This window comes from Serratia sp. HNCC26DJ206 (genome assembly GCF_057180605.1).
The window spans coordinates 1-57,671 of the sequence record NZ_JBXUGP010000012.1; the positions used below are offsets into that span (position 1 = coordinate 1).

Sequence of the window (57,671 nt, forward strand, 5' to 3'; positions counted from 1 at the left end):
GAAACCGCAGAAGCGGTTTTGCCGGTATCAAAAGATACCGCATGAAAGAATCGGTGGAGCGGTAGTTCAGTTGGTTAGAATACCTGCCTGTCACGCAGGGGGTCGCGGGTTCGAGCCCCGTCCGTTCCGCCACTTATTTGATTATGCCTGCTAAAACTAGCAGGCATAATGTTAAGCACGATTTAGGGGCGTAGCTCAGTTGGTAGAGCACCGGTCTCCAAAACCGGGTGTCGCGAGTTCGAGTCTCTCCGCCCCTGCCATATTAGAAACCCTTTGCGAAAGCGAAGGGTTTTTTTTGCTTCAAATTTTCCTCAAACAACCTCGTTTATCACAACATCTTGCCTAATACTCCTGCCGAAACCGTTCCCATTTTAGACATTTTTAGCTGAATCCATGCACAAATTGGTTGTAATACCAGGGTGTGATAGCGCTCATCATTCCAATCTGCAGTTCAGCTACATCTTATTAGCCCTAAAGTTTTTTGGGCACATCTCACTAAAGCGAATATACCAACAGCTATCTCTGCCTGAGTTTGTTGCATTCTGAGCAGAGCGAGGAGAAAAACATGTATAAGCGTTTACTGTTAGCGGCCGCCGTAAGCGGTGTGTTGATGGGGGCGGCTCAGGCTGCACCATTGGTTGTCGGCTTTTCTCAGATCGGTTCTGAATCAGGGTGGCGTTCGGCAGAAACCAAAGTGTCGAAACAGGAAGCGGAGAAACGTGGTATTACGCTGAAGATCGCTGATGCGCAACAGAAACAGGAAAACCAGATTAAAGCGGTAAGATCTTTTATTGCACAAGGTGTTGATGCCATTTTCATCGCACCCGTGGTTGCCACCGGCTGGGCTCCGGTACTGCAAGAAGCGAAAGAAGCCAAAATCCCGGTCTTCTTGCTGGACCGTATGATCGAAGTGAACGACCCGTCGCTGTATACCGCCGCTGTGGCTTCAGATAGCGTGCATGAGGGCAAGGTCGCAGGGGAATGGCTGGTAAAAGAAGTGGCTGGCAAACCTTGTAACATTGTTGAACTGCAGGGGACGGTAGGATCCAGCGTGGCGATCAACCGCAAGAAAGGCTTTGCTGACGGCATTGTTTCTGCCGATAACCTCAAAATCATTCGTTCACAGTCCGGTGACTTTACCCGCAGTAAAGGTAAAGAAGTGATGGAAAGCTTTATCAAGGCTGAACAGAACGGTAAAAACATCTGCGCCGTTTATGCCCATAATGACGATATGGCGATTGGCGCTATTCAGGCTATTAAAGAAGCTGGTCTTAAACCAGGTTCACAAATCAAGGTTGTTTCCATCGACGGTGTACCGGATATCTTCAAAGCCATGATGAGCGGCGAGGCCAACGCTACGGTTGAACTGACGCCAAACATGGCAGGCCCTGCGTTTGATGCTCTCCTGGCGATGAAAAAAGACGGCACCCAACCAACAAAATTCATCCAAACCGAATCAAAGTTGCTGCAACCTGACACCGCCAAGCAGGAATTCGAAATGAAGAAAAGCATGGGTTATTGATGGCAACAGGCGGGATAAATGATGGCCACACCTCAGACAACGTTACTGGTAATAAGCGGTTTATCCGTTGAGTTTCCGGGCGTAAAAGCGCTGGATCAGGTCGATTTTACGTTACAGCGCGGCGAGGTTGTGGCGCTTCTGGGGGAAAATGGTGCGGGGAAATCGACGTTAATCAAAGCATTAACCGGGGTTTACCCGCGTTCCGCTGGTGAGATTCGCTTGGAGGGTAAAGCCATTGCGCCGCAAAGTACCGCTCAGGCGCAGGCGCTGGGTATTGGCACGGTTTATCAGGAAGTTAACCTGCTGCCGAATATTTCGGTAGCGGCTAACCTGTTTATTGGCCGTGAACCCACCCGTTTTGGTCTGATCGATCAAAAAACCATGCTGCGTAATTCACAACAACTGCTCAAGGGTTATGGCCTGGAGTTGGATGTCAGCCAGCCGCTAGGCAATTATTCGATTGCCATTCAGCAAATTGTTGCCATTGCCCGGGCCGTCGATCTTTCCGCCAAAGTGTTGATTCTGGATGAACCTACCGCCAGCCTGGATGCAAAAGAAGTCACCATGCTGTTGGATATTCTGAGCCAGTTGCGATCGCAGGGCATGGGGATGATTTTTGTCACCCATTTCCTTGAGCAAGTATATCGCATCAGCGATCGTATTACCGTATTGCGTAACGGCAAACTGGTAGGAACCCGCATTACCGCCGAGTTGCCCCGGCTTGAACTGGTGCAGATGATGCTGGGACACAGTTTTGATGAAACCTTGCTGAAGCGCGCTGCGCATGAGGCGGTACAGGCTGCGCCGTTGGTGGCGTTTAGCGGCTATGGTCGGCGTGGTATGGTTGAACCGTTCGATCTGGCGCTGCGCCCAGGTGAAATTGTCGGCTTGGCAGGCTTACTGGGCTCAGGCCGCACCGAAACGGCACAGTTGATATTTGGTATCAAGAAACCGGACAAAGGTCAGGCAACCGTCGAGGGCAAGCCGGTGGAGATCCGTACGCCGCGTAAAGCTGCCAGCCTGGGATTTGGCTATTGTCCGGAGGATCGTAAAACCGACGGGATTGTCGGTGCCGCAACGGTAAGGGAAAACATCATTCTGGCTCTGCAAGCGCAGCGTGGTTGGCTGAAGCCTTTACCTCTGCGTGAACAAACCAAAATTGCCGAAAGCTTTATCCAACTGCTGGGCATCCGTACGCCGGGGCCGGAACAGCAGATTCAGTATCTTTCTGGCGGTAACCAACAGAAGGTGCTGCTTTCACGCTGGCTGGCTACCAAACCCCGTTTTCTTATTTTAGACGAACCGACGCGCGGTATTGATGTCGGGGCGCATGCGGAAATTATCCGCCTGATAGAACGGTTGTGCGATGAAGGGCTGGCACTGCTGGTGATCTCCTCAGAACTGGAGGAACTTGCAGGCTACGCCGATCGTATCGTGGTGCTGCGTGACAGAAAGCATGTGGCGCAGCTCGATCATGATGCTATTACGGTTCCCGCCATTATGCAGGCTATTGCAGTGCAACAGGGGGCAGGATGAACCACAGGAGTTTTTCCATGACCGGTGGACCGCGCAAGATCAGATGGACTATGCCTACAGGGGCGACGCAACTGGGGGCGCTAGCGGTCATTTTGATCATAGATAGCCTGGTCGCTCCGAACTTTTTCTCGATTCATATTCAGGATGGGCGCTTGTTTGGCAGCGTTATTGATATTCTCAATCGCGGAGCCCCAGTTGCATTATTGGCGCTAGGAATGACGTTGGTGATTGCCACCGGCGGCATTGATTTGTCCGTTGGTGCTGTCATGGCGATCGCGGGCGTGACCGCTGCCACGATGACCAGCGCAGGATACCCATTGGCCTATGTTTTAGGGGCGGCATTGATTGTGGGGGCACTGTGCGGCTTGTGGAACGGTTTTCTGGTAGCAGTGCTACAAATACAACCGATTGTGGCCACATTGATGCTGATGGTGGCCGGGCGTGGTATTGCCCAACTGATTACTGAGGGGCAGATTGTCACCTTCGAGCGTGAAGGGTTGGCACAATTGGGCAGTGGTACGCTGATGTATTTGCCGATGCCGGTGATTATTGCTGTGGTAATGCTACTGCTGATTTGGTTGTTAACGCGCAAAACGGCGTTGGGGCTGTTTATTGAAGCGGTAGGTATCAATTTACGCTCGGCGCGCAATGCGGGTGTCAACACGCAGTGGGTCGTTATCGCGGTGTATGTCATCTGTGGCCTGTGCGCAGCGGTGGCCGGGATTATTGTTACGGCGGATATCCGTGGGGCTGATGCCAATAATGCCGGCTTATGGTTGGAGCTGGATGCGATTCTGGCAGTGGTGATTGGCGGAGGATCGTTATTAGGCGGACGTTTCAACCTGTTGTTGTCGGTGGTAGGAGCCTTGATTATCCAAGGAATGAATACCGGCATTCTGCTTTCCGGCTATAAACCTGAATTCAATCTGGTGTTGAAGGCGATGGTGGTATTGGCGGTGCTGATGGTGCAATCCCCGAGTGTTTCATTACACCGGCTGTGGCGGAGACGGAAACCATGATGAAACGTAATTTGCCGTTGTTAATCACGATCGCGGTTTTCCTGCTTGGTTACGCTTTTTGCCTCAGCCAGTTTCCTGGTTTTGCCTCAACGCGCGTGTGGTGCGATCTGCTGACCGATAACGCGTTTCTCGGTATTGTCGCGGTGGGGATGACCTTTGTGATCCTGTCCGGCGGGATCGATCTGTCGGTCGGGTCAGTGATTGCTTTTACCGGTGTACTGCTGGCGAAGCTGATTGGCAGCTACGGTATTGCCCCTGGCTATGCTTTTATGATTGCGCTGCTGATGGGAGCCTCTTTTGGTGCCTTGATGGGGTGGATCATTGATGCTCTCAAGCTCCCGGCATTTATCATCACTCTGGCAGGTATGTTCTTCGTTCGCGGTATGAGTTTTATTGTCTCGGAAGAGTCGATACCGATCAATCACCCGCTGTATGCCACGCTGGCAAACTATGCCTGGAAACTACCGGGTGGCGGGCGGCTTACCTTGCTGGCGTTGGTGATGTTGTTGGTAGTGGCAATAGGTATGGTGTTGGCGCACCGCACACGCTTTGGCCATAACGTCTATGCCATCGGTGGCAACCCGGTTTCTGCGGCGTTAATGGGCGTGCCGGTGCAGCGCACGACGGTATTGATTTACCTGCTTTCCAGCACATTGGCGGCGCTGTCCGGGATTGTCTTTTCGCTATATACCTCGGCGGGCTACGCGCTGGCGGCCAGCGGCGTTGAACTGGATGCCATTGCAGCGGTAGTCATCGGCGGCACGCTGCTGACCGGTGGTGTCGGCACCATACTGGGAACTCTGTTTGGCGTGTTGATTCAAGGGTTAATCCAGAGCTATATCACTTTCGACGGTACGCTAAGCTCTTGGTGGACCAAAATTGTCATCGGCATCCTGCTGTTCTGTTTTATCGGCCTCCAGAAGGCAATGAGCGCGTTTTGGCTGACAAGAAGGGCGAAACCCGGTCAACCACGGCTGAAGCCGCTATAGCGCTTTAGGCTGCGGTATTTAAAGGTATTTTCAGCAGTTGGCGGATAAGCGGCTGCTGATCGCTGTTTTGCAGCCACACGGCGTATAGCGGGCGAACGATGGCAGGTGTATCGGCCGCTACAACCAACTGTGGGTACTCTTTTTCCCACCGGCTGGGCAGAAAGGCACAACCTCCGGTGGTTTCCAGCAGTTGACGCGTCAGATGTGCCGAGGTAGTGGTCAGCACCGGCATGGTTTCGCTGTCCAGCATCCGGCTTTCCTGTTGGTGAAAGTCTGCTCCCCATTCCAGCTTGATATAAGGCATCGGTGCCTGCTTGTCGCGCAAGGCGGAAGAAAATAGCCGTAGCGAGAAGTTACCCAGCAGTTGGCTCGCCAACTCCTCCATTTTTGGCGGCTCGGTGGTAATCAGTAAATCGAGCTGTCTTTCATGCAGCTGTTTCACCAGAGAATGGCGTAACGCGATTCTGGCCTCCAGTTGCAACGCTTCCCGCTGTTGGTAGAGCGATTGCAGCCAGGGTGTCAGATAAGCCTCCCACAACGACGCGGTTGCGCCGATCGAAAGCTCGGTGTGCTGCAACGATCGCACCACTTCCTTTTTTGCCAACTGCCAAGTGTTCATCAGGCTTTCAGCGTAGGGCAGCAGCCGTTCACCGGCTGGCGTCAGGCGGATATTATTACGGTGACGGGTGAATAAATTTGCACCTAATTGATTTTCAAGCTGGCGGATGCGGAAACTCACCGCAGACTGCGTTAAGTACAGGGATTCCGCTGCCCGGCCAAAGTGACGCGTTCTACTGACCTCCAAAAAGGTTTTCAGTAATTCGGTATCCACACCTGTCTCCAAAATTTTTTGTCGTTAGGATTTAAATGTTTTGTTTTACACAATGTCAAGCCTATCTAATACTCCGCGCCATAAACAGCACGGCCATGAGAGAATTAGGAGCGTGTCAGATGGCGGATAGCTTCATCACGACCAATCGTTTTTTTGATAATAAACACTATCCTCGCGGGTTCTCCCGTCACGGCGATTTCACCATTAAAGAAGCGCAATTGCTAGAGCGTTTCGGGTATGCGTTCAACGAGTTGGATGCAGGCAAACGTCAACCAGCCACTGAAGAAGAACAACAGTTCGTCGCAGTGTGCCGCGGTGAGCGTGAGGCCGCCACCGAGCAAGAGAAAGTATGGGCCAAGTATCTGGCGCGCACTCGCCGCCCGAAAAAGTTCCATACGCTGTCAGGCGGCAAGCCGCAGGCGGATGCGGTGGAAGATTACACCGACAGCGACGATTGATCACCATGGGGCCTTTGGGCCCCATTTTTTTACTCCAGGCTGCGGTGCAACTGCAGTAACAGCCGATCCATGCTGCGATAGCTGAGGGCTTCGCTCAGGTGGCGTTTATCGATATCCTTCTCCCCGGCTAAATCTGCCAGCGTGCGCGCCACTTTTAGGATGCGATGCCAGGCACGAACCGACAGCCCCAGCTTACTCAGTGTCGCTTCCAGAAAATCGGCTTCTGCCGCCGGCAAGTGGCAATCCCGATCCACTTCTCGGTTATTCAATAGCGCATTCACCTTGCCTGCCCTGGTCAGTTGCCGTTCGCGTGCCTGCAACACCCGCTGGCGCACCTGCTGGCTGCTTTCACCGACGCTGCGTTGCTTACCCAGCATCCCCGGCGGTAACAACGGCACTTCAATCGACAAATCAAAACGATCGAGAAACGGGCCGGAGAGCCGCCCAAGATAGCGCAGGATCTGTTGTGGCGGCGTACGATTATGCACGCCCTGGTAGTGGCCGGTTGGGCTGGGGTTCATAGCTGCAATGAGTTGCACCCGTGCCGGGAAGCGTACTTTGGCTGCGGCGCGTGAAATCACGATCTCGCCCGATTCCAACGGTTCACGCAGGGCATCCAGCACCCGTCGTTCAAATTCCGGCAACTCATCAAGAAACAGAACGCCATTATGCGCCATAGAAATTTCCCCCGGCCGGGGCAGTGAACCTCCACCGACCAGTGCCGCCATAGAAGCGCTGTGGTGGGGCGCGCGGAATGGCCGCTGTCGCCATGGCAGCGTTTCATCCGGGTGATGCAACAAACTGGCGACCGCAACGCTCTCTAGGGCTTCCTGATCGCTCAACGGGGGGAGTAATCCATTGAGTCGACTGGCCAACATGGTTTTGCCCGTGCCCGGCGGGCCGAGTAACAACAGGTTATGGCCACCGGCGGCGGCGATTTCCAATGCACGCTTGGCCTGCTCTTGGCCGATGATCTCCTGCAGATCGGCGGTTTCTGCCGGCGCTTCAGCCGCAGGCGGAGCGACAGCGTTCGGCAGCTCTCCTTTTCCTTGCAGGAAGGCGCAAACTTCCAACAAGTGTTCCGCTACCCGCGTGTTGTTATCTGGCAGCAGGCCCGTTTCTTTGCCGTTGGCTGTCGCCAGAATCAACCCCCGGCCTGCTTCTGCTGCCGCTATTGCTGCTGGGATCGCCCCGTTGACGGCTCGCAGCGCGCCCGAAAGCGCCAACTCGCCGAGAAATTCATAGCGCATCAGTTGGTCGACAGGAAGCTGCTCTGAAGCGGCGAGGATCGCCAGTGCAATCGGTAAATCGTAGCGCCCACCTTCTTTAGGTAAATCGGCGGGTGCCAGGTTGACGGTGATCCGCTTGGCCGGAAAGGTGAAGCCATTGTTGATCAGCGCGCTGCGTACCCGATCGCGCGCCTCTTTTACCGTGGCTTCTGGCAGGCCGACTAATGCCAGGCCGGGTAAGCCATTGCTGATATGAACCTCCACGGTGACCGACGGTGCCTGAACACCGATAGTGGCGCGGGTATAAACGACCGCCAGTGACATATTGCTCTCCTTGCTGAAGGTCACATGATGCGGGAGCTGCGGAAGAGATGCGCGCGTGTAATGACTCACTTGCGCGGTGCTTGGTAATTAAAAATCATTAGTTTCATTTAATTAACAGTATGTTGCGATATGGTGCGCATTTTGCCGCAATACCCATTAACAATTACGCTAAGGCTGCAACAAATTAGCAGGCTAAGTAAGTTGCAGGCGAGTGCTAATTAGGTGTAATTAACAATTGGTTAAAATAAAAATCACTTCATTAACAAAGTGTCGGTCGCTACGGCCTGCGCTCAACATGACTTCGTACTCTACGGTAGGGATAGCACTATGTTTGGTTGGACCGCGCTGCAACGCAATGCAGCAATTGCCAGCTTTTCAAGCTGGACGCTCGATGCTTTCGATTTCTTTGTATTGGTATTCCTGCTCAGCGACATCGCCAAAACCTTCCAGGTGGGTATCGAGGAAGTGACGTTGGCGATCCTGCTCACCTTGGCCGTACGCCCGATCGGCGCGCTGATCTTTGGCCGTGCGGCAGAAAAATATGGCCGTAAACCGATTCTGATGGTCAACATCGTGTTTTTCTCGGTGTTCGAACTGTTGTCTGCGGCAGCACCATCATTGATGGTGTTCCTGCTGCTACGTGTGCTGTACGGCGTGGCGATGGGTGGCATCTGGGGCGTGGCATCATCATTGGCAATGGAAACCATTCCAGACCGTTCACGTGGCCTGATGTCGGGGATCTTTCAGGCGGGCTATCCATTCGGTTATCTGTTGGCGGCGGTGGTATATGGCCTGCTGTTCGAAGTGGTCGGCTGGCGCGGGATGTTTGTGATTGGTGCCGCTCCGATCCTGCTGCTGCCGTTTATTTACTATTGTGTGCAGGAATCACCGGTGTGGCTGGCGGCACGTGCACGTAAAGAGAGTACGGCATTACTGCCGGTGCTGAAGAGCCACTGGAAGCTGTGTATTTATCTGGTATTGCTGATGGCGGCCTTCAATTTCTTCTCTCACGGTACGCAGGATATGTACCCGGCATTTCTGAAAGTTCAGCACGGTTTCGATCCTAAAACCGTCAGTATCATCGCTATTAGCTACAATATTGCGTCGATCATCGGCGGTATTTTCTTTGGTACTTTGTCAGAAAAAATCGGCCGCAAGAGAGCCATTATGATTGCCGCACTGCTGGCTTTGCCGGTGATCCCGCTGTGGGCATTCTCCAGTGGCTCGCTGATGCTGGGGATTGGCGCGTTCCTGATGCAGTTTATGGTTCAAGGTGCCTGGGGCGTGATCCCAACCTATCTCAATGAACTGGTGCCAGCGAATACCCGTGCGGTTCTGCCGGGCTTTGTCTATCAGTTGGGTAATCTGATTGCTTCGGTTAACGCCACCTTACAGGCTTCTATTGCTGAACATCATGGGCACAATTACGGCCTGGCGATGTCGATGACCGCCGGTACGGTGGCGATCATGATCGCAGTGCTGGTGTTCTTTGGCAAGGATACGCGCGGTAAGGCGATTGCGCTGGATGCCAAAGCACCAAGTGAAGGTGTTACCATTTGAATTATGGGTAGTTTGTTCGAGGTATGACCAGATGGCGATGAATAATAAAGCAAAAAAATGTTGTCATACCACCTGCTGCTATGGTAACTCTGTAGGTATTAGTTCGACGCGAGCACAGTGAACAAACCCATTATGAAAGCCTTTATCCAAGTGATTAGCCTAGTCGTGATTAGCGTGGTGGTGATTATTATCCCACCGTGCGGGGCTGCACTTGGACGAATAAAGGCTTAGAAAACAAGCCGGAATCGCAAGAGAACCCCCCGCACCGTCAGGTCCGGGGGTTTTTTTATGCCAAGAGAAAAGCAAAACGAGGAGCAGAGAATGAACAACGGAATAAAATCCTGCCTTTCCCGCAGTAAGGCGGGGAAATAACCATGAATGGTGCTCAGTGGGTAGTTCAAGCGTTGCGTGCGCAGGGAGTGGATACGGTATTCGGCTATCCGGGCGGCGCAATTATGCCGGTCTACGATGCATTGTATGACGGCGGGGTAGAACACCTACTGTGTCGCCATGAACAGGGTGCTGCGATAGCCGCCATCGGTTACGCCCGTTCCAGTGGTAAAGTCGGCGTATGTATCGCCACCTCCGGCCCTGGTGCCACTAACCTGATCACCGGTCTGGCGGATGCGTTGCTGGACTCGGTGCCGGTAGTGGCTATTACCGGTCAGGTCGGTTCTGCGTTGATTGGTACCGATGCTTTTCAGGAGATCGATGTTCTGGGCTTGTCTCTGGCCTGTACCAAGCACAGTTTCCTGGTGGAATCACTGGAAGCGCTGCCTGGCATCATGGCAGAAGCCTTTGCTATTGCCACCAGCGGCCGCCCTGGCCCGGTCTTGATCGATATCCCGAAAGACATCCAGTTGGCACAGGGCGATTTACCGCCTCACCTGATGCCGGTAGAAGCCGAACTGGAACACCCGGTTGCCGAACTGGCTCAGGCCACGCGGCTGCTGGCGCAGGCGCAGCGGCCAATGCTGTACATCGGTGGCGGTGTGGGGATGGCGCAGGCGGTGCCCGCACTGCGTGAATTTATTGCGGTGACCCAGATCCCTGCCGTTGCCACCCTTAAAGGGCTGGGCGCGCCCGATGCCGACCATCCGTACTATCTCGGCATGCTGGGTATGCACGGTACCAAAGCGGCCAACTTTGCGGTGCAGGAGTGTGACCTGCTGATCGCCGTTGGTGCCCGCTTTGACGACCGTGTGACCGGCAAGCTGAACGCGTTTGCGCCGCATGCCAAAGTGATCCACATGGATATCGATCCGGCAGAAATGAGCAAACTGCGTCAGGTGCACGTTGCTCTGCACGGTGATTTGAAAACCTTGCTGCCAGCTCTGCAACAGCCGGTGAATATCAGCGCATGGCAGCAGCGGGTGGCCGAGCTGAAAGAGATCCATGCCTGGCGCTACGATCATCCCGGTCAGCCAATCTATGCACCTCTGTTACTGAAGCAACTCTCTGAACGCAAACCGGCCAATACCATCGTGACCACTGACGTGGGCCAGCACCAGATGTGGGCTGCGCAACATATGACTTTTGATCGCCCGGAGAACTTCATCACCTCCAGCGGCCTGGGGACGATGGGCTTTGGTGTGCCTGCGGCGGTGGGTGCCCAGATGGCGCATCCTGAAAACATGGTGATCTGCGTGTCCGGTGACGGTTCTTTCATGATGAACGTGCAGGAACTGGGTACCATCAAACGCAAGCAGTTGCCGCTGAAAATCGTTTTAGTGGATAACCAGCGTTTAGGGATGGTTCGTCAGTGGCAGCAACTGTTTTTTGATGGGCGTTACAGCGAAACCAACCTCTCCGATAACCCTGACTTCCTGATATTGGCCAGCGCCTTCGGCATCCCCGGCCAGCGTATTACCCGTAAAGACCAGGTCGCAGACGCGCTCGATGCTTTGCTCAACAGCGAAGGGCCTTATCTGCTACAGGTTTCCATTGATGAGCTCGAGAACGTCTGGCCGCTGGTGCCGCCGGGCGCAGGTAACGAAACTATGTTGGAGAAAGTATCATGATGCAGCATCAACTCTCGATCCAGGCCCGCTTCCGCCCCGAAATGTTGGAGCGCGTATTGCGCGTGGTACGCCACCGTGGCTTTCAGGTTTGCGCCATGAATATGGCGGCGGGGATCAATCCTGACAATATTAATATTGAATTGACCGTTGCCAGCCAGCGCTCTGTGGATTTACTGTCATCACAGTTAAGCAAGCTGATGGATGTTTCCAGCGTTGAGGTTCAGCAACAACTATCACAACAAATACGCGCCTGATTGCGCCACAAGGAATGGAACAATGACAAAGAAAGCCGATTACATTTGGTTCAATGGTGAGATGGTTCCCTGGGCTGATGCTAAAGTACACGTGATGTCACATGCGCTGCATTACGGCACCTCGGTATTCGAAGGCGTACGTTGCTATGATTCCCACCTGGGCCCGGTAGTTTTCCGCCACCGTGAACACATGCAGCGCTTGCATGATTCGGCCAAAATCTACCGCATGCCGGTGGAGCAGAGCATCGACGAACTGATGGAAGCCTGCCGTGCCACGCTGCGCAAAAACAATCTGGTGAGCGCGTATATTCGTCCACTGGTGTTTATCGGCGATGTTGGGATGGGCGTTAACCCACCGCCTGGCTATAAAACTGACGTGATTATCGCTGCGTTTCCTTGGGGCGCGTATCTGGGCGAAGATGCGCTGGACCAAGGTATCGATGCGATGGTTTCTTCCTGGCACCGTGTGGCACCTAATACCATTCCAACCGCCGCCAAAGCGGGCGGTAACTACCTTTCTTCCTTGCTGGTGGGCAGCGAAGCACGCCGCCACGGTTATCAGGAAGGTATCGCGCTGGACGTTCACGGCTACATCTCTGAAGGGGCCGGTGAAAACCTGTTTGAAGTGAAAGATGGCGTGCTGTTTACTCCGCCATTCACTTCTTCTGCACTACCGGGTATCACCCGTGACGCTATCATCAGGCTGGCGAAAGACATGGGCTTCGAAGTGCGCGAGCAGGTGCTTTCCCGTGAGTCACTGTATCTGGCGGACGAAGTGTTTATGTCCGGCACGGCGGCGGAAATCACCCCGGTGCGCAGCGTTGACGGCATCCAGGTCGGCATTGGCAAATGTGGCCCAATCACCAAGCAGATCCAGCAGGCGTTCTTTGGCCTGTTCACCGGCAAAACCGCAGATAAGTACGGTTGGCTGGATCCTGTGAATCAATAACGACAGACATCAGTAAACGGGCGGCCCGTTCGCCGCCGGTAAAATGAATATATTTGGAGTGAATAAGCATGCCTAAGTACCGTTCCGCTACCACCACCCACGGCCGCAACATGGCGGGTGCCCGCGCATTATGGCGCGCGACCGGGATGACCGACGCCGATTTCGGCAAACCGATTATTGCGGTGGTCAACTCCTTTACCCAGTTCGTCCCGGGCCATGTGCATCTGCGCGACTTGGGCAAACTGGTTGCCGAACAAATCGAAGCCTCCGGCGGTGTGGCGAAAGAGTTCAACACCATTGCCGTGGATGATGGGATCGCCATGGGTCACGGTGGCATGCTCTATTCCCTGCCGTCGCGCGAACTGATTGCCGACTCGGTGGAATACATGGTGAATGCCCACTGCGCCGATGCGATGGTGTGTATCTCCAACTGCGACAAAATCACCCCGGGGATGATGATGGCAGCGATGCGCCTCAACATTCCGGTGATCTTCGTTTCCGGCGGCCCGATGGAAGCCGGTAAAACCAAGCTGTCTGACAAAATCATCAAGCTGGATCTGATCGATGCGATGATCCAGGGCGCGAACCCGAACGTCAGCGATGCCGATAGCGAGCAGATTGAACGCTCCGCCTGCCCGACCTGTGGTTCCTGCTCCGGTATGTTTACCGCCAATTCGATGAACTGCCTGACCGAAGCGCTTGGCCTGTCGCAGCCGGGTAACGGTTCGCTGCTGGCGACCCACGCCGATCGTAAAGAGCTGTTCCTCAATGCTGGTAAGCGCATTGTTGAACTGACCAAGCGTTACTACGAGCAAGACGACGAAAGCGCACTGCCGCGTAATATCGCCAACAAGGCGGCGTTCGAAAACGCCATGACGCTGGATATCGCCATGGGCGGCTCCACCAACACCGTGTTGCACCTGCTGGCATCGGCGCAGGAAGGCGAAGTCGACTTCACCATGGAGGATATCGATCGCCTGTCGCGCAAAGTACCGCATCTGTGCAAAGTGGCACCGAGCACGCAGAAATACCATATGGAAGACGTACACCGTGCGGGTGGTGTGATCGGCATCCTCGGTGAGCTGGATCGCGCTGGGCTGTTGAACCGCGACGTAGGTAACGTGCTGGGGCTGAGCCTGCCGCAGATGCTGGAAGCCTACGACGTGATGCTGACCAAAGACGAAGCGGTGAAAAAAATGTATTCCGCAGGCCCGGCAGGTATCCGCACCACGCAGGCATTCTCACAGGATTGCCGCTGGGATTCGCTGGATACCGACCGTCAGGAAGGCTGTATCCGCACGCGTGAGCATGCTTACAGCCAGGACGGCGGCTTGGCAGTGTTGTACGGCAACCTGGCAGAAGACGGCTGTATCGTTAAAACCGCCGGTGTGGATAAAGACAGCCTGATCTTCCGTGGCCCGGCCAAAGTGTTTGAGAGCCAGGAAGATGCGGTAGACGCCATCCTCGGCGGTAAAGTGGTGGCCGGTGACGTGGTGGTGATCCGCTACGAAGGGCCGAAAGGCGGGCCAGGCATGCAGGAAATGCTCTACCCGACCACGTATCTGAAGTCCATGGGCCTGGGCAAAGCCTGTGCGCTGATCACCGATGGCCGTTTCTCCGGTGGGACGTCGGGTCTGTCGATTGGTCACGCTTCACCGGAAGCGGCCAGCGGCGGCCTGATCGGCTTGGTGCAGGACGGCGATATGATCGCTATCGATATCCCGCAGCGTGGTATTGCTTTGGATGTGTCGGACAGCGAACTGGCTGCCCGCCGTGAAGCGGAACTGGCACGCGGTGACGCAGCCTGGACACCGAAAGCCCGTGAACGCCAGGTCTCTTATGCGCTGCGCGCTTATGCGACGCTGGCCACCAGCGCCGATAAAGGCGCAGTACGCGATAAAAGCAAGCTGGGAGGCTGATACAAATGGCGGAATCCCTTCCCTTATCCGGTGCCCCCTGTGGCGCGGAGTATCTGCGAGCGGTGCTCCGCTCGCCGGTTTACGAGGTGGCTCAGGTCACTCCGTTGCAGGCGATGGATAAAATCTCTGCGCGCCTCGGTAATACCATTCTAGTGAAGCGCGAAGATCGTCAGCCGGTGCACAGCTTCAAGCTGCGCGGGGCTTACGCGATGATTGCCAGCCTGAATGAAGAGCAGAGAGCCCACGGCGTGATCACTGCTTCGGCGGGTAATCACGCACAAGGCGTGGCGTTTTCCGGTAACCGGTTGGGGATCAAAACCCTGATCGTGATGCCGGTGTCCACCGCGGACATCAAAGTGGATGCGGTGCGCAGCTTTGGTGGCGAAGTGCTGCTGCACGGCGCCAACTTCGATGAAGCCAAAGCCAAAGCAATCGCACTTTCACAGCAGCAGGGGATGACCTTTGTGCCGCCGTTCGATCACCCGATGGTGATCGCTGGGCAGGGCACGTTGGCCATGGAACTGTTGCAGCAGGACGCGCATCTTGATCGGGTTTTCGTCCCTGTCGGCGGCGGTGGGCTGGCTGCGGGTGTGGCGGTGCTGATCAAGCAACTGATGCCACAGATCAAAGTGATCGGTGTCGAAGCGGAAGATTCAGCCTGCCTGCGCGCGGCGCTGGATGCGGGTCATCCGGTGGATCTGGCGCGTGTCGGGCTGTTTGCCGAAGGCGTGGCGGTGAAACGCATTGGTGACGAAACCTTCCGCCTGTGCAGCGAGTATCTTGACGATGTGATCACCGTTGACAGCGATGCGATCTGCGCGGCGGTGAAAGATCTGTTCGAGGACGTGCGGGCGATCGCCGAACCTTCGGGCGCGTTGGCGCTGGCCGGGTTGAAGAAATACGTGCAGCAGCACAATATTCAGGGCGAGCGCTTGGCGCACATCCTTTCCGGTGCCAACGTGAACTTCCACGGTTTGCGTTATGTTTCTGAACGCTGCGAACTGGGTGAACAACGCGAAGCTCTGCTGGCGGTGACCATTCCAGAACAGAAGGGCAGCTTCCTGAAGTTCTGCCAACTGCTGGGCGGCCGTGCGGTGACCGAGTTTAACTATCGTTACGCCGATGCCGATCATGCATGCATCTTCGTCGGTGTCCGTTTGACGCGTGGCCGCGCCGAGCGGCTGGAGATCATCAACGAGCTGAACAGCGGTGGTTATCAGGTAGTGGATCTGTCTGATGACGAAATGGCGAAACTGCACGTGCGCTACATGGTCGGCGGGCGACCGTCGAAACCGCTGCGCGAGCGTCTGTACAGCTTCGAATTCCCTGAATCGCCCGGTGCATTGCTCAAATTCCTACAGACGCTGGGGACTCATTGGAATATTTCCCTGTTCCATTACCGCAGCCACGGTACCGATTTTGGCCGCGTGCTGGCGGGCTTTGAGCTGTCGCAGAGCGAGCCGGAGTTTGATCAGCACCTGACGGCGTTGGGTTACGATTGCCACGATGAAACCGACAATCCATCATTCCGTTTCTTTTTGCAGGGCTGAAATCAGCGACAAGGACAGCGCATGGCTAATGAGTTCACCGGTTTCAGTCAGCAAGGGCTGAATTTTCTTCAGCAGGTGCGGATTGAGAACGACAAAGAATGGTTTGAAGCAAACCGCGATGTGTACGATCGTGAGCTGTTAACGCCGTTCCGCGCGCTGGTGGAAGCACTCAGCCCGGCGATGCTGGCTATCGATCCGTACTTCGAAACCCGGCCAGCGATCGGTAAAACGCTGTCGCGTATTCATCGCGACACGCGTTTCTCCCATGACAAATCGCGTTATCGCAGCCGCATGTGGCTGACCTTCAAACGGCCAAGCAAAGACTGGAAAGATGCGCCGGTGTATTTCTTTGAACTGGGGCCGGACATGCTGCGTTACGGGCTGGGTTATTACAGCGCCAACAAACCGACGATGGATCTGTTCCGCCACACCCTGCGGCACCGGCCACAACCGTTTCTAGAGGTGGCCGCGTGCTGTCGTGCGCCGTTTGAACTGGTGGGCGAAAGCTACAAACGACCGCTGGTGAAAGAGCAGACACCCGAGATTGCCACCTGGTACAACCGCAAATCTTTTGCGGTGATGGTCACCGACAGTCAGGTGGAAAAGTTATTCAGCGCCGATCTGATTTCCCTGCTGACGCAGGCTTTTCACCAGCTTGAACCGCTATATCACTGGCTGATGCAGGTGGAAGCGATGAAGCAGATCTATGAATGCCCGTCGTCTTTCAAACCGTAGCGTTGTTGGCTGCGTTTGCACACCCCAGTCACTTACTTGGGTAAGCTCCTGGGGATGTGCTCACTTGCCGCCTAGCTACAATTTGAAATCCATAGGGCATTGTTATCTTTGTCTTTCAAACCGTAGCGCGATTAGCTTCGCTTAAATTATTTTGGGTAGAGCAATTGCCAGAACGCCTCGATCAGCGGTTCGCTGAGGCGTTTTTTCTGCACGCAAACGCCCAGTTCGAACGGTTCAACCATGGAGATATGGTCCAGCGTTGAAATGCGGTTGCGTACCGGTTCCGGGCTGTTGTCCACCACCACGCTCGGGATCAGCGCGATGCCGCAGCCGAGGGCGACCATCGAGACAATCGCTTCGTGGCCGCCGACGGTGGCGTAAATCAGCGGGTTGGTAATGCGTTGGCGGCGGAACCACAGCTCGATACGTTTGCGCGAAGGGCCGTGCTCCGGCAGGATAAACGGCATATTGGCCCAATCCGGTTGCTCGGCAAAGGCCTGAGCGCGCACCGCGCACGGCAGGGCCGGGGCAATCAGCACCAGCGGGATCTCGCCGATCTGGGTAAATGCCACGCTAGTGGGCAGGGTTTCCGGCCGCCCGGCAATACCGAGATCGGCCTCGTTGGACTGCACTTTGTCCACCGCATCGGCGGCATCGCCGGTGGTCAGCTTGATTTCCACCAGCGGGTGCTGGGCGCGGAAGCGATCCAGGATCGGCGGTAAATGGCTGTAGGCGGCGGTGACAGAACAGAACAGCCGCAGTTCGCCGCTCAGCGAAGGACCGTGCTGGCCGAGCGCATGCTTTAGCTGCTGATATTGCAGCAGCGTTTGCTGGGCAAACACTTTCAGTTGTTCACCGGCATCGGTCAGTTGCACGGTGCGGTTATCACGCAGAAACAGCGGCTGCCCGAGAATTTCTTCCAGCCGTTGGATCTGGCGGGAAAGCGTGGACGGGCTGACGTGCATCGCCTTGGCAGTACGGCCAAAGTGATGACTTTCAGCAAGATGCAAAAACAGTTTTAGATCACGCAAATCCATATCAGTACGCTCGCAGTGAGAGTGTTGCATAAATTGCAATATCACATTCGTAATATATCAATTTAAGCAACGCAATTCCTGTTATACATTGAACGCAACCTATCCCGCATAAACAGAGCGGGGAATGAACCTTACATCTTACCGGAGTAAACCATGGCTAATTATTTCAACACATTGAACCTGCGTCAGCAGTTGGCGCAATTGGGTAAGTGCCGTTTCATGGCGCGTGACGAGTTTGCTGATGAAGCGGGCTACCTGAAAGGCAAAAAAGTGGTGATTGTCGGTTGTGGCGCGCAGGGGCTGAACCAGGGCCTGAACATGCGTGATTCCGGCCTGGATGTGGCCTATGCGCTGCGTAAAGAAGCTATCGAAGAGAAACGTGCTTCATGGCGCAAAGCGACTGAAAACGGCTTCAAGGTAGGCACTTACGAAGATCTGATCCCTCAGGCGGATCTGGTAGTCAACTTAACTCCAGACAAGCAGCACACCTCTGTAGTTCGCGCAGTACAGCCGCTGATGAAAGACGGCGCAGCGCTGGGTTACTCCCACGGCTTCAACATTGTTGAAGTGGGTGAGCAAGTGCGTAAAGACATCACCGTGGTGATGGTTGCGCCTAAGTGCCCAGGCACTGAAGTACGTGAAGAATACAAACGTGGTTTCGGTGTGCCGACCCTGATCGCCGTTCACCCGGAAAACGATCCAAAAGGCGAAGGCATGGCGATTGCCAAGGCATGGGCAGCGGCCACCGGTGGCCACCGTGCGGGCGTGCTGGAATCTTCCTTCGTAGCAGAAGTGAAATCTGACCTGATGGGCGAGCAGACCATCCTGTGCGGTATGTTGCAGGCGGGTTCTCTGCTGTGCTTTGACAAGCTGGTGGCTGAAGGCACCGACGCGGCTTATGCAGAAAAACTGATTCAGTTCGGCTGGGAAACCATCACCGAAGCGCTGAAGCAGGGCGGTATCACCCTGATGATGGATCGCCTATCTAACCCAGCGAAACTGCGTGCTTATGCGCTGTCTGAGCAACTGAAAGGCATCATGGCTCCGCTGTTCCAGAAACACATGGATGACATCATCTCTGGCGCCTTCTCCAGCGGTATGATGGCCGACTGGGCAGAAGACGACGTGAAACTGCTGACCTGGCGTGAAGAGACCGGTAAAACGGCCTTCGAAAACGCACCACAGTTTGCGGGCAAAATCAGCGAGCAGGAATACTTTGATAACGGCGTGCTGATGGTGGCTATGGTGAAAGCGGGCGTTGAGCTGGCGTTCGAAACCATGGTGGATTCTGGCATCATCGAAGAGTCTGCTTACTACGAATCACTGCACGAACTGCCGCTGATCGCCAACACCATCGCGCGTAAGCGTCTGTATGAAATGAACGTGGTGATCTCGGATACTGCGGAATACGGTAACTACCTGTTTGCCAACGCGGCAGTGCCGTTGCTGAAAGATTTCATGAAGACCCTGCAAGCGGGCGATCTGGGCAAATCTGTTGCTGGCACTTCCGTTGACAACGCGCAACTGCGTGACGTGAACGAAGCGGTGCGCAACCACCCAATCGAGTCTGTTGGCCGCAAACTGCGTGGCTATATGACCGATATGAAACGCATCGCGGTTGCAGGCTAAATACCCGTCGTCTTTCAAGCTGCAGCGTTGTTACCTGCACTATCTCACCCCAGTCACTTACTAAGAGTAAGCTCCTAGGGATGAGATAGTTTGGTGCCTAGCTGCAACTTGAAATCCATAGGGTATTAAGATTGGTTTTCGAGTCCAATAAAAAGGCCAGCATTGTCGCTGGCCTTTTTGTGTTCTAGCGGGCAGAGAAATTACTGCGGCATGGCTTCACGCGGGATGATGGCACCACGGTACTGAATCACCGTGCTGGCGGTCAGGTGGCCACGCTGTGCGGCGCTGACGGCATCGCCGCCGGTCAGGCGAATCGCCAGATAACCGGCACTGAACGAGTCACCGGCGGCGGTGGTATCAATGACTTTCTCTTTCGGCAGTTTCACCGCAGGCACGTCGTGTGTGGCTCCGTCTGCGCTGAACACCAGGCAGGAGTCCGCACCACGCTTGATCACAATCTCGCTCACGCCGAAATCGCGCGTGCGGCTCACCACCTGCTCAACCGGCAGTTGGCCCCACAGCAAATCTTCATCGTCCAACGTCAGGAAAGCAATGTCGGTGCAGGACAGGATATCGCGGTAGGCCTGCTGGGTTTCATCTTTGCTTTGCCACAGGCGCGGCCGGTAGTTGTTGTCAAAAATGACTTTGCCGCCGTTGGCCCGGCACTGGCGCAGCAAGGCCAGCAGTTTTGCTCGGCTGGCAGGGTTGAGGATCGCCACGCTGATGCCGCTGAGATAGATATAGTCAAACTGCGCCAGTTGCGCGCACAGATCTTCCGCCTGCGGACCATCCAGCCAGTAGCGGGCGGCGGCGTCGTTACGCCAGTAGTAGAAGGTGCGCTCACCGGTGTTGTCGGTTTCGATCACATACAGCCCTGGCAGCTTGTTTTCCAGTTGCTGAATCAGATCGGTTTTCACCTGTTCCTGCTGCCAGGCGTGCAACATCTCCCGGCTGAAGCTGTCGGTGCCGAGCGCGGTAACGTAATGCACGTTCAACGCCTGTTGTGGAACCTGACGGGCGATATAGACGGCGGTGTTAAGGGTGTCGCCACCGAATCCGCGGCTGAGATCTGCGCCTTTCTGCGACAGTTCGATCATGCATTCACCGATCACGGCGAGATTTTTGCTGTTCATGATAATCCCTGACTGAAGAGTTGAGTCTGACTGATGTGAGATACGTTTAGTCTCAACGCAAGGGCGGGGGCAGTCAATAGAAATAAAACGGCGTTTTAATTATTTTATGATCGCGATCGGGAAACACCGCGTTTCCCGTCGTCCATGAGTGAAAGGTGGGCTATTTGGCGGCTGCGCGCAGGTCCGTCACGCTCTTGCCGCCGATACCCCAGTTATCGGTATCCACCTCTTCGATCACCACCACGGTAGTCGCCGGGTTTTTACCCAGCGTATCGACCAGCAACTGGGTGACACCGGCGATCAGCTGTTTTTTCTGATCCGAAGTGGCACCTTCACGGGTAATTTTGATATTGACGTAAGGCATGGTTATTCCTCTTTTTATTGTTCAAGGTAAGAACCGATAATAGTCGATTACCTCAGCACCTGGCAGCTATGATCCTGAATCTCTTCTGCCGAAGCCATATTCAACCGCAGCAGATCACGTTTGACCGCCAGCAGCAGAAAATCACCTGCGGGCAATGCGGTCATCGCCAGGCCATAACTGCCCATGCTTTCGCGCGCGCCCGGTACGCCCTGTGCGAGTAAGTGAAAGGCTCCCGATTGCTTAAGCTCGGCTGCGCTGACGCGGCGTGCCAGATAGCTGTGCTCCAACAAACCACCAAGCAGTGGTTGCCACTGTTCGCTGATATCACCACTCAATTGTGCCAAGCGGGTTTTGACCTGCGGTTGCAGGCAGGAAATATGAATATGCAGCTGATTCTGCGTGCGGCCGTACTCTGAGTTGATCGCCAGCGAGAGGTTGGCATTGTCGATCGGCTTGCCGTATTTGTCCGCCATAAAATGGCGCGCTTGCCAGGCTAAGGCGAAAAAGTTTGGTGCATCGGGTTGCAGCACTTGCGAGCTTTCGATGCCGGTGATTTGAGTGCTGGGCAGCAACAGGAACTGTAGCGGCCCATTGCGATCCTTCAGTACCACAAACCCTGCCGCTTCATCCACCTGTGCGCAAGGTGCCGGATTGTTGCTTTGCTGCTGGTTCGGTAGGCACTGTTGGCTGACGATACGCCACAAGGCGTCTGGATGCGCCGGTTTCAGCCAGAAATAGAGCGCAAAAAAGATCAGCACCACTAGTGCAGCACACACAGCCAACCAACGGCGCAAGGACATAATGAGTTTCCGTAGAGAGGGGGTAGCAAACAGAATAGCCGGGTTTTATGACAAACGGCCCCAGTAAACCGGGGCCGGGAAGGATTACAACGACTGGTGGCGGGTTTCTTTCATCAGCAACAGAGCGATCAGCGTCAGGCTCGCCATCGCTGCCAGGTACAGGCCAACATAGAACAGCCCATAATTGTTTGCCAACCAGGTGGCAATGTACGGGGCGACAGAGGCACCCAGAATCGAGGCCACGTTATACGAGAAAGAAGCCCCGGTATAACGTACTTCGGTCGGGAATAATTCCGGCAGCAGTGCGCCCATCGGGCCGAAGGTCAGGCCCATGATGCTCAGGCCGCACAGCAGGAAGGCCATCACCAACACCTGATTGCCAGAACCCAGCATGCTTGGGAACACGAAGGCAAAGGCGATCATCAGCAGGGTGATCACAATCATGGTCTTGCGACGGCCAAAGGCATCCGCCAGCAAACCGGCGATCGGCACCATCACGCCAAAACCGATGACCGCAACCATCAGCATCCACAGGAAGCTATTGCGCGAATAGCCCAGCCCCAGTGGTTCCGCCGCCGTACCGTAAGTCATGGAATAGACGGTCATCAGGTAGAACAGCGTATAGGTGGCCAGCATGATAAAGGTGCCGAGGATAGTGGCCTTCATATGCTTGCTCAGCAGCGTGCCGAGCGGAATTTTCACCTGTTTACCCGCTTTTGCCACTTTGGCAAAAATCGGGGTTTCATGCAGAGAAACGCGCACGTACAGGCCAACTAACACCAGCGCGGCAGACAGAATAAACGGCACGCGCCAGCCCCAGGTCATGAATTGCTGGTCGGTCAGCAGCCAGGAGAGCAGCAGGAAAGTGCCGTTGGCGAAGAAGAAACCGATGGGCGCGCCCAACTGAGGGAAAGAGCCGTACAACGCGCGTTTATGTGCTGGCGCATTCTCGGTGGCTAACAGGGCAGCACCACCCCATTCTCCCCCTAACCCCAGCCCTTGGCCAAAACGCGCCAGCGCCAGCAGGATCGGCGCAAAGATGCCGATGGTTTCATAGGTTGGCAGCAGGCCGATCAGCACGGTAGAGATCCCCATGGTCAGCAAGGAGGCAACCAGCGTGACTTTGCGCCCGACCCGGTCACCGAAGTGGCCAAAGACGGCAGAGCCGATCGGCCGGGCAATAAAGGCGATCGCGAAGGTAGCCAGCGATTGCAGCGTTGCCGCAGCAGGATCGCCCTGCGGGAAGAAGATATGCGGGAAGACGATGACTGCGGCGGTGGCGTAAATATAGAAATCGAAGAACTCAATGGCGGTACCGACCAGCGAGGCGACAATGACTTTTCCCCGGGAGTTAACCGGTGTGGATGCCTCTTCGGCGTCCACAGTTGTTGCGATGGAAGCTTGCATAGTTGTTTCTTATATTTTGGATTTATAAAAACCCATTTTAGTCACAGCAAAATGCCATTTTCAATGGCGTAACTTTGTGCAATTCGGTAAATGACCTGTTAAAAAGACTAATGATTTAATAAGTGGCTTTTATTTGGTTTTAAACACCGTTGAATAATGAATGTGCAGGTATAACGGCTGTGAAATGAGAAAAGAAAAGTTGTAGGCTAGTAGGTTATGCTGGTTTTTGTTGTGCGACCGGTTTGTTATCGAAGCTATATACTGCTTTTTACCGTATTTATCAGGATAAAAAGCCAGTCATAACTATACGGCTGGCATGAACGGTCAGGATTCACTTCACCTGCGGCAGGGTCTTATCCTCTTGGTACTGGGCTGTGGCGATCCAGGCGGCGCAAAACAGCGTCAGGCGGGCAAAGAAGTAGAAGAATGCCATCAGCCCAATCACGGAGCCAAAGGCTGCGCCGGAAGGGGATCTCGCTACCTGCGGCAGCGTCATGGTCATCACAAACTTAATCACCTCAAAGCCGATTGCGGCAAGCAACGTACCGCGCAGCAAGGCCTTTTTCTTCGGCTTGTGGCGCGGCAGCATCCAGAAGATCCACAGAAACAGCAGATAATTGGCAAAGATCGAAATGGAGAGCGCAATCAGCGTCATCGCTGGTCGTAGCCATTCGATGCCGTCTAACCCTAGGGCATGCACAATGGCGGCCTGGGCGGAGCCAGCGATCGAAGTCAGCGAGAGCGTCACGATCAGCGCCACCAGCAGGCCGATCAGGGAAATAAAGTCGCGGGTGTAGCGGAAGTAAATTTTCTCCTGATCCTGCGGGTTACGTTCCCAGACATCGCGCGACTGGGCGCGGATCGCTTCACGCAAATTGCCCATCCAACTGATACCGGAATACAGCGCCAGCGCCAAACCGGTGAGGCCGACGGTGGTGCGCTGCTGGATCGCGGTATTCACGGTGTTCTTCAGCGTGCTGGCGAGCGTCGGATCGCTGATGCTGTTGACGATTTTGCCGATCAGTTCAGCCAGCAAATCCGGGTTGGAAGCCAGCACAAAACCCACGGCGGCGAACGAGACCATCAGGATTGGAATCAGCGAAAGAAAGGAGAAATAGGTAATAGCAGCGCCAAACTGGCTGCCCATGCGATCGTTAAAACGTTCGACGGCGCGCAGCAGATGGGCAACGCTGGGCCAGGTTTTAACACGCTCGACTAAACGGGAAAAACCAGAGAGGGTTTTATTCTGCGGCTGATGGGTTTTTTTATCCGATCCTGTAAGCATTACGTCACGATTCCTTAGCGATAAACACGGCAACTTCTTTCAAGCCGCAGAGGTTGTCACGTTGATTATACCAAAATGAGCCCAGAATGTAGCCGTTATACCCGCGTTGTACCATTCACTACACATATTCTTTCTGCCGCATACCTTCAATTTTTATCTATTGCCCCCCTCAAGAAGGCGTTTACTCATTCATAGGGCGCAGCGTGTTTAGCTTTTCTGCGCCTGTAACTGTAGCAGCCGTAGGGGCTGGAACGGTTTTATCTCCCATCAATAGAAAAAATGGAAGGTCATATGAAATTATTCAATCACCCAAACTGTCGTCCGTTTCTTGAAGCGGGCAATCTGTCACAACTCTCTGCTTACTACGAGGAAGAGCGGCACATCATGTGGATGATGCTACGCGCTGAACCACGTCCTTGCTTCAATCATGCTCTGATTGAAGACATCATGACGCTGGCACAGGCGGCAAAAGAATCGTCGCTGCAGTTTGACTTTTGGGTAACCGGTTCGCTGGTTCCCAACATGTTTAACGTGGGGGGCGATTTGAACTTTTTTGCCGAGGCGATAAAAAACCGCAAACGTGAATCAATGATGGCTTATGCACGCGCCTGTATTGACTGCGTTCACGCCGCTGCTCGTGGTTTTGACACCGGAGCTATCAGTATCGCTATGGTAGAGGGCAGTGCGCTGGGAGGCGGTTTTGAAGCAGCACTGGCGCATCACTTTGTGCTGGCCCAGAACAATGCACGCATGGGCTTTCCGGAAATTGCCTTCAACTTGTTCCCTGGGATGGGAGGATATTCGCTGGTGGCGCGTAAGTCAGGCATGAAGCTGGCGGAAGAGCTGATCTGGACCGGTGAATCCCACACGGCTGAATGGTTTGAAAGCCGTGGATTGGTGGACCATCTGTTCCAGCCAGAAGATGGCTATATGGCGACCCGTACCTTCATCGATACCATTCGGCCCAAGCTGAACGGTATGCGCGCCATGTTGCGTGCCCGCCAACGGGTATTGCAACTGACGCGCTCGGAGCTGATGGATATTACCGAGGACTGGGTACAGGCGGCCTTTACCATTGAGGAGAAAGATATTGCCTACATTGAACGACTGGTGATGTTGCAGGATCGTCATGCGCAGAACCTGCTGCGTGCTGGGTAATTAACGCTAGCCCGCATCATCTTGCTGATGGTGCGGGCTATATGATTTCAGCCATTGCTCCAGCTGTTCTGGGAGCATGGGTTGTGCAAACAGAAAGCCCTGCTTTTCGTCAACCCCGACGCAGTCCAGAAACTGGTTTTCGCTTTCCGTTTCAACACCTTCGGCAATCACCCGGAACTTCAGCGCCTCGGCCGTGGCGACGATCGCACGTATCAATGATTGCGACACCGGAGCGAGATTCACCCCACGCACAAAGCTTTTATCCAGCTTGATGGCATCGAGCGGAATACGCGCCAACTGCGCCAGTGAAGAGTAACCGGTACCGAAATCGTCCAGGTGAACCTGTGCACCCAGCGATCGCAACCGGCTGATCACCTCGTGCACCCGGCTTTCATCTTCAATCAGGCTGCTTTCCGTTAATTCGAAATCCAGCGTACAGGGAGCGAGCTGGTTTTCTTTCAGCGCGTTGATGAAATCGTCAACAATGCTATCGTCCACCAGCTGCCGGGGCGAGAGATTGACCGCAACCCGCAGATTCAGCCCCTGCTGCTGCCATTTTGCCGCCTGTTTGGCCGCGGTTTGCAACACCCAGCGGCCAAGCGGGGCGATCAGCCCAGACTCTTCGGCATAGGAGATAAACTGCATCGGCGGGATCAGCCCGCGCTCCGGTGAGTCCCAGCGAACCAGAGCCTCTACGCTGCGTGCGACACCGCTGCGCCTGTCGATCTTCGGCTGGTAATACACCACGAGCTGGTTCTGCTCCAGCCCTTTGCGCAGGTTGGTGTCCAGCCACATATATTCGGCGACGCGCCGGTTCATTTCCGGCGAGAACACGGTAAAGGTGCGTTTGCCATTTTCTTTGGCGACATACATGGCGGTATCCGCGCTGCGGATCAGATCATCGAGATCCTTGCCGTGTTCTGGGCACAGAGCAATGCCGATCGAACAACCGGTATAGACCTCAATCAGGCCGATGCGGAACGGTATTTTCAGGCGATCGATAATGCGCTGTGATAATTCCTGCAGTGTGGGGATGTCGGCCTGACGCACCATAACCAGAAACTCATCGCCCCCCAACCGGGCCAGCATTTCGCTCTGCTTAAGGCAGCCGAGAATAGCTCGTGAAACTTCGACCAGCAAACGGTCGCCAAACATATGCCCATAGGCATCATTTACTTTCTTGAAGTTGTCGAGATCGAGATACACCAGCCCGACGCTGTGGTCACCGCGCTCGTTAATCGCCTGGCTGACGTGATCTTGGATAGCGTTACGGTTCGGCAGACCGGTAATGGTATCGGTATTGGCCAGCACCCGCAGGCGTTCCTGAGCGCGGCGCTCTTCGGTAATATCGGTGCCGGAACAGATCAGGAAAACCTCTTTCTTGCCACTGCCGCTGTGTACGAACTTATTGCGGAACAGGAATAAACGTTCGCCCTTAACCGTTTTTATCCAACGTTCCACCTCGTAAGAGGAGCCGTTACGGAAGAAACCGGCAATATTACGGCGTGAGGCGCTGGCTTCTGCCGGGCTCATAAACATCTGAAAGACGTTTTTGCCGATCACATCCTGCTCTTGCAGGCCGGTGTACTCTTCACTCAAACGGTTAAAGCGCTGAATGCGGCCATGCTGGTCAACAATCACGATCACGGAGTTGGCTTCTGACACCACCTGTTCGGCAAACGACAGGCCGTGCACCAGATCGCGAGCAACCGCCTGAGTATCGGTGTAGGCGGAGGCTGTGCCCGCCCATTCGTGTTTATTGACCCGGCGGCCGACCAGATGCAGGTGAATGGGCTGGCCACCCAGTTGAATAGTGATATCCAGACTGGCGGTGATCCCGCTCAGGCGGCGGATTTTTGCCGCCTGCATATCGCTGAGTGCTACGGCAATATGTGTTTTACCTTTAATCGCAGTCAGTTCCAGAGCATTGCTGTCAAACGCTAGATGCCAATAGGGGCTGCTGGTGCCAAAATGGGCGCTAAGTAGCATCGGGCCTTGGTCTGCGAGCATTATTATTCCTCAAAAAGCAGAGCAATCGGGCGTTTTTGATGGGTAAACGGCTAACTTCAGGCCCGGTAATGCGGGCATTCCCATCAACTAAAACGCCTTTGCGAGTCATTTGGGTGGCAGTGGAACAATTATAGAGGTAATTTTCGCTTTGATAGGTCACTTTTGCCTGAGTGACGTCTGCAATAGAGTGTAAAAGAGAACCGCAGACTGCGCGAAAATCTATTTCTATCCACCTTGTTGAACCTGGGGTGCTGCCGAGGTGGTTAAATTATGCCAACCGCTGTTGCAGGCAGAAATAAATCGGAACCTCTTTCTGGTGCAACGCAAATTTCCATATCACTGACACCTTCTCCATAATTTATTCATAATTGATGCATAAAGCTATTTAAGGTTTTAAAAAGTTTACACTCCATCGCATTACTCTATGTTTATCAGCCTACTATTATTTCCGACGACACGATGAGCCTGTTAACGTACAGCGCTCCTGATGAAGAGTAATTTTAAGGAAATAATCATGCGTAAACTAACGGCTTTATTTGTTGCTTCTACTTTGGCTCTGGGTTCAGCTTCTGCGGCATTTGCTGCTGATACCGCGGCCACACCTGCCACGGGTGCCGCACCAATGAAAATGATGCATCACAATGGCCCAGGTAAAGGTGGCCCGTTTGCCGGTTTGAATCTGACTGAACAACAGCGCCAGCAGATGCGTGACATTATGAAGGAGTCGCACCAGAATCGTGGCCCGGGGGCGAAAGATGAGCGTCAGGCGCTGCATAACCTGGTTGCTTCAGACAGCTTTGATGAAGCTAAAGCCAAGACGCAAATTGATGCGATCGGTAAAGCGCAATCTGAGCGGATGCTGGAGCGCGCCAAAGCGGAAAATAAAATGTATAACCTGCTGACTCCAGAGCAGAAAAAGCAATACAATGAGAACTATCAGAAACGCGAGCAGAAGATGATGGAGCATATGAATAAAATGAAGGATCAGCAACCTGCCGCGAAGTAATTAAGAGTTCACCCTATACTCGTCATACTTCAAGTTGCATGCGCGTTGGCTGTGCTCGTTCACCCCAGTCACATAGTTATCTATGCTCCTGGGGATTCTCTCCCTTGCTGCCTTCCTACAACTCGAATTATTTAGAGTATATATAAAAAGGCCGGATTAATTATCCAGCCTTTTTTATTTAGCTTTCCATTAAAAATGGATTTCCCTGGTGAGGAATGCGAATTATCATTATTCAGCCACAGGCGAAATGGCATGAAATTGTTCGACAATCACGTGAGCAAACAGCGGATCGTTGATGTGATAGGGCGTTTTAATCAATCGGCGTTTGTCGGTTTGTTCCAGCGTCTGCTCCAGTGAATGGGCAAAGGCACTCAGCGCGGCCGGATCCCAGAAAGGTTGCCCCGGGGCATCCAGCGCCGAAACACCGCCTGTTGGTAGCACGAAGCGTATATCACCCTCACAAGCATTCAGCTTTTCACCTATCCAACGGCCCATGTGGGTATTTTCTTCCACCGTTGTGCGCATCAACGTCACCTGGGTATTGTGATTGTAGAAATGCCGATCGACATAGCGCGCCGGGATGGTTTTCGGATGGCCGAAGTTGATCATATCCAGCGCGCCGCAGGACATCACACAAGGGATGCCGGTACGGGCAATGGCGCCAAAACGATCTTCATTGCAGGCTAAAACACCGTCGAACAGGTAATCACAGACTTCAGTGGTGGTCAGATCCAACACGGCGTTGAGCAAATGGCTGTCGATCAGTTTTTCCATTGCCCGGCCGCCGCTGCCGGTGGCATGAAATACCAGGCAATCCCAGTCGGCTTCGATCGCATGGGTAACGGCTTTGATGCAGGGTGTGGTGACGCCAAACATGGTCAAACCGGTTGCAGGCTTGCTGTCGGCATCATCATCCACATGAAAACGTATCGCCCCGGCAATCTGATTCGCGGCATTGCTTAATACTTTGCGTGAAATCCGATTCAGCCCAGCGATGTCGGTGACCGAATACAGCATGGCGATATCGCTGGCCCCGACATAGCCGGAAACATCGCCCGCCGCCATACTGGAAACCATTAATTTGGGCAGACCAATCGGCAATTGCTGCATGGCCGGTGTTATGATTGCGGTTCCGCCAGATCCACCCAAACCGAGCAGGGCGGCGACATCGTTGCGTGTCAGCATGAAACGCTCGAAGGCGATCGCCATCGCAGCAATGGCCAAGCCACGGCTACGGCAAAAAACGGCCTGTGCACCTTCGGGATGATAACTGGCAATTTCCGTAGCAGAAACGTCGACCTGATAAGGCGAAGGCGCTCCTGAAGTGGAAAGATCAAGGGTCAGTGGGGGTAAACCGAGATTGGCGATCAGATTGCGGACATACTCCAACTCTTGTCCTTTGGTATCTGCTGTGGTAGCAATATAGACAAAAGCCGGGGTGTTTCTCATCGTCTGTTCCTGAAAAAGGTTCGGACAAATGTCCGAACAGTTTGTTTATAAAGATAATTATTATTTTAAGTTTGGAACCCTGGTGTTGGACAATAAGATACAGCAGATTATTTTGTAGACATAATGAGACTGTCGTATCATTTATGCAAGTGTTAATTAGCTGATAATGTGACGCTCGTCTCATTGTCGGCTATTTTAGCTTGGTTTTTGTGCTGGTGGACCAGGATCCTACCGGTTACGTTCTATCGTATTTGCTCCGGGGTTGGATGATACGAGGAAGTTCGAGGTTGACGTGCCAATAACCGCATTCCCCGCACCGCGGGATGAATCTCTGACGCATACCAGGGCCAAAACCCGTCATTTGCTGCTGAGCAGCGCAATGGAACTCTATGATGGCGGCGTTTTCCCCTCAATCACTGAACTGGCTGCCCATGCGCAGGTTTCCCGTGCTACCGCCTATCGCTACTTTCCCACTCAGAGTGCGTTGATCGCTGCCGTGGTGACGGAAAGCCTGGGGCCCATTCTTGAATGGCAACCGCAGGATAACGATGCGCTGAAGCGTATTCAGCAGTTGCTGGCGTTTGCTTATCCGCAGATGGAACGGCATGAGGGGGCGTTGCGTGCGGCGTTACAACTGTCGTTGCAGCAGTGGGCCCATGCCGTACCGGGTGAAAAGTTTGTGCGTGGCAACCGTAAGCGCTTGCTGAAGCTGGCGGTAGAACCCTTACAGGATAAACTGCCATCCGAAGCCCTACAGCGTGTGATCCATGCCTTCTCGCTGATTTATGGCTCGGAAGTTTTTCTGGTGCTGAAAGATATTTGGGGTTTAGAACTCGACGGTATTCAGAATGTGACCCAATGGATGGCGAAAGCCATCATTCGTCAGGCCGAAGAAGATGCGATAAGCGGTGGCAAATAGCCAGCACTACCCGCCTGCGCGATGGCCGAACACGCAATACTTTTCTCTCTAGCTCACCGTTAATCTGCTCAAAATAAAAAAACCGGAACCCTTGCGGGGCCCGGTTTAACAATGGGTAAAACGGCTAGCACGATGGCTAAACTACACACGGCTTGCAGAACATCCTGATGCATACATCCATTTTCAGGAACTGCGACCGGTTCAAAATTTCCCTGGTGTCGTTATGGTTATTATGAACAGATAGGTCTAGTATCGTTTTTATAATATGTTGTTTCTCATACCATGTTTGACTATAAAAGATGGCATGTCAAGCAAGCTTTTGGTTTAAGATTGCATAATATGTGAGTTTTCGATAACGTTTCAACATAGAAAGCATCAAAGCGACTGATAAATCAGTAAAAAAGATCGAAGGATAAAATGTATAACAATCATCAAAAATTCGATTCGCAGTCGATTGCAGGCAAGGTCAGGGAACTCTTTCTACACCATGGGATCGGCAAGCGTCAGCAGGCAAAGGAACTCAGCCGTATTCTGGATCTGAGTTTTTCTCATGCTCATCGTAAGCTAAAAGGGCAGAGCCCGTGGACGCTGGAGCAAATTAATCGGGTGGCCGTGGCGCTGGGAGAAAATCTGGCGGCTATTGTTGATATCCTCCCCGAAAACGACGTGTTGGCACAAACTATGGTGCAGGATGCTATCTTTTCGGTTGCGGGGGTCGAACTTCCTTGTATCGGCCACATCGGTGACGAACTCGCCGGGGGCCGTTTGGCGGAATTTGTTGCCTTGCAGCAGGAAGGGCAATGGACTATCTACCGTGCCGATGAGGCGCCTGCGGGGCAGCGTTTCTGCGTAGAACTGATAGAGATCCGCCCAGGCAGCGTTGACGATGAGCGCCTGAGTATTGCGGTATTGGATGATGCCCATCAGGCGGCTGACGAATTGACCAAGTATCTTAATGCTCAGGGTTTTAGCGCCGTTGCTTTCTACGACGTTGCCAGTCTCTGTCAGGCGCTGCACAAAAGCCCGTTCGATGGCTACGTAGTGGATTGGCTGATTGGGCAGGAAACGGCACAACAGTGCATCGAAACCATTCGCAGCTCAGACCACCCTGACGCGCCGGTATTGGTATTGACCGGGCAACTGGGGACCGATCTGCGCGAATCTGAAATTGCCAGAGCGATGCGTGATTACGACGTGCTTGGCCCTTATGAAAAACCGGTGCGGCTTCATGTGATCGAAGCCGCACTGCAACGCTGTTTTAATCTTTAGTGGCAAACAAGGCTGCCAATGAGGTGGACAGCGTGCCCATGCGCACGGGCTTCATCAGATAGTCATCAAACATGGCGCGCTGCTCGGTGGCAAGTAATTCGGGCGCGTAGGCGCTGATACCGATAATTGGAATGTTGCGGTTCGGGCCACGCTGGCTGCGCAACTGTTTTGCCACCGTACTCCCGTCAATCCCAGGCATTTGCAGATCGAGCAGCAGCGCGTCATAAGGGCGTCGCAGCAGTTTTTGCAGTGCCCGTTCCGATGAATCGCACAATTCATACTGATACCCCAGTTTGTCGAGCAAGGTGATAAACGCATGACCAGCGGCCGGGTTATCATCCACCACCAGAATCTGTTGTTCTTTTTTCAACGACGAGGCTTCGAGCTGCGGGCTTGCTGTGGGCAGCTCTTCCGTACTGATTTCAACAGGAATGCTGACGACAAAGGTGCTGCCTTTTTTCACTTCGCTGGAAACCTTGATCGTTCCCTTAAGCAGCTCGACCAAGCCGTGGACGATCGCCAGCCCCATGCCAATGCCGCTGTATCGACGCGTATGTGACTGATCCAGCTGGGTGAATGGCTGGAAAATCTGTGGTAACACCGCCTGTTCAATGCCGATCCCGGTATCTGTCACTTCGACAATCAGCGCAACGCCATTGGGTTGGTGACGCAGGCAACTGCGTAAGGTGATCGTGCCGTGCTCGGTGTATTTAAAGGCGTTGGTCAGCAGATTGATGAGAATTTGCCGGATGCGCAGCGGATCGGAATCAATCAGCGGTGTGTTGGGCTCCAACTCGCAGATTAATTTGATGTGTTTCTTGTGCGACAGCAGGCTAACCTCGTCGGCCGTTTCTTCAATCAGTTTTCGTGGGTTAAACGGCACGATGCGTAGCTCCATCATGCCGCTTTCCAGATGGGCATAATCGGTTAAATCTTTCATCTGGCTTTCAATTTGCTGTGCAGCGCTCTCCAACCGCTGGAACGTATCCCCATGCTCAGCCGAGAATTTAGTATTCACCAGTACGTCAATGGCGGACATAATGCTTTGCAAAGAAGTCCGTAGTTCGTGGCCGATGGCGCCTAAGAAGGCATTTTTAGTGCGGGTGGCCTTTTCTGCTTCAATGGCCAGCGCCTGTTGCTGAATGGTCAGGCGTTGCTGGCGCAAAACCAGCAACGTGATCACGATCAGGGCGATGACTGAAAATATGATCATGACCAGCCCAGAGAAAATAATGCGGCGTTTCTCAATAAAATCTTCGTAAGCATCGCTGCGTTGTTTCACTTCCGCATGATCTGTCAGGTTGGCCATCTCAATGGATAACGGTTTGAGTCGGGCTAAGGTTTGCGAAATCTGCGGAAAGTTAACGTTTGGATGGCTAATCAGCGCATCAAGATTATCCATCTGCTGGCGTATTTCTGTAATGACCTGTGGATAACCGGGTTCGCGATACAAAGGCTGCGTAGATTCTGAAACGGTTTCAAGGACATAAAAGCGCGAGTACAGGATCTCGAATTTCAGTCTCAACTCTTCAGCGTTATGTTGGCTAGCACTTTTCTGGTGCTCAATAAAGGTGTCAAACTCGGCAAGCTTGATGGCAAATTTGGCGATCGACCACGAGTAGTTTTCCTGAGTGCCAGCAATCGCATACAGCCCTTTCTGGGAGAGGATTGCGCTGTAAGAATACAGCGTTACCGCAGAGGCGACTAGAAACAGGGCAGCAAAGATGGCCGGAATAGCCAACTTGTGGCGATTTTTAAATGGCATCAGCGTCATTTGATATCTATCCGAGTGATTTGCCAGATAAAGCGCGAGTTATACAGCGGGGAATTCAATTCCTTTCCGCCGCTGTCGCGAGGGTAAACGAGAAATAAGGGGCCAAAATTCCTTATTTTCAGCAGGGTTCCTCCCATCTTATAAGCCAGGATCATGCGATATTTTTCGACATCAGTAATGGGGATAGTGATGGAGTAATCATTTAAGGCGTAAAACGTCATCGTGGTCCCTTTGGAGCCTACCGTGGTCAATAATTCAGCCAGCGCGACGCCTTCAAATTTTTCCAGTGGAGTCCATGATGTGCTGGTGGTAATCGTGTGTACCGGCATGGAAAATAACTGCTTATCGGTAAAAATATAGCTGTGATTTTTTTCATCAGTGAAGTGGCTGATATTCCCTGTTATTTCCAGCGTAAAACTTAATGCGGAGGATTGGCCGATCGCCAAGGCAACTAATGCCAACGTGATAATTCTGAGCAAATGGGTGAACATCAGTGTATCCCAATCATCATCGGTAAAGATTTTAGAGTTACGAATTTATCAGGCCGCCGCGTTACAGAGAACACCCAATTTACCGTTCAGGGCGCTATGCAGCGCCATCATGCGTCAATATTGCGTTCTTGCAACCCCGTAGAGAAGAAACGTGACGCCGGTCAGCTTTTTTGACGGGCAAAAAATGAGCTTTGAATCAGCCAGTATTTGGCCTTGATGGTGGCCGCTCCGGCATTGTTTGATAGGGGGGTTAAGTAAACCAGGGGTCCAGATTATGACATCTCACTTTAAAAACGAAATACAGACATTCGGACGCTCCCTATTATTGCCTATTGCCGTTTTAGCACCAGTAGGGATGTTAATGGGGATCTGTAGCGCGCTGGGTCAGGCGTATATGATCGACAAACTGCCGTTTCTGGGAAATGCCTATTGCAAGGCGATACTCTCTTCAATGGGGTTAATCAGCAGCGTGGTATTCCAGAATATCCCATTACTGTTTGCCATGGGGGTTGCCTATGGGATGTCGAAGAAAGAAAAAGGCATTGCGATTTTCGCCTCGGTTATCGCTTATTTAACGCTCTTGATCTCAATGCATGTGCATCTGAAATTAATGGATCAGTTGATTACGGATAATATGGCGCTGGTCGGGCAGGGCATGGTGCTGGGAATACACACGCTGAAAATAGAGGCGCTGGGAGGCATTATTGCCGGTCTGCTGGCTGCCAAGGTGACCGACAGATTCTATCGGCTGCAACTGCCATTGGCATTTGCTTTCTTCAGCGGTAAAAAGTCGGTCGCCATCCTGTCAATCGCCTTTACTATTCCGATCGGCCTGCTGCTGCCCTTTGTCTGGGATCTGTTTACCTACGGGATGAGGAGTATTTCCACCGTCATGATGGCACCGAATATCGGTGCCGGGATCTACATGACTTTGAACCGTTTGCTGATCCCGTTTGGTTTACACCACGTATTGAGTTCGACGGTGCGCTTTACCGAGGCGGGCGGCACCTATCTGATCGACGGGCAAACCTACGTCGGCATTCTGCCCGCGATGAATAAAATCCTGTTTGAACTGGGGCCAAATCATCCGGCATGGAATGAGCTTATGCCGACGCTGTCGAGCTACCTGGCCTCATCACAAATGTTGACTACCTTGTTCCGCGTACCGGCGATCGGCCTGGCGATGTACCACATGGCTTATTTGAAAAACAAGAAGTTTGCCAAGGGGATGATCCTCACCGTGGTACTGACCGCATTCCTCGGCAATATTACCGAGCCACTTGAGTTCTCTTTCCTGTTTATTGCGCCGAAGCTGTTCATTATCTATGCGATATTGTGTGGCCTGTTAACCATTCCTTTGCAAATATTGGAAGTCTCGATTGGCTATATTCGCGGCACGATCTTTGACTTCGGTATCTTTGGGCTGATGTATGAGAATACCCACTGGGTGAACCTGATTCTTTTAGGGATGGTGAACTTTGTGGTGTTCTATTTCTTCTTCCGTTACGCCATTGGCAAGTTCGACATTAAAACGCCGGGCCGTGAAAATGAAATGGCGGACAGCGCTCTGTTGAATAACAAAGAGTACGACAAAGTGGCGCAGCTGGTGGTGGAAGGTTTGGGCGGTAAGAGCAATATCAAGCGGGTGGAAAACTGTGTATCACGGCTGCGTATCGATCTTGGCGATCAGAAGCTGCTGAATATGGATCTGCTGAAAGAAGCCGGATCCTTGGGGACCTTTATTCCCTCCAACAACCATATTCACGTCGTCTTTGGGCCACACGTCGAGTTTGTCCGCAATGCGGTAGACGATCAACTTGCTGGCATTACGCAACCTTAAGAGGAAACAGCATGCGCGCACTCTATGACTCTAAAAGTAAAACCATCGACCATCAGGGCATGAAAGATCTGTTCACCCACGAAGCCAGGGTGCAGTCATGGCTTGACGTGGAAGGCGCACTGGCGCTGGCGCAGGCCAAGGTTGGCATGATCCCTGCCGCTGCGGCTGAAAATATTGCCGCCAACTGCCGCTTGGAGCGGATCGATCTCGCCGAGGTTGATCGCTTGCTGCGCCAGATTGGTCACGGCTTTGTGCCGGTGATCAAGGTGTTGGTCAAAGCCTGTGATGCAGAAAGCGGTAAGTATGTGCATTACGGCGTGACGACGCAGAATATTCAGCAAACGGCCCATTTGCTGATCGTAAAAAAATTCCACCGCAAGCTGATGCAGTTCGTGGATGACACGCTGGTCAATCTGGCGCGCCTGGCGAAAACGCATCAACACACCCTGATGGCAGGGCGCACTCACGGTAAACACGCTTTGCCCATCACCTATGGCTATAAGGTTTCGGTGTGGATTTATGAGCTCTTGGCGGCGGTGGAGCGCATGCAAGAGGCGGAAAAACGGGTGTTTACCGTAATGATGGGCGGTGCGGTGGGGGCGTTTCACGCCACGGGTGAAGCGGGCAGAACGGTGCAGGATCTGGTTGCCGAGCAGCTCGGCATGTACTCGATGCTGGTGCCTTCGCGCAATGCTCGGGTGTTCCGCGCCGAGTACATCACCAATCTGTGCCTGCTGGCGACGACCCTGCATAAAATCGCTGAAGAAGTTTATCAGACCTCCAGCGAAGAGTTTGGCGAGGTATCGGAAGCGTTCACCAAGGGCACGGTGGGCAGCAGCACCATGCCGCAGAAGGTCAACCCCAAGCTGGCCAAAGGCATTATTGCCAACGCGCAGAAGCTGTATTCGGTACTGACGGCGGCGCTGTACGTCTGCCCACGGCCGTTTGAGGCCGACAGCTCCGCCTACTTTATCTTTGATGCCAGCCTGCAAGAAAGTATTGAGCTGATGGCTGAAATCATCCTGCGCGCCGAAGAACTGACGCGCACGCTGGTGATTAACCCTGAACGGATGCATGACAACGTGATGCTGACGCACGGGCTGATTAACAGTGAAAAAATCATGATGAAACTGGTGGATAAGCTGGGCAAGGATCCGGCTCACGAGCTGGTTTACCACATGGCGATGCGCAGCACCCACGAGCATCTCGAATACAGTGAGATATTGAGCAACGATCCGCTGATGGCGGAAAACTTCACCGCCGATGAGATTGCGGAGCTGCTGGATCCCGCCAGCTATACCGGTTTGTGCGCCGTGTTGGCGAATGAACTGGCCGAGCAAGTGCTGGCCCGGAATAACCAACGTTATGATTAATAAAGGCCATTGCAGCAGCTAACTTCTGAAAGTTGTAAAAAAATATGTTGATACTTATCAATGTGTGACAGATTGAAAAGAGGGCAAACTAGCGCTGCTCAATTGGCACAAAGAATATGTCTATAAGCATCATTAAAAGGAATATCAGCATGAAATTGATTTCAAAGATATTTTTTTACCGGGCTTACCAGGAACATAACAGAACCCAAAGGGAAAAAGTCACACCCAATAAATCCCTGATTGCCTTGGCGATTAGTGCAGCCATGTTGCCGATGGCAGGTTCGGCCATTGCCGCCTATGCAGAGCCTGGCCAGATTGGCGATAAAGCCAGCTGGGAAACCGAAGAGTACGGCAAAGATTGGGGTTTGGCCGCGATGAAAGCCTCCGGTGCCTATGCGCTGGGGTTCTCCGGGCAAGGGGTTAAGGTTGGCGTGATGGATTCCGGTGCGCTGCTTTTTATTCATCAGGATCTTAATAGCGATCGCTTCCACGCGGTTGAAGCGGCTGGCACCTACGGTTCTTCTGGCTTGCGTTATCCTCAGTCGGCGGTGGGTTCACAGGGCGAATATACCGAGGGCGAAGCCTTTGATCTTACCGGCCAATGGATAGCCGGGGTTAACGATGGGCACGGAACCCACGTCACCGGCACCGTTGGGGCTAATCGCGACGGTGAAGGGATGCACGGGGTTGCCTGGGGGGCTGATGTGTATGTCGGCAATACCGGCGGGACCGATGGCAATAACTATGGCCCGTTCCAGGATTATCAGTTCTTCTATACCGGTTGGAAAGCGCTGGTGGATTCCGGTGCCGAAGTGATTAATAACAGTTGGGGCACCAACATTCGTATTACTGACAACGGCTCAACCGGTAATGACGGCGGCAACACCGGCGTTCATCTGCCGGCAAATAATATGACCCAGTCGGAATATGAATATTTTTATTTCAACAAAACGTATGGCGCAAATCCCTCGTTTGTTGATGCCGCCTACGATGCAGTGAAGGGCACGACGGTGGTACAGATATTTACCACCGGCAACCGCGATTTCGCTAATCCATTCTATCGCGCACTTTACCCTTATTATCATCCTGAAGCCGAACAGCACTGGATTGCGGTTGCCGGGCTACAGCGGGTAACGGGTACCGACAAATACGCGCTGTCTTATACCTGGAATGAGGCTGGCGAGGCCAAGTGGTGGACCGTGGCGGCACCGGGAAGTGGCATTTACTCAACCACGGTGAATGCGACAACCGGTGCGGCTGGCTGGGGGAATTCATCCGGAACATCCATGTCTGCGCCGCACGTTGCCGGGGCCATGGGCGTTCTGCTCTCGCGTTATCAGGATATGAATGCGCTTCAGGTGCGCGATGTGCTGTTCACCACCGCCAGCCACCAGAACCCAGACGGCAGCACCTTGGATAACTGGACGGCGGCTGACGGCGTGCCTGATGTGCGTTACGGCTGGGGCGTGCCCGATCTGGATAAAGGCATGTATGGGCCTGGCCAGTTCCTCGGCAAATTTGAATACAACATTGCCAGTACGCCGCTTGATGTCTGGAGCAATAATATCAGCCAGCAAGCGCTGGATGCGCGTGAACAGGAAGATCTGGCCTGGCTCGAGAACTACCAAGCGCAGGGCATCGCGGCGGGCGGAGCCTATGAGTTAGGCAACAGCTTCGAGGTCAATGACGGTAACAGCGATCCGACGGATCACATCGTGAGCCTGGCGGATGCTGAACAGTGGCGACAAGACTATTACAGCCAGCGTGCTGCGGCTATTCAGGCCAGGATTGATGCCGATCTCTATACCGGTTCTCTGGTTAAGCTCGGCGCAGGTACGCTGATCATGACTGGCGATAATACCTATCAGGGCGGCACCCGCGTGGATCAGGGCGAACTGTATGGTTTCACGGAGTCATTTGGCAGCGGAACCGTGGCGGTCAACGGCGGTAAGTTCGGTGTTATCGCCCGCTATAACGATACCTTTACGCTGAAGGGTGAACTGGCCTCAACCGAAAGTCATAAGGCGAATATTGCCGTTAATGCGGGTGGGACTTATGTGGTCAGCACGGGTGAAAGCGTCAACGTAGGCGAGCTAACCTTTAATAACGGCTCGATGATTACGGTGGGCTCCACCAATAAAGACGTGTTCGAAGAGGTGTTTAATCATGGCACCGTGGTTAGCGGAACCGTCACGGCGGATAGGTTAACCGGGGCTGATAAAGCCATCGCCACACCTCAGTATGCGTTCTTCAAAACCGATGTCGATATCTCCGGCAATTCGCTCACTGCCAGCTTTGGCCGTAATAAGGACGTGACCTTTGCCTCTTATGCATCAAGCCACAATGGTCGGTCTATTGGTCAAGCGATTGAAGGCAGCGGTTCTGGTGCGCTGTTCGATAGCCTGTTAATGGCGTCTGGCGATGAGGTTCGTAATACTCATGATTCACTTGGCAATGATATGTACCTGAATACGCAAAATGCCAGCATTGTTAATTCAATGACTTTGTCGCGCGTGATTAAGGATCAGGCCGTTGGCGTGGGCGGTGGCCGCTATGTTGAAACCGCTGATGGTGCAGGCCGCCTTTGGGTTGCGCCGATCGGGAGCTGGTCCAAGGTGGATTACGGCCAATCCAGCATGGACGTCGATTTCTTTGCGGCTTTAATCGGTGGTGAAATTGATGCCAGCGCTAGCACCAAACTGGGCCTGTATTTCGGCGCGGGCAGCACCGATTTTAAAGGGAATAGGCAGAGTAGAATCGACAGCGATGATCTGCACTTTGGGGTGTACGGTGTTTCCAACCTCACCGATGTGGCTTCACTGAATTATGGTGCGATGCACACCCGGCAAAATCGTGATGCCAATCGTACTTTGCGGGTTGGCGATCAAGTGAGCAGAAATTCAGTTTCCCCGAATGTGGATATTACCCAGCTGTTTGCCGAAGCGGCCTATTCAGGATTGACGACGGACACTTATTCCATTGAGCCGTATGCCGGTTTCAGTTGGCTGCATATTAAATCCGATGGCTATGTTGAAACGGTTAACAATATGCAGTTTACCACCGACGTTGCTAACCAGGATCTACAGGTCACCACGCTTGGTGCCCGCGCTGCGCTGCCGTTTACCTTGGGTGAAATGAAGATGGCAGTGAAAGGCGATCTTTATGGCATGCACTTCTTTGGTGACACCACACCGGAAGCGACGATGCGCCTGGCCGATAGCGGAGTAGCTAAAATCCAAGGTGGCAAATTGTCTAATCTGGTTGGCGTAGGTTTGGGTATTGAAACCAAGCTCAACAACGCGGCTACGTTCGGCATCTCCTATACCGGCGCATATAATAGCGATGTCACCTCAAACGGTTTTTATGCCAAATTAAAAATCGACTTCTGACATTGATACGAAACGGAACGGCCAATATTCAGCGGCCGTTCCGTTTTAAATGAAAAAGTCGGGGTATTTCTGCTCTAACAGCGCACGCAGTTGCTGACGATCCAATCCTGCGGTTTCCTGAATAAACGCCTCTGCGGGGATCTTCTTTTTCGCACGAGAAAGCCCGTGCTTACCCAGCAGCGAGATATCATCGCGGGTCAGATAGAAATTCACCTTAATGTAATCTAACTGATAATACTTCAGATAGCTGGAGATTTTATTGGTGAAGGTAATCAGCAAATCAAAAGGGATCTGTTCCAGCGTGTGTAATTCATTGATATTGACGCAGCCGACAATCTCAATATGGAAGTGCGATTTCAGCACCTCTTTAAAATAACCGACCTTACTTTCCGACGAATTGGTAACGATAATCACGCGCTGTTTATATTCACTGTGGATGCGGTTTTGCAGTTCGTATTTTTTCAGGATCAACACCAGCGTCGACAGATGCACGTTCGAAAAGGTGGTGTGATAGTGCTGGGCGATGGGCGCAGTGGCTTCAGCCACGCCCTGATAGAGCAGGGCCTGCCGGGTCTGCACCTGATGCAGCTTTTTGTCGTCAAAATATAAATTGAACCGGCTTTGTACGATGGTCGCATAGATGAACTGATAAACCTCGGCAAAGAACGGCGACGCGTTGTGTATCTCTGCTCTCAACAGCGGGGAAATATAGTCACACAGACGCTTAACGAGCGTTATCAGCGTGGGATCGTAGACGTCGAACGGCCGCCAGGTAGAGGTCAGTGAGGAAATCAGCAGATCGAGAAAGCGATCTTCATGTTCACTGCCGAGCAGCGCAAAATCGCAGGACTGAATAAAGCTAAGGTTAGCGCTGCCAGTGATACCATGCCCGCGCCGCATCCGGTGCAGCGCAATGCTCATATACACCAGAAAGTATTTTTTGCTGTTGTAGCCCAGCGTAATCATGCGGCTGAGCCGTTGCTGATAAAGCTCGGCAGCGGCGCGAATTTCCTGCTGACACTCGCGTAAAAACTGTGTGGCAATGGAGCGATTAATCGGCTCATTGGCTTTGTGCGGTACCAGCAGGTGATCTTCGCCAATTTCCACCGTTTTGAGGATGGTCAGACAGACCGCGATGCGTAGCAGAATTTCGTCGCCGTCCAGCCGCGATCCCTGTTTGGGAATGGTAGTCACACTGAGGCGGTTGGCCTGTAAAAACGCCGACAGCGCCTGATTATCGTTTTTGAGCGTGGTAGGGCTGACGTTGAACTTGCGGTAGTATTCGCTTTTATTCACCACCTCCTGCAAACACATTGCCACGCTGAGATCCTTAATACGTTCCTCGGCGGTGGTGATATAGCGGTTAAACGGAATATGTTCCAGTAAGGCAATATATTCCCGATAGGTAATGGCCGTGACGATCGACTGCCCATCTAGGTGCAGGTGGTAGGCAGGTTCAAGCAGCTCGTTAATCTCTTTCATCGCTCGCTTGAGCGTCGAGGTAGTTTTGCCAAATCTGGACGTGACATCCTCGATTAATACCGGGCTGTGTTCCTGGATATATTTTAACAATGACAGGTCAAAGCTGTTCACTATGGCATCTCAACGTCGCGTCTGGAACCCTGTAGTTGAGAATATAGAAAAGCCGGGATCCTGTCTGTGAACTGCGTGGAGCATCTTCAGAAGTAAAAAGGCCAGATGCGCTTGCACCTGGCCTGGATAATGGCATTCGATAAAAGGCGACCTGTTAGCGCATGGTCACAAACTCTTCCGCTGCGGTTGGGTGGATCGCCACGGTGTTGTCGAAATCTTTCTTGGTCGCGCCCATTTTGATCGCCACGGCGAAACCTTGCAGGATCTCGTCCATGCCGAAGCCGATGCCGTGCAGGCCGACGATCTTCTCTTCTGCACCCACGCACACCAGCTTCATGCGGCACGGCTGGCGATGCTGGGTTACCGCGCTGTACATAGCGGTAAAGGCGGATTTGTAGACCTTCACGTTATCTTCGCCGAACTGCTCTTTCGCCTGCGGCTCGGTCAGGCCAATAGTGCCGATCGGTGGATGGCTGAATACCACGGTGGCGATATTGCTGTAATCCAGATGCTCGTCCGGCTTGTTGTTGAACAAGCGTTCAGACAGGCGACGGCCTGCGGCAACCGCCACCGGGGTCAGCTCAACCGCACCGGTGTTGTCGCCAACGGCATAGACGCCTTTCACGTTGGTGTTCTGGAATTTATCGACCTCGATGTAACCTTTGGCGTTGGTTTTCACCCCGGAAGCCGCCAGGTTCAGGCTGTCGGTGGCCGGTTCGCGGCCAATCGCCCACACCAGGCTGTCGACGATGAACTCTTTACCGTTCTCCAATTGCAGCGTCAGGCTGCCATCGGCGTTTTTAACGATGGCTTTTGGAATCGATTCGGTGTGCAGTTGCGGCCCTTCGGTGTTCATCACCTCAACCAGCGTTTCTACAATCATCGGATCAAAGCTGCGCAGCGGCGCATGTTTACGCACGAACAGATGGGTTTCCGCTCCCAGCGCGTTCATCACCCCGGCAATTTCCACCGCGATGTAACCTGCACCCACCACAGCGACGCGTTTCGGCATCGCGTCCAGCTCGAAGAAGCCGTCGGAATCGATGCCGTATTCTGCACCAGGAATCGTCGGGTGGCTCGGGCGGCCGCCGGTAGCGATCAGGATATGATCGGCAGTGATGGTTTCGCCATTAACTTCTACCGTGTGCGCGTCAACGAAACGGGCAAAACCTTTGATCACATCAACCTTGTTTTTACCCAGCACGTTGTCGTAGGAATTATGGATGCGGTCAATGTACGCGGTACGGTTAGCCACCAGCTTCTTCCAGTCAAACGCGTTGACGGTGGTATCAAAACCGTAGTCAGGGCCGTACTGATGGATAGCTTCGGCGATCTGTGCTGCATGCCACATGACCTTTTTCGGTACACAACCCACGTTAACGCAGGTGCCGCCCAGCTCTTTGGCTTCAATCAGTGCGCATTTCTGGCCATACATGGCCGCCCGGTTGATCGATGCGATACCGCCGCTGCCGCCGCCAATTGCTAGATAATCGTAATGTTTCGTCATCTGGGGTTTCCATGAGTTGTGTGATTCGAAGAGGTAGAGTTTAACGCCTGACGGGGGGTTGTCGCAAAGATTGCGTCAATGGCTGTGATAGGCAGAGGTTTGGGCTCCTGCCAGATGTAGAAGAAGTGACTCAACGCGGTGTTGCTGAACCAACGGTATCGTCAGGTTGTCACTGCCCCTGCCTGTGCGGATTAGGGGGAGCGTGGGCAGAATGATTCGAGTCATAAGACTAACCTAGAAAACCTAAGTAAAAGACTATAAAAGTGGTTTTTTTGAGCTTGAATTTGACTTTGACTTTCAGGTTAACTATATAAAAATGACCGAGGTAAAAAAATTACATTGAAAGTGGATGTCAGCGCAGTAGGTGGTTAACAATATTCTCTCGCATATTTCCCGTATTAGTTTAGATATCAACTCAATATCCTGGCCGATTGCAGGATATTTACTGATACATGGAAGTCTTTTTTAAAGTAAATATCAAAGACATCACTGCAAGGGTTAATATTTTAAAGCATCTAAGAGGACATTTTATGGAAAATGTAAAATTACCCTTAAGCGGAAACCCTAATATTGATTTTATTTTGAGACAATACAAGGCGTTGCCTGGTAATGGTGGCAATACCTATACATGGAGTATGGCCAAAACCTCATATACTTACCCTGTACCCAACACAGAGTTTGGAACCACCTACATCCCTATTCCAGCAGATAATCCTTACAATGACTTGATCAGGAAGTCATTGAACAATCTCAGCACTTTTGCCAATGTCACCTTTAAAGAGGTTGATGAAAGTAAAAATGAAATGGGTGATCTGCGCTTCATGGCGAGCAATGAGCTCAATTTCAGGGCTGCAGGAATAAGCACTCGTATTAATAATGTTAGCACCCTGGTATTCAAAATCGATCCTCCTAATGGTGTCACTGTTCCACCCTCATTTTATATCGCCGCACACGAAATCGGCCACGCGATGGGGCTCAGTCATACTCAAGTCAAGGTTAATGGGCAATGGAGTGAGGTAAGCAACCTCACTGATGTTACACTCCTAGATACTCTTATGTCGTATAATCAAATACGGAACTCTTTACACTATCCGCAGGAAAGAACGGCCTTGTATAACGCTAAGGGGGGGTATCTGGGTGAGGCACAAACCATCAGTTACGGTATTCTTGATATTCAAGCCTTACAATATATTTATGGTAAAAATACTCACTTCAATGCTGATAATACTACCTATAAATATACACCCGATAAGCTGAATTTCTTTGATACCATCTGGGATGGCGGGGGCAATGACACGCTTGATTTCAGTGCATTCAGTCTTGGGTCAGTCATCGATCTTAATGGGGGCACCAGAAGTTCAATCTATGTTGAAGTCCCTAAGCTTGCTCCTGTTAAGTCATACTTGAATTCAATAAGCTATGATGGAACCCATGCTATTGGCATTGCTTATGGTGCAAATATAGAAAATGCCAATGGAACACAAGGTAATGACACCATATATGGTAATGAATTAAATAATGTCATTAAAGGGAATAATGGGAACGATACGCTTTATGGTGGCAAAGGTAATGATACGCTCTATAGCGGTATAGGTAACGATGTACTTTACGGTGGAGAAGGTAATGATATTCTCTACGGTGGTGCAGGAGTTAAAACACTAAATGGTGGTGATGGAAATGACTCTCTTTATATAGCGAGTAATAGCATTAACTATCTTTACGGTGGCAGTGGTAATGATAAATATGTAATAGGTGCAACCAATGCCAGCTATGAGATTTTTGAAGATAAAAACGGTGGGGCATCCGATACTATTGAGCTTTTAGGTGGTATTCAAACCAACACAACTTTTTATCTGCCTGCCAATGTCGAAAATTTCAGAGCGAATACGATGCTAACAGCAAATAACGCTCATGCAACGTTGATTGGGAACGAATTAAACAACTCAATCAGTGGCAGCATCTACGCCAATGATATCCTCATAGGCGGTAAGGGGAATGATACGTTACAAGGTTTTAAAGGTAGCGATACCTATATTTTTAACAAAGGTGACGGGAAGGATATCATCTGGGAGTACAATAACGATACCTCTGGCAAGGGTGATACAGATACCTTGATTTTAAATAACATTGATGCAGACCAGCTTTGGTTCAGTCGCACCAAAGGTTTCTCTGGTGATAGTGACAACCTGCTTATTTCAATACTAGACTCTTCTGACAGTATAACGATACATCATTGGTTTGATAATGGGTCTACTTTTAGTAATGGTAAATTAGAGAGCATAAATACTGCTGATGGGGAGTCATTAAATATTGCACAGGTTGATGGCCTTGTGGGAGTCATGCAGGGGGTATTACCACCTTCGTCAGGACACTCGTCAATTATTGATGACTATCTTTCATTGACTCACGGGACCATTATATAATTTTAGTTGCTAAGCAATTACACTTTCCGCATAGCAAGGTTAAATGACAGCTTAAAATTAATGTCATGAAATTTAACAAATCACGTAATCAGAAGCAAAGGATATGCTCTATACCCAAAATAATGCGAGTTGCAGGGGGCGGTATCCCCTGCAACGTAATGAATACAACGTGTTAGCGACTGAAATAAATCATAAGGGTTATTTAACCGGTGCCGCCTCCATCACCAGCGTTTCCAGTGGTTTCAGCGTGACCACCACTGGCTGGCTGTAGTTTGCCGGCAAGGTTGCGTTATTGCCGTAAACTGGCTTCAGCGCAAAGCGGGTGGTTTCACCGTTCGGCACTTCAAAGCTCTTGGTCAAGTCCAGATAGTAGCTTTGCTCCTTGTCTGATGGATTACGCAGTGCAAACACCGCCTTATCTTTATTCCACGACGCCCAGCCGTAAGCTTCCAACAATGTCGGATCGCCACCAATCCAGTGGGTATCGACCAGCACATCGCTGTTTGCCCGCGCCCATTTAGCCGCTTCAGCCAACGCATCCCACTTGGCGCTGTTCAGCATCGATGGCGTGATGTACATCTCCTGCAATTGAGTGCCGGTGGCGAAATAGCTCCACGCCTGATCGGCAAAGTCGCTGTCGGTTTGTACTTTCTCCAAGCCAAAGTAGGCGTTCTCTGCGCTGACAATGCCGTGATACATCAGCGAGTTGAGCGGGAAGAGCGGGCCTTTTCTCACGATGGAGCGGTAGGTTTCGGCATCGCGGTAGGTCATCCACTGCTGCGCCGGTGAGCCTTTGCCGTAGACGTTGATATCATCGCCCTGGCGCCAGATGGAGTCGGCGTAGAACAGCCACGACGGGCTGGCATTGGTGCCGGTGGTCAGGTTGATAAACAGGTCTTTGTTGGCCTCGCGCATGTTTTTAATCAGCTCAATAGAGGCGTCAAAGTCGGAGGCGAACTGGCTGCCTTTAATGTACGAGTTGGCGTTGCCCATGCCGTCCAGCTTGAACGAGGTGATGTGCTCGTCTTTGATCAGCTTACCGATCTGTTGGTTAAAGTTATGGAAATAGTTCGGGCCGGAGAGGGCGAATTTGCCGTCCACGGTTTCAAAGCCATTCTCTTTGGCGTGAGAGACGCGGATATCGCGCGGTTTGTTGTAGCCGCCCCACGGCGAAAGCCACAGACCAACCGACGTATGCAGGCCGTCGGCTTTGGCTTTCACCACGCCAAAACCGTCTTTGAACGCTGGGCCAAACAGCCATTTACCGGTGCGATCGTCCCAGCCATCATCCAGCAGGAAGCCGTCCAGTTTTACGCCACGCTTTTTGATCAGCTCGTTGGCATAAGCGTCCATCCGGTTGAGCACTTCTTGCTCGGTATAGGTGGTGAAAAAGCCGATATCCATCCAGCTGTTGTAGTGCAGATAGGGCTGGTACGGGCGCGGACGCATGACGTTAACAAACTGATTAACGCTGCGGCGCAGTTGGCTCAGTTCATCAAAGGTACCGAAATACAGGGTGTAACTGACCGGGGCATCGGTTTTGATCGGCGTTTTGAGTTCGACGTTGAGGTTAGTGGTGGTCTCATAGGCGTAAGTGTTGATGATGGGCTTATTCGGCAGCATAAAGAAGCTGTCGGCGATAATAGGCGAACTGTTAATCGCTCCATCCACATAAGGGGCTTGTGACTTGCCTTTGGTGGGGAAGAAGGTGATTTTCGCCACGTCCTGCGGTTGACCCTTCGCCTGTAGGGTATAGTCGATGCTGGCGTATTTGCCTTTCAGCACATTCAACACCACGCTGACGGCGAAGTCCTTGTGATCATAATCGATATGGATGGCATCGCCTTTCTGCTGAACATGCTTGATTTTAAAATCGGCAGCGTGGATCACGCGTTCATCCGGCAGGGTGAGAAAGAACAGCTCATTGGGCGCAAGCTGATGGGCAGAACCTTTATCCTTGACCACCACTGCTGAGTTGCTGTCATCAAACGAGATGGCGATCTTGGCGTTATTCAACTGATGTTGGGCGGCGAAAGCGGCATTGCTGACGAGCAGAAACAGTAACGAGCTCTTGATCATGGTTTTCATCAGAAGATCCTTTTTCTCTCTATTCATTGTGCAGTGCAGGCTTGCTGGATAAGTTTGTCAGCCGAGCCACACACGGTGATTTTGCTGCGCACTACGTCTTTCATTGCATCCATACCGACGCGCATGTAGTAGCGTGGGTCATTACCGTGCGGATTATCGGCAAACCATTTTTTCACCGCGGCGGCGAACGCAATTTTCAGTTCAGTGGCGACATTCACTTTGCAGACGCCAAGCTCAATGGCGCGGCGCACGAACTCGTCCGGCACGTCGCTCGCACCGTGCAGCACCAGCGGGATGGCAACGATTTCGCGGATCTCCGCCAGGCGTTTGAAATCAATCTTCGGGCGTTTGCTGTACAGGCCGTGGGCGGTGCCGATGGCGACGGCAAGGCTGTCGACCCCGGTCAGAGCGGCAAAACGGCAGGCTTCCTGCGGATCGGTCAAAAACGCGCTTTCTTCATCGACATCCATATCGTCTTCTACGCCGCCGAGACGGCCTAGCTCAGCTTCGACGCTGCAATCGTAGCGATGGCAGAAGTCCACTACCGACTTCACCAGCTTAACGTTTTCGGCAAACGGGAAGTGGCTGCCATCGATCATGGCGCTGCGCACCCCTGCTCTCACCTTGCTACTGATATCGTCGAGGGATTCGTGGTGATCGAGGTGCAGCGCAAACGGCATGTTGTAGCTTTCTGAGTAGGCTTCGCACAGCGCGTAGATCTCGCTGAAGGCAATATGCTTGAAGGTGCCCGGCGTGCCCGCCAGGATCACCGGGGATTGCATCTCTTGGCAGACCTCGAGGATCGCCTGAATGGTTTCCGCATTGTGGATGTTGAATGCGGGCACGGCGTAGCCTCTGGCCTGAGCGTCTTGCAGCAGATACTTGGTGGAGATAATGCTCATGGGGTAATCCTCTCAGCCTTTCCAGGGGTGAATAACCACGCCTTTCACCACGCGGTTTACCGTACCGCTGGCGGAAGGGGTATCTGGGGTGATGCCTGCTTTAATGGATTCGGTCAGCGCAAAGATTTGCGCGTACATCAGGAAGCAGAATGCCTGTTCGACATCGAGGAACTCGCGTGCCGTTGGCAGCAGAATATGCGGCCCAGCTTCAATTTCCGCGCTGGTGGTTGCAGCGATCGCCACCACGCGCATCGCCTGCTGGTCACGGCGCAGTTCGGCGAGTAGGTCCAGGTCGTACTGGCGGGTGTAAGGATGGCTAGACACCATCACCACCACCAGCGTTTCGTCGTTAACCAGCGATTTCGGGCCGTGGCGGAAGCCGGTTGGGGAGTCGTAAAACGCCGCCAGTTTGCCTGCGGTCAGCTCAAGCACTTTCAGCGCGGCTTCGCGCGCAGCGCCTTGCAGCCCGCCGCTACCGAGGTAGACGATGCGTTTGAAGGGCAGATCGCCAAACACGGCAGCGCTGAAATTGCCCTGTGAAGCGATAATGTGTTCGCAGCGCGTGGCCACATCTTGGAAAGTTGCGCTGTTGATGACATCGGCAGCAAAGACCGCCAGGCAACTGGCCATCATGGTGGTGATACTGCTGGTCATGGCGAAGCCGCGATCGTGGGTTTCTGCTGGCATCAGCAGCGCCAGCGCATTATCGCTGTGGGTGGCGTTGTTATACAGGCTGCCCGCTTCGTTGCAGGTAATCACCAGATGGTGGCAGTGCCGGACGATTTGGTTAGCTAAATCAACCGCTGCGACGCTTTCCGGGCTATTGCCGGAGCGCGCGAAAGAGACCAGCAGCGTCGGCTGTTCGGCGTACAGATAATCAACAGGGTTGGTGACCAGATCGGTGGTTGGTACGGCAACCACGTTCTTGCCGGTGTGGCGTGCAAGCCAAGGGGCAATCATGTCACCGATAAATGCAGAGGTGCCCGCGCCGGTCAGGACGATCTTCAGATCATTATTCTGAAGCAGAGGTGCCAGGAAAGCCGCAATGCTGCTACGCAGGCTCTCGATATTTTTCAGTGATTTAATCCAGCTTGCCGGTTGTTGGCGGATCTCTTTTTCAGTCCAGGTTGAGGTGCCGGAAGTGTGGGTTTTGCTCATAACTCAGTCCTTAGCAATGCATATTCAACGGGGAGCACAAAGCAGAATGTGGCAGCCTTTCGTTTCGTTGCGTCAACTTTATGCTTAAATAAAATCTATAGAAAACGAAAAGGAAGATCAACAAAGAAAAGGAAATAAAACATAGTTTGTGATCGGCCTTATGAATAGGTTTTTTCTTTTTATTTATCGACTTCTTGCGCAGTTAGCGGGCAGTAGTCAGATTTAAGGAAAAGGAAAAGAAAGGCCTGTGCGCTAACGGGCCACAGACCTAAGAGAGGGAAGTGAAAGGGGTCATATCCCCTCTTCAGCCACTTCGGTTGCGCGCTCGTGCCCCATTTCGTCTACCAGACTGGTTAAGCCACGGTGCCCGCACTCCAGTGCCATCAGGCGAAACTCTTTACTGCTCAGCCCATCGCGTTCCAGCACCATTTCCAACAGCAATTGCAGGTTGATGCCGGTGATCACTTCGCGCCCCGGTTTTTGCAGTGCCAGCGTTGAGGCCACGCGGAACGGGGTGCCACCCAGCAGGTCGGTTAAAAATATCAGCCCTTCACTTTCATCAAGCTGGGCTATCGCCTGTTCGAATTGGCTTTTCAGCAGCGCGGTGGTGGAGCTTTCAGGAAAGTCGATGGCAATAATCTGTGGCTGCTCGCCAAGGATCTGTTTCATCGCCTGTTCCAGCCCGCTGGCAAACCCACCGTGGCCGCTAAGAATGATGCTTAACATGTGCTCTCCTCTCGTTTTCCGTGGGTTACAGGAAGTGGCCAAACTTCCCGACAATGCCCAGCAGCACGGTGATGCCGATCAGCCGCAGCGGGCTCCAGCCGCGACGCACCAGGGCGTACATCAGCAGGGTGTAGACCAGCGGCAAAAAGGCAGGCATCAGTTTGTCGATCACGTCGGTTTGCAGTTTCACTACCGCATCGCCCGCGGTGATTTCCAGCGTGGTGGTGAGACGAACGTAGGTCGCCACCAGCGCACCGATCACCGTCATCCCAACGATGGAAGCAGCGTGGCCGACTTTCCGGGTGTTGGCTTTAATCAGCGGGATTGCCGCGACCCCTTTGCGGTAAGCATAGTGGGCAAGCCCGAAACGCAGCCCGAGGTGGACGACGTTAAACATCACCATAAATACCACCGCGCCGAGGATCGAACCTTGTAGCGCCAAGCTGGCACCGATGCCGCCACAGATCGGCAGCAGGGTGAGCCAGAACATGGCATCACCAATCCCGCCAAGCGGTGCGCCGACGGCAATTTTGGTGCTCTGGATACTGTTCACATCCTGTTTGGAACGCTCCATTGCCAAGATAATGCCAATCACAAAGGTGACCAGGAACGGGTGGGTATTGAAGAACCCCATATGGCCTTTCATCGCCCGCGCCAGATCGCGTTTGTTGGTGTGGATCTTCTTCAACGCGGGCAGCAGGCCGTACAGCCAGCCGCAAGCCTGCATACGCTCGTAGTTGAACGACGCCTGTAGCAGCATAGAACGCCACGCTACGCGGTTGATGTCTTTCTTGGTCAGTTCCACGCCAACTGTCTGATCTTCATAGATGCTGTCGTTGCCGTCGGTGAGCAGCGTTTCTTGCCCGTCGGTTTGCGGCAGAGTTTGGGTATCAGATGCCATCTTCGAATTCCTCTTGCTGTGCGCGGGAAGGTTGCGGTGGGGTCGGGTCCTTACGCATCAACTCCATCAGAGCCATGGCAAGCGCGGCGGCGGCAATCGCCAGCACCGGCAGTTTCAGCCAGGCAGCGCCAACGAAGCCGAGAATGAAATAGGGGATGTATGCGTTTTTCATCATGATTTTCAGCAGCACGGCAAAGCCGATGGCTGGCATGATGCCACCTGCTACACCGAGGCCGTCGATCAGCCGCGCAGGCAGCACGTCAATGACCGACTTCGCGTGCTCGGCACCGAAATAGATGGGCAGGAAGGCGCAGAGGAAGTAGAAGATGCCGAGCACCAGCAGCGCCATGTAGTTAATGCGCTCAATGCCGTCGGCATCGGCATTCGCCGCCATGCGATCGGCTCGCGCCATCACGCCGGACATAATGGAGAACAGGAAGGTAATCCCCATTTGCACCGCCACGGCGAACGGCACCGCCACCCCGACGGCTACTTCCGGTTTTACCCCGGTGGTGATGGCAAAGGTGGTGCCGACGATGGTGCCGATAATCACGTTGGGCGGTTGCGCACCAGCCAGCGGTGCCAGGCCCATCCACACCAGTTCCAGCGTACCGCCGGTTAAAATACCGGTATGCAGGTCACCCAGGATCAGGCCAACCAGCGGGCCCAGAACTACCGGGCGGTGCATGTGCGTCAGGCCGTTGAACATATCCAGCCCGGCAATAAAGGCCAGTATGCCCAGCGCTACCGCTTGTAATAAGCTGATTTCCATAACAAATACCTCAGAGAAGTTTGTAGAGATCCTGAGCCGCTTCTGTGGGAACACCCTGAACAAAGCATTCCACACCGGCATCTTTCAGGCCGTTGAAGGCGGCAATGTCCCGATCGTCTACAGAGACGGTTTTGGCGATTTGTTTCTTACCATCGGCGTAGTGCATGTTGCCGACGTTGATACGCTCCAGCGGCACGTTGCCTTGTACCAGGGTGAGGAAATCTTGCGGGCTCTTGCAAACCAACAGGATTTTCTGGCGATCGGCAGCGCGGTGAATGTTGTCGATCACCTTCTGTAGCGGCCAGAAACGCACGGCAATCCCTTCGGCGAGTACCATCTCCATCAGGTTTTGCTGCACAGCGTCTTCCGCGACTTCATCGTTGGCCACCAGCACCAGATTGGCCCCGGCAAACCCGACCCACTGCACGCCAACCTGACCATGGATCAGGCGTTCATCAATGCGGCTTAATACAATGTTTGGCATTTTTTTCCCTTATTATCATTGTGTTAAATAGAGGATGATTTACCCAGGCAGGCAGCATGGTATTGGCGCAGCACGTCCTGGATATGGTCGATAATCAGCTCGTGTGGCGTGGCGGCAAGCAGCCCTTCACGAACTTTGGCATATTGCAGCGGCAGGTATTGGCTGATCAGCGGCAGCGGGATCGGTTCGTTTGCCAGGTTGCTGACCATGCGGTCATAGGCACCGTCGATATCCCGATCGGGCCAGTAGTAGCGCACGCGATCGGAATAGCTGTAGCCGCGCGCCAGGCGTAATGCTTCGCCGTTACCCTGATAGTGCTGTTGCCAATATTGCGGGTGATCCTGCATCACGCTTTCGAGTACATCGCGCAGCCCCGAGCATTGATGCGCCGGGCGTAACTCCCGTTCAATGGCCGCCAGTGAAAATAGCGCTTCGCGCAGGGCAAAGGTGAGCGCCGGGCCGACTTTCAGGATCGCGAAGTGGTGCTGAACCAGTTGCTGTAGGGCAAGCGGGGTCTGGTAATCGGTGGAGTGGGCTTCAAACACCATAGTGTCAGACGCTTCAATCATCTGGCTCAGCGCCAGCGCCTTCTGCGGCTGAAAATCAATAACTTGCGTATGGTCGAACTCAACGCCCGGCTGTACCACCAGCCCGATAATGCGCGGCCAGATATCGCTCAGGCCCTGCTGCTCCAGGGCATGATGATGGGCTTCAAGCGTGGTTTTTGCCGCCTGCGGCGTGGTGACGGCTAATGCTGACAGCGTTTCATGAGCGCCACCGGGCACCGGCACTTCGGTGCCGATAACGTAAACCAGATCGGACTCGCCAAACTGCGCAGTGCAGGTTTGCTCGGCGATCCGTGCTAACCGGGCTGCGCGTTCGGCAACGATCGCATCGGTGAGCGGCACCGGATCGTCGGCGCAGGACATGCTGCAATCGAGATGGATTTTTTTGAACCCGGCGCTCACATAGCTGCGAATCAGCTCATCGGCCTTGGCCATGGCTTCTGCGGCGGGTTGGCTTTGCCAGCGGTTCGGGCCAAGGTGGTCGCCGCCAAGGATCAGCTGTTGGTAAGGAAAATGTTGTTTATCTGCCAGTTGCAGAACGAAACGGCGGAAGTCGGTGGGCATCATACCGGTGTAGCCACCGTATTGATCAACCTGGTTTGAGGTGGCTTCGATCAGCAGGGTTGAGTTTGCTTCTTTTGCATGCCGCATGGCGGCTTCAAGCACCAGCGGGTGAGCGGAGCAGACCGCAAAGATGCCGAAGCACTTGTCCTGTTTATGGTGGGCCACAAACTCGATTAAATGTTTCACTTTCTTCTCCGTATCGGTTTTTTTGTGCAATATCTTTCGATTTGTGTCTGTTGATACTGCTTTAACGTAAAGTTAAAATAAAGAGAAGGATAGTGAAGTTGCGATCTGTTTCACAAAAGGTATGAAACGAAAGTTTTTGACGAAATTAAGCCGATGAAAGCGAATAAGGGCAGGGCTTGCTTTCCATTTAAAGAAAGGTATTAATAGGCAAAACGAAATGAAACAAAGGATTTTATGAAAGGATCTCTTATGCATAACAGCGATTCCGTTACCGATAAACGTGTCATTGGTACCAGCGAGAGACGCGAACAGATCATTCAGCGTCTACGTCAGCAGGGCAGCGTACAGGTCAATGACTTATCGGCTTTTTTCAGCGTTTCTACCGTCACTATCCGTAACGATCTGGCGTTTCTGGAAAAACAGGGGATTGCGGTACGTGCTTATGGTGGTGCGCTGATATGCGATCCATCCACCCCTCCGGTGGAGCCTTCGCTAGAAGATAAAAGCTCCCTGAATACCTCCCTGAAGCGGAGCATTGCGCGCGTCGCGGTAGAGTTGATCAAGCCTGGCCACCGAGTGATCCTCGATTCGGGAACCACCACGTATGAGATCGCACGCCTCATGCGCCAGCATAAAGAGGTGATTGCCATGACGAATGGTATGAACGTCGCCAATGCGCTGCTGGAAGCGGAAGGCGTTGAGCTGCTGATGACCGGTGGGCATTTACGCCGCCAATCCCTGTCGTTTTATGGCGATCAGGCCGATCAGTCGTTGCAGAACTACCATTTCGATATGCTGTTTCTGGGCGTTGACGCGATTGATCTGGAACGGGGTGTCAGCACCCATAATGAGGATGAAGCGCGCCTTAACCGCCGTATGTGTGAGGTAGCTGAGCGGATCATTGTGGTGACCGATTCCAGCAAGTTCGATCGCTCCAGTTTGCATAAAATCATTGATATACAACGTGTTCACATGGTGATCACCGACAGCGATATTTCAGCGGAAAGCCTCGAGGGACTACGCAAGAGCGGCATTAAAGTGGTGCTGGTCGGTAAATAGAAGAGAGCGGGGCAGGTTTACAGAGGAGAGATAGCCGCCCAGGCAGGCGGCCATGCTGGGGATTACTCGGGAACCACCCAGTTCACCAGATGGTGGCCGATACCGGACGGTACCAGCACCTTGTGCAACCACGGCAGCACGTTGTTCATCTGTTGCTCCAGCTTCCACGGCGGGTTAATCACGATCATGCCGGAAGCGGTCATGCCGCGCTGATCGCTGTCGGGTTTGACCGCCAGTTCGATCTGCAGGATGCGGCGAATACCGGTCGCTTCCAGCTCTTTCAGCATGCGTTTGATCTGTTGGCGCAGTACCACCGGATACCAAAGCGCATAGGTGCCGGTGGCGAACCGTTTGTAACCTTCCTGAATGCCTTTCACCACGTCCTGATAATCGGTTTTCATCTCATACGGTGGATCCATCAGGATCAGACCACGGCGTGATAGCGGTGGTAATTGGGATCTGATCTGTTGGTAGCCATCGGCACGCTGAACTTTGGCGCGTTCATCTTTCTGGAATTCACTGCGCAGCAGCGGGTAATCGCTCGGGTGCAGTTCGGTGAGATGGATTTTATCCTGCGGGCGCAGCAACTGGCGGGCAATCAGCGGTGAACCCGGGTAGTAACGCAGGGTGCCCGAACGGTTGAAGTTGTGTACCACGCTCATGTAAGCCGCCAACTCTTCCGGCAGATCGTCACGCTGCCACAGCAGGCCGATGCCCTCCAGGTATTCCCCGGTGCGCTCGGCGTGTTCACCGCTCAGTTGATAACGCCCGGCACCGGAGTGGGTATCCAGATACAGCAGCGGTTTCTCTTTTTCTTTCAGCGCTTCAATGATCAGGCTCTGAACGGTGTGCTTGAGCACGTCGGCGTGGTTGCCAGCGTGAAAACTGTGGCGGTAACTTAACATGGCGTCTGGTCATTCCTTGTGCTCCAGATGGAGCAAGCTGAGTAAAGGCTGATAATCCGCACAGTATAAACTGTCTGGCTGAGAAAAAGTGAAATGCGTTGCCTTTGCCTGATGATGGGTTCGGTATAAAAGACCCTATGCCCCCTAATGGCACTTTCCCTCAATCGCCGCCATTGATTTTCCTGTCATTTGGCACCATGTTAGTAAGACATTCGTATTTACTCGGCCTGATGTCCGCATCCGGCCCACAACGCCAATCAGGACTGCCCTTATGACCAATCCGTTGCTGACCCCGTTTTCCCTGCCGCCATTTTCGGCGATTCGCCCTGAAGATATCGTGCCTGCGGTGCAATCCGCGTTGGCTGACTGCCGTGCTGCGGTGGAGCGCGTGGTCGCTCAACCGGGGCAGTTTACCTGGGAAAACCTGTGTCAGCCGCTGGCAGAGTCTGACGATCGTCTGTCACGCATCTGGTCGCCGGTTGGCCATTTGAACGCGGTGAAAAACAGCCCAGAGCTGCGCGAAGCCTACGAGCAGGCGCTGCCGCTGCTGTCTGAATACGGTACCTGGGTGGGCCAGCACGAAGGTTTGTATCAGGCGTATCGCAGC

47 protein-coding genes and 2 tRNA genes (1 of these 49 running past the window's edge) are annotated in these 57,671 nt (G+C 53.2%); 26 read left to right on the forward strand and 23 right to left on the reverse strand.

All coding sequences use genetic code 11. The annotated features are described in order from the left end of the window. Positions 1-55: 55 nt before the first annotated feature. The 6 genes from AC2A1E_RS09765 (at position 56) to yjfF (ending at position 5,066) form a co-directional block, all read left to right on the forward strand. Positions 56-132, forward strand: a tRNA-Asp gene (locus AC2A1E_RS09765). Between the two features lie 52 nt (positions 133-184). Beyond that, positions 185-260, forward strand: a tRNA-Trp gene (locus tag AC2A1E_RS09770). Between the two features lie 305 nt (positions 261-565). Next, positions 566-1,522: a galactofuranose ABC transporter, galactofuranose-binding protein YtfQ gene (ytfQ, locus tag AC2A1E_RS09775; protein ID WP_484383571.1), complete on the forward strand. Its 957-nt coding sequence runs from the start codon at positions 566-568 to the stop codon at positions 1,520-1,522. Between the two features lie 21 nt (positions 1,523-1,543). Then, the gene (gene ytfR, locus AC2A1E_RS09780) at positions 1,544-3,058 is read left to right on the forward strand and encodes a galactofuranose ABC transporter, ATP-binding protein YtfR (protein WP_484383662.1); all 1,515 of its coding nucleotides are present in this window, start codon (positions 1,544-1,546) and stop codon (positions 3,056-3,058) included. Then, positions 3,055-4,077, forward strand: coding sequence for a galactofuranose ABC transporter, ATP-binding protein YtfT (ytfT, locus tag AC2A1E_RS09785; protein WP_484383572.1), 1,023 nt, complete (start codon positions 3,055-3,057; stop codon positions 4,075-4,077). Before ytfR ends, ytfT begins: the two co-directional genes overlap by 4 nt. After that, entirely contained in the window at positions 4,074-5,066 is a 993-nt protein-coding gene (gene yjfF / locus AC2A1E_RS09790; RefSeq protein WP_484383573.1) for a galactofuranose ABC transporter, permease protein YjfF, read from the forward strand. The genes ytfT and yjfF overlap by 4 nt, the downstream gene beginning before the upstream one ends. Before the next feature lie 4 nt (positions 5,067-5,070). On the opposite strand, the gene hdfR is transcribed toward yjfF, so the two are convergent. Next, entirely contained in the window at positions 5,071-5,898 is an 828-nt protein-coding gene (gene hdfR, locus AC2A1E_RS09795; protein WP_484383574.1) for an HTH-type transcriptional regulator HdfR, read from the reverse strand. Positions 5,899-6,017: 119 nt separating this feature from the next. Between hdfR and AC2A1E_RS09800 the strand changes: the two genes are divergently transcribed. Further along, positions 6,018-6,356 carry a MaoP family protein gene (locus AC2A1E_RS09800; protein WP_459400511.1) on the forward strand — a complete coding sequence of 113 codons (339 nt, stop codon included), beginning with the start codon at positions 6,018-6,020 and terminating at the stop codon, positions 6,354-6,356. A gap of 29 nt (positions 6,357-6,385) precedes the next feature. On the opposite strand, the gene AC2A1E_RS09805 is transcribed toward AC2A1E_RS09800, so the two are convergent. Beyond that, positions 6,386-7,909 carry a YifB family Mg chelatase-like AAA ATPase gene (locus AC2A1E_RS09805; protein WP_484383575.1) on the reverse strand — a complete coding sequence of 508 codons (1,524 nt, stop codon included), beginning with the start codon at positions 7,907-7,909 and terminating at the stop codon, positions 6,386-6,388. 327 nt (positions 7,910-8,236) lie between these two features. Here AC2A1E_RS09805 and AC2A1E_RS09810 point away from each other — a divergent pair, with 327 nt between their 5' ends. From AC2A1E_RS09810 to AC2A1E_RS09845, 8 genes are all read left to right on the forward strand, one after another. Next, a complete protein-coding gene (locus AC2A1E_RS09810; protein ID WP_484383576.1) occupies positions 8,237-9,469 on the forward strand; it encodes an MFS transporter in 1,233 nt (410 codons plus the stop codon). A gap of 132 nt (positions 9,470-9,601) precedes the next feature. Beyond that, positions 9,602-9,700 (forward strand): ilv operon leader peptide, encoded by a 99-nt coding sequence (gene ilvL / locus AC2A1E_RS09815; RefSeq protein WP_459400509.1) that lies wholly within the window; start codon positions 9,602-9,604, stop codon positions 9,698-9,700. A gap of 143 nt (positions 9,701-9,843) precedes the next feature. Continuing rightward, a complete protein-coding gene (gene ilvG, locus AC2A1E_RS09820) occupies positions 9,844-11,490 on the forward strand; it encodes an acetolactate synthase 2 catalytic subunit (protein WP_484383577.1) in 1,647 nt (548 codons plus the stop codon). Next, on the forward strand, positions 11,487-11,744 hold the full coding sequence (gene ilvM, locus AC2A1E_RS09825) for an acetolactate synthase 2 small subunit (RefSeq protein ID WP_037403382.1): 258 nt from the start codon (positions 11,487-11,489) through the stop codon (positions 11,742-11,744). The genes ilvG and ilvM overlap by 4 nt, the downstream gene beginning before the upstream one ends. A 22-nt stretch (positions 11,745-11,766) precedes the next feature. Beyond that, positions 11,767-12,693 (forward strand): branched-chain amino acid transaminase, encoded by a 927-nt coding sequence (locus AC2A1E_RS09830; protein ID WP_484383578.1) that lies wholly within the window; start codon positions 11,767-11,769, stop codon positions 12,691-12,693. A gap of 68 nt (positions 12,694-12,761) precedes the next feature. Next, positions 12,762-14,612, forward strand: coding sequence for a dihydroxy-acid dehydratase (ilvD, locus tag AC2A1E_RS09835; RefSeq protein WP_484383579.1), 1,851 nt, complete (start codon positions 12,762-12,764; stop codon positions 14,610-14,612). A 5-nt stretch (positions 14,613-14,617) separates the two neighbouring features. Then, a complete protein-coding gene (ilvA, locus tag AC2A1E_RS09840; RefSeq protein ID WP_484383580.1) occupies positions 14,618-16,162 on the forward strand; it encodes a threonine ammonia-lyase, biosynthetic in 1,545 nt (514 codons plus the stop codon). Positions 16,163-16,183: 21 nt separating this feature from the next. After that, complete coding sequence (locus AC2A1E_RS09845; RefSeq protein WP_484383581.1) at positions 16,184-16,897, forward strand: DUF2461 domain-containing protein; 714 nt, start codon at positions 16,184-16,186, stop codon at positions 16,895-16,897. 146 nt (positions 16,898-17,043) lie between these two features. Here the strand turns inward: AC2A1E_RS09845 and ilvY are convergent, their stop codons facing one another. Next, positions 17,044-17,934 (reverse strand): HTH-type transcriptional activator IlvY, encoded by an 891-nt coding sequence (ilvY, locus tag AC2A1E_RS09850; RefSeq protein WP_484383582.1) that lies wholly within the window; start codon positions 17,932-17,934, stop codon positions 17,044-17,046. A 153-nt stretch (positions 17,935-18,087) separates the two neighbouring features. Between ilvY and ilvC the strand changes: the two genes are divergently transcribed. After that, complete coding sequence (ilvC, locus tag AC2A1E_RS09855; RefSeq protein WP_024910642.1) at positions 18,088-19,563, forward strand: ketol-acid reductoisomerase; 1,476 nt, start codon at positions 18,088-18,090, stop codon at positions 19,561-19,563. A gap of 200 nt (positions 19,564-19,763) precedes the next feature. On the opposite strand, the gene kdgK is transcribed toward ilvC, so the two are convergent. From kdgK to yhjD, 5 genes are all read right to left on the reverse strand, one after another. Next, positions 19,764-20,696 carry a 2-dehydro-3-deoxygluconokinase gene (gene kdgK / locus AC2A1E_RS09860; protein WP_484383583.1) on the reverse strand — a complete coding sequence of 311 codons (933 nt, stop codon included), beginning with the start codon at positions 20,694-20,696 and terminating at the stop codon, positions 19,764-19,766. A gap of 160 nt (positions 20,697-20,856) precedes the next feature. Next, the gene (locus AC2A1E_RS09865; RefSeq protein WP_484383584.1) at positions 20,857-21,060 is read right to left on the reverse strand and encodes a 2-hydroxymuconate tautomerase family protein; all 204 of its coding nucleotides are present in this window, start codon (positions 21,058-21,060) and stop codon (positions 20,857-20,859) included. A gap of 47 nt (positions 21,061-21,107) precedes the next feature. Beyond that, on the reverse strand, positions 21,108-21,860 hold the full coding sequence (locus AC2A1E_RS09870) for a CDP-diacylglycerol diphosphatase (RefSeq protein ID WP_484383585.1): 753 nt from the start codon (positions 21,858-21,860) through the stop codon (positions 21,108-21,110). Positions 21,861-21,944: 84 nt separating this feature from the next. Beyond that, the gene (locus tag AC2A1E_RS09875; RefSeq protein WP_484383586.1) at positions 21,945-23,267 is read right to left on the reverse strand and encodes an MFS transporter; all 1,323 of its coding nucleotides are present in this window, start codon (positions 23,265-23,267) and stop codon (positions 21,945-21,947) included. Positions 23,268-23,598: 331 nt separating this feature from the next. Then, positions 23,599-24,552: an inner membrane protein YhjD gene (gene yhjD, locus AC2A1E_RS09880; protein WP_484383587.1), complete on the reverse strand. Its 954-nt coding sequence runs from the start codon at positions 24,550-24,552 to the stop codon at positions 23,599-23,601. Between the two features lie 291 nt (positions 24,553-24,843). Between yhjD and AC2A1E_RS09885 the strand changes: the two genes are divergently transcribed. Further along, on the forward strand, positions 24,844-25,710 hold the full coding sequence (locus AC2A1E_RS09885; RefSeq protein WP_459400496.1) for a crotonase/enoyl-CoA hydratase family protein: 867 nt from the start codon (positions 24,844-24,846) through the stop codon (positions 25,708-25,710). 6 nt (positions 25,711-25,716) lie between these two features. Here the strand turns inward: AC2A1E_RS09885 and pdeR are convergent, their stop codons facing one another. After that, entirely contained in the window at positions 25,717-27,720 is a 2,004-nt protein-coding gene (gene pdeR / locus AC2A1E_RS09890; protein ID WP_484383588.1) for a cyclic di-GMP phosphodiesterase, read from the reverse strand. Positions 27,721-28,234: 514 nt separating this feature from the next. On the opposite strand from pdeR, the gene spy reads away from it, so the two are divergent. Continuing rightward, positions 28,235-28,726, forward strand: a complete 492-nt coding sequence (gene spy, locus AC2A1E_RS09895) for an ATP-independent periplasmic protein-refolding chaperone Spy (RefSeq protein ID WP_484383589.1) — start codon at positions 28,235-28,237, stop codon at positions 28,724-28,726. 228 nt (positions 28,727-28,954) lie between these two features. On the opposite strand, the gene AC2A1E_RS09900 is transcribed toward spy, so the two are convergent. Continuing rightward, positions 28,955-30,175, reverse strand: coding sequence for a Tm-1-like ATP-binding domain-containing protein (locus tag AC2A1E_RS09900; protein WP_484383590.1), 1,221 nt, complete (start codon positions 30,173-30,175; stop codon positions 28,955-28,957). A gap of 379 nt (positions 30,176-30,554) precedes the next feature. On the opposite strand from AC2A1E_RS09900, the gene AC2A1E_RS09905 reads away from it, so the two are divergent. Both AC2A1E_RS09905 and AC2A1E_RS09910 read left to right on the forward strand, forming a co-directional pair. Beyond that, the gene (locus AC2A1E_RS09905; RefSeq protein ID WP_484383663.1) at positions 30,555-31,094 is read left to right on the forward strand and encodes a TetR/AcrR family transcriptional regulator; all 540 of its coding nucleotides are present in this window, start codon (positions 30,555-30,557) and stop codon (positions 31,092-31,094) included. A 417-nt stretch (positions 31,095-31,511) separates the two neighbouring features. Next, a complete protein-coding gene (locus tag AC2A1E_RS09910) occupies positions 31,512-32,363 on the forward strand; it encodes a helix-turn-helix domain-containing protein (RefSeq protein ID WP_484383591.1) in 852 nt (283 codons plus the stop codon). On the opposite strand, the gene AC2A1E_RS09915 is transcribed toward AC2A1E_RS09910, so the two are convergent. Both AC2A1E_RS09915 and AC2A1E_RS09920 read right to left on the reverse strand, forming a co-directional pair. Further along, positions 32,353-34,137, reverse strand: a complete 1,785-nt coding sequence (locus AC2A1E_RS09915) for an ATP-binding response regulator (RefSeq protein WP_484383592.1) — start codon at positions 34,135-34,137, stop codon at positions 32,353-32,355. The genes AC2A1E_RS09910 and AC2A1E_RS09915 overlap by 11 nt on opposite strands. After that, positions 34,134-34,628, reverse strand: a complete 495-nt coding sequence (locus tag AC2A1E_RS09920) for a putative pterin-binding protein (RefSeq protein WP_484383593.1) — start codon at positions 34,626-34,628, stop codon at positions 34,134-34,136. Before AC2A1E_RS09920 ends, AC2A1E_RS09915 begins: the two co-directional genes overlap by 4 nt. Before the next feature lie 274 nt (positions 34,629-34,902). Here AC2A1E_RS09920 and AC2A1E_RS09925 point away from each other — a divergent pair, with 274 nt between their 5' ends. From AC2A1E_RS09925 to AC2A1E_RS09935, 3 genes are all read left to right on the forward strand, one after another. After that, positions 34,903-36,468 carry a PTS transporter subunit EIIC gene (locus tag AC2A1E_RS09925; RefSeq protein ID WP_484383594.1) on the forward strand — a complete coding sequence of 522 codons (1,566 nt, stop codon included), beginning with the start codon at positions 34,903-34,905 and terminating at the stop codon, positions 36,466-36,468. Positions 36,469-36,479: 11 nt separating this feature from the next. Continuing rightward, the gene (locus AC2A1E_RS09930) at positions 36,480-37,841 is read left to right on the forward strand and encodes a class-II fumarase/aspartase family protein (RefSeq protein ID WP_484383595.1); all 1,362 of its coding nucleotides are present in this window, start codon (positions 36,480-36,482) and stop codon (positions 37,839-37,841) included. Between the two features lie 149 nt (positions 37,842-37,990). Beyond that, positions 37,991-41,230 carry a S8 family serine peptidase gene (locus AC2A1E_RS09935; protein ID WP_484383596.1) on the forward strand — a complete coding sequence of 1,080 codons (3,240 nt, stop codon included), beginning with the start codon at positions 37,991-37,993 and terminating at the stop codon, positions 41,228-41,230. 45 nt (positions 41,231-41,275) lie between these two features. On the opposite strand, the gene AC2A1E_RS09940 is transcribed toward AC2A1E_RS09935, so the two are convergent. After that, complete coding sequence (locus tag AC2A1E_RS09940) at positions 41,276-42,823, reverse strand: BglG family transcription antiterminator (RefSeq protein ID WP_484383597.1); 1,548 nt, start codon at positions 42,821-42,823, stop codon at positions 41,276-41,278. A 154-nt stretch (positions 42,824-42,977) separates the two neighbouring features. Continuing rightward, the gene (gene gorA / locus AC2A1E_RS09945) at positions 42,978-44,330 is read right to left on the reverse strand and encodes a glutathione-disulfide reductase (RefSeq protein WP_484383598.1); all 1,353 of its coding nucleotides are present in this window, start codon (positions 44,328-44,330) and stop codon (positions 42,978-42,980) included. A gap of 452 nt (positions 44,331-44,782) precedes the next feature. On the opposite strand from gorA, the gene AC2A1E_RS09950 reads away from it, so the two are divergent. Continuing rightward, on the forward strand, positions 44,783-46,753 hold the full coding sequence (locus AC2A1E_RS09950) for a M10 family metallopeptidase C-terminal domain-containing protein (protein ID WP_484383599.1): 1,971 nt from the start codon (positions 44,783-44,785) through the stop codon (positions 46,751-46,753). A gap of 198 nt (positions 46,754-46,951) precedes the next feature. Here AC2A1E_RS09950 and AC2A1E_RS09955 read toward each other — a convergent pair whose 3' ends face one another. The 8 genes from AC2A1E_RS09955 to kbaZ form a co-directional block, all read right to left on the reverse strand. Beyond that, entirely contained in the window at positions 46,952-48,841 is a 1,890-nt protein-coding gene (locus tag AC2A1E_RS09955) for an alpha-amylase family protein (RefSeq protein WP_484383600.1), read from the reverse strand. A gap of 23 nt (positions 48,842-48,864) precedes the next feature. Next, positions 48,865-49,743, reverse strand: coding sequence for a tagatose-bisphosphate aldolase subunit KbaY (kbaY, locus tag AC2A1E_RS09960; protein ID WP_484383601.1), 879 nt, complete (start codon positions 49,741-49,743; stop codon positions 48,865-48,867). A gap of 12 nt (positions 49,744-49,755) precedes the next feature. Beyond that, on the reverse strand, positions 49,756-50,901 hold the full coding sequence (locus AC2A1E_RS09965; protein ID WP_484383602.1) for an SIS domain-containing protein: 1,146 nt from the start codon (positions 50,899-50,901) through the stop codon (positions 49,756-49,758). Positions 50,902-51,192: 291 nt separating this feature from the next. Next, the gene (agaF, locus tag AC2A1E_RS09970) at positions 51,193-51,627 is read right to left on the reverse strand and encodes a PTS galactosamine/N-acetylgalactosamine transporter subunit IIA (RefSeq protein ID WP_484383603.1); all 435 of its coding nucleotides are present in this window, start codon (positions 51,625-51,627) and stop codon (positions 51,193-51,195) included. 25 nt (positions 51,628-51,652) lie between these two features. Then, a complete protein-coding gene (agaE, locus tag AC2A1E_RS09975; protein WP_484383604.1) occupies positions 51,653-52,528 on the reverse strand; it encodes a PTS N-acetylgalactosamine transporter subunit IID in 876 nt (291 codons plus the stop codon). Beyond that, positions 52,518-53,300 (reverse strand): PTS N-acetylgalactosamine transporter subunit IIC, encoded by a 783-nt coding sequence (agaW, locus tag AC2A1E_RS09980; protein WP_484383605.1) that lies wholly within the window; start codon positions 53,298-53,300, stop codon positions 52,518-52,520. Before agaW ends, agaE begins: the two co-directional genes overlap by 11 nt. Positions 53,301-53,310: 10 nt before the next feature. After that, positions 53,311-53,784: a PTS N-acetylgalactosamine transporter subunit IIB gene (agaV, locus tag AC2A1E_RS09985; protein WP_484383606.1), complete on the reverse strand. Its 474-nt coding sequence runs from the start codon at positions 53,782-53,784 to the stop codon at positions 53,311-53,313. Positions 53,785-53,807: 23 nt separating this feature from the next. Further along, a complete protein-coding gene (kbaZ, locus tag AC2A1E_RS09990; RefSeq protein WP_484383607.1) occupies positions 53,808-55,100 on the reverse strand; it encodes a tagatose-bisphosphate aldolase subunit KbaZ in 1,293 nt (430 codons plus the stop codon). Between the two features lie 249 nt (positions 55,101-55,349). Between kbaZ and AC2A1E_RS09995 the strand changes: the two genes are divergently transcribed. Then, complete coding sequence (locus AC2A1E_RS09995) at positions 55,350-56,159, forward strand: DeoR family transcriptional regulator (protein ID WP_484383608.1); 810 nt, start codon at positions 55,350-55,352, stop codon at positions 56,157-56,159. Positions 56,160-56,221: 62 nt separating this feature from the next. Here the strand turns inward: AC2A1E_RS09995 and AC2A1E_RS10000 are convergent, their stop codons facing one another. Further along, positions 56,222-57,064 carry a 23S rRNA (adenine(2030)-N(6))-methyltransferase RlmJ gene (locus tag AC2A1E_RS10000; RefSeq protein WP_459400476.1) on the reverse strand — a complete coding sequence of 281 codons (843 nt, stop codon included), beginning with the start codon at positions 57,062-57,064 and terminating at the stop codon, positions 56,222-56,224. Positions 57,065-57,335: 271 nt separating this feature from the next. Between AC2A1E_RS10000 and prlC the strand changes: the two genes are divergently transcribed. Further along, a protein-coding gene (gene prlC / locus AC2A1E_RS10005) for an oligopeptidase A (RefSeq protein ID WP_484383609.1) crosses the window boundary here: on the forward strand, positions 57,336-57,671 show its 5' portion. Its footprint extends 1,707 nt past the window's final position; the window shows 336 of its 2,043 coding nt (coding positions 1-336); its start codon is at positions 57,336-57,338; its stop codon lies beyond the right edge, outside the window.

Bases quoted from the DNA above. Each gene is read 5' to 3' on its own strand.
- ytfQ (WP_484383571.1), top strand. From the start codon at position 566: ATGTATAAGCGTTTACTGTTAGCGGCCGCCGTAAGCGGTGTGTTGATG.
- ytfR (WP_484383662.1), top strand. From the start codon at position 1,544: ATGGCCACACCTCAGACAACGTTACTGGTAATAAGCGGTTTATCCGTT.
- ytfT (WP_484383572.1), top strand. From the start codon at position 3,055: ATGAACCACAGGAGTTTTTCCATGACCGGTGGACCGCGCAAGATCAGA.
- yjfF (WP_484383573.1), top strand. From the start codon at position 4,074: ATGATGAAACGTAATTTGCCGTTGTTAATCACGATCGCGGTTTTCCTG.
- AC2A1E_RS09800 (WP_459400511.1), top strand. From the start codon at position 6,018: ATGGCGGATAGCTTCATCACGACCAATCGTTTTTTTGATAATAAACAC.
- AC2A1E_RS09805 (WP_484383575.1), bottom strand. From the start codon at position 7,909: ATGTCACTGGCGGTCGTTTATACCCGCGCCACTATCGGTGTTCAGGCA.
- AC2A1E_RS09810 (WP_484383576.1), top strand. From the start codon at position 8,237: ATGTTTGGTTGGACCGCGCTGCAACGCAATGCAGCAATTGCCAGCTTT.
- ilvL (WP_459400509.1), top strand. From the start codon at position 9,602: ATGAAAGCCTTTATCCAAGTGATTAGCCTAGTCGTGATTAGCGTGGTG.
- ilvG (WP_484383577.1), top strand. From the start codon at position 9,844: ATGAATGGTGCTCAGTGGGTAGTTCAAGCGTTGCGTGCGCAGGGAGTG.
- ilvM (WP_037403382.1), top strand. From the start codon at position 11,487: ATGATGCAGCATCAACTCTCGATCCAGGCCCGCTTCCGCCCCGAAATG.
- AC2A1E_RS09830 (WP_484383578.1), top strand. From the start codon at position 11,767: ATGACAAAGAAAGCCGATTACATTTGGTTCAATGGTGAGATGGTTCCC.
- ilvD (WP_484383579.1), top strand. From the start codon at position 12,762: ATGCCTAAGTACCGTTCCGCTACCACCACCCACGGCCGCAACATGGCG.
- ilvA (WP_484383580.1), top strand. From the start codon at position 14,618: ATGGCGGAATCCCTTCCCTTATCCGGTGCCCCCTGTGGCGCGGAGTAT.
- AC2A1E_RS09845 (WP_484383581.1), top strand. From the start codon at position 16,184: ATGGCTAATGAGTTCACCGGTTTCAGTCAGCAAGGGCTGAATTTTCTT.
- ilvY (WP_484383582.1), bottom strand. From the start codon at position 17,934: ATGGATTTGCGTGATCTAAAACTGTTTTTGCATCTTGCTGAAAGTCAT.
- ilvC (WP_024910642.1), top strand. From the start codon at position 18,088: ATGGCTAATTATTTCAACACATTGAACCTGCGTCAGCAGTTGGCGCAA.
- kdgK (WP_484383583.1), bottom strand. From the start codon at position 20,696: ATGAACAGCAAAAATCTCGCCGTGATCGGTGAATGCATGATCGAACTG.
- AC2A1E_RS09865 (WP_484383584.1), bottom strand. From the start codon at position 21,060: ATGCCTTACGTCAATATCAAAATTACCCGTGAAGGTGCCACTTCGGAT.
- AC2A1E_RS09870 (WP_484383585.1), bottom strand. From the start codon at position 21,860: ATGTCCTTGCGCCGTTGGTTGGCTGTGTGTGCTGCACTAGTGGTGCTG.
- AC2A1E_RS09875 (WP_484383586.1), bottom strand. From the start codon at position 23,267: ATGCAAGCTTCCATCGCAACAACTGTGGACGCCGAAGAGGCATCCACA.
- yhjD (WP_484383587.1), bottom strand. From the start codon at position 24,552: ATGCTTACAGGATCGGATAAAAAAACCCATCAGCCGCAGAATAAAACC.
- AC2A1E_RS09885 (WP_459400496.1), top strand. From the start codon at position 24,844: ATGAAATTATTCAATCACCCAAACTGTCGTCCGTTTCTTGAAGCGGGC.
- pdeR (WP_484383588.1), bottom strand. From the start codon at position 27,720: ATGCTCGCAGACCAAGGCCCGATGCTACTTAGCGCCCATTTTGGCACC.
- spy (WP_484383589.1), top strand. From the start codon at position 28,235: ATGCGTAAACTAACGGCTTTATTTGTTGCTTCTACTTTGGCTCTGGGT.
- AC2A1E_RS09900 (WP_484383590.1), bottom strand. From the start codon at position 30,175: ATGAGAAACACCCCGGCTTTTGTCTATATTGCTACCACAGCAGATACC.
- AC2A1E_RS09905 (WP_484383663.1), top strand. From the start codon at position 30,555: ATGGAACTCTATGATGGCGGCGTTTTCCCCTCAATCACTGAACTGGCT.
- AC2A1E_RS09910 (WP_484383591.1), top strand. From the start codon at position 31,512: ATGTATAACAATCATCAAAAATTCGATTCGCAGTCGATTGCAGGCAAG.
- AC2A1E_RS09915 (WP_484383592.1), bottom strand. From the start codon at position 34,137: ATGACGCTGATGCCATTTAAAAATCGCCACAAGTTGGCTATTCCGGCC.
- AC2A1E_RS09920 (WP_484383593.1), bottom strand. From the start codon at position 34,628: ATGTTCACCCATTTGCTCAGAATTATCACGTTGGCATTAGTTGCCTTG.
- AC2A1E_RS09925 (WP_484383594.1), top strand. From the start codon at position 34,903: ATGACATCTCACTTTAAAAACGAAATACAGACATTCGGACGCTCCCTA.
- AC2A1E_RS09930 (WP_484383595.1), top strand. From the start codon at position 36,480: ATGCGCGCACTCTATGACTCTAAAAGTAAAACCATCGACCATCAGGGC.
- AC2A1E_RS09935 (WP_484383596.1), top strand. From the start codon at position 37,991: ATGAAATTGATTTCAAAGATATTTTTTTACCGGGCTTACCAGGAACAT.
- gorA (WP_484383598.1), bottom strand. From the start codon at position 44,330: ATGACGAAACATTACGATTATCTAGCAATTGGCGGCGGCAGCGGCGGT.
- AC2A1E_RS09950 (WP_484383599.1), top strand. From the start codon at position 44,783: ATGGAAGTCTTTTTTAAAGTAAATATCAAAGACATCACTGCAAGGGTT.
- AC2A1E_RS09955 (WP_484383600.1), bottom strand. From the start codon at position 48,841: ATGAAAACCATGATCAAGAGCTCGTTACTGTTTCTGCTCGTCAGCAAT.
- kbaY (WP_484383601.1), bottom strand. From the start codon at position 49,743: ATGAGCATTATCTCCACCAAGTATCTGCTGCAAGACGCTCAGGCCAGA.
- AC2A1E_RS09965 (WP_484383602.1), bottom strand. From the start codon at position 50,901: ATGAGCAAAACCCACACTTCCGGCACCTCAACCTGGACTGAAAAAGAG.
- agaF (WP_484383603.1), bottom strand. From the start codon at position 51,627: ATGTTAAGCATCATTCTTAGCGGCCACGGTGGGTTTGCCAGCGGGCTG.
- agaE (WP_484383604.1), bottom strand. From the start codon at position 52,528: ATGGCATCTGATACCCAAACTCTGCCGCAAACCGACGGGCAAGAAACG.
- agaW (WP_484383605.1), bottom strand. From the start codon at position 53,300: ATGGAAATCAGCTTATTACAAGCGGTAGCGCTGGGCATACTGGCCTTT.
- agaV (WP_484383606.1), bottom strand. From the start codon at position 53,784: ATGCCAAACATTGTATTAAGCCGCATTGATGAACGCCTGATCCATGGT.
- AC2A1E_RS09995 (WP_484383608.1), top strand. From the start codon at position 55,350: ATGCATAACAGCGATTCCGTTACCGATAAACGTGTCATTGGTACCAGC.
- AC2A1E_RS10000 (WP_459400476.1), bottom strand. From the start codon at position 57,064: ATGTTAAGTTACCGCCACAGTTTTCACGCTGGCAACCACGCCGACGTG.